Below are 57,671 nucleotides of genomic sequence, written 5' to 3'. Positions count from 1 at the left end.
GCTGGTCCTGGCTGCCCGGATGGGTGCTCGGCAACATCTGGTGGCTGCCCGCGCTGGTGACGCTCGCCACCCTGCCCGCCGCGATCGCCGAGCCGTTCTGGCGCTACGCCGTGCACCGCTGGGAGCTCAGCGGGGACGTGGTCTACGCCCGCTCCGGCTGGATCAGCAGGGAGTGGGCGTTCGTCCCGGTCAGCAGGATCCAGACGGTCGACAAGGCGCAGGGCTGGTTCGAGCGGGTCCTGGGACTGGCCACGGTCGAGATCCGGACGGCCTCCCACGCCGGGTCCTCCACGATCAAGGGCCTCGACTACGAGGTCGCCGCGACCCTGGCCGAGGAGCTCGCACGGCGGGCCGAGGAGCTGAGGGACGACGCGACGTGACCGGTCAGGACGAGGCGCCTCCGAGCCCCGGCATCCACCAGGGGCCGGGGGCCCCGCTCCCTGGTCCGCCGCAGCGGCTGAGTCCCAAGGTGCTGCTGACCGAGCCGATCAGGATGCTCCCCTCGCTCTTCCTGCCGCTGGCCGGGGTGCTGTTCGTCGGAGGTTTCTCACCGAGCTCCTTCCTCTGGGCGGCCCTTGGCGTCGCCGGTTCCGTCGCCTACGCCGTGGTCCGCTGGGCCACCTTCACCTACCAGGTCGCCGGGGACAGGCTCGAACTCACCCGGGCCCTGGTCAGCAGGTCGGTACGGACGATCCCGCTGGAGCGCGTCCGTGGCGTCGACGTCAGCAACCCGCCGCTGCACCGGCTGCTCGGCATCGCCGTTCTGAAGATCGACACGGGCGCGGGCGGCGAGGACAAGCAGGAGGGCGAGCTCGACGGGGTGACGGTCGCGGAGGCGGAGCGCCTCAAGGCCGTGCTGCTCCGGCACGCGAGGGCCGGCGCGCAGACGGGCGAGGGCGGCCGTGACCCGGTGGCCGTGCCCGCCGGGCCGTACCAGGAGGGGGTCTCCACGCCGGTGGACCGGCCGCAGGCCGAGCGGGTGCTCTTCGTGGTGCCGCGCCGGTGGCTGGCCTACGGGCCGTTGTCCGGCGCCTACCTGCTGACCCCGTTCGCGCTCGCGGCCGGCGCGGTCGGCCTGGCCTTCCAGTGGGGCAACGAGCTGCGCGTCGACGGACGGTTCCTGGTCGGCGCGGGGGAGTGGCTCTGGGACCACCCCGTGGTACTGCTCGTGGCCCTGGTGCTGCTCGTACTGGCCATGCCGGTCGCGGGGGGCGTCATGTACGCCGTGTTCAACTGGGACTTCACCCTGCGCGTGCGGGAGGGGTACCTCGTCGCCGGGCGCGGTCTGCTCACCCGCAGGAGCGTCTCGCTCGAACGCCGCAGGGTGCGCGGGTTCGAGCTGGTCGAGGGGGTCGCCGAACGCTGGGCGGGGGTCGCCAGGGCATGGGCCGTCGTGACCGGGCTCGGCGACTCGCAGACCCGGGGTCAGTTGCTGCCCGTGGTGCCCAGGTCCAAGGCGCTGGACGTGGTCGGGGAGGCGGTCGGCCCGACGATCTCCCGGCTGCGGCCGCATCCGCCCGCGGCGCGCAGACGCAGGCTCTTCAGGGCGGTCTTCCCGTGGCTCGTGATCGCGGTCTGCGCGGGAGCGGCCGGGCTCGTGTGGTCGCCGCTGTGGTGGGGGCCCGCCGCCGTCGCCCTGCTCCTGGTGGCGCTCGGCGTCCCGCTGGGCCTCGACCGCTACCGTTCGCTCGGCCACGCCTACGACGGGGCCCGCCTGTCCGTCAGGTCGGGTTCCCTGCGCCGCTCCCAGGTCGTGATCGAGGAACGCGCGGTGGTCGGCTGGAAGCTGACCCAGACGCCCTTCCAGCGCCAGGCCCGGGTGCTGACCGTGACCGCCGGGGTCGGGGCGGGCAGCGGAGGCTACTCGGCCTTCGACGTCGGCGAGGCCCAGGGTGTGGCCTTCGCCGCCGAGGTCACCCCCGCCTGGCTGGCGCCGTTCCTCCTGACCGGAAACTCCGAGCGGCCCAAGCCGGTGGAGTGAACACCTTCCGTACGGCGAGGCGGGGGCGGCCGGTCTCCCGTGCCGCCCCCGCCTTCGCGTGTCCTGTGGTCAGTCCTGACGTCTGGCGCCGAACATGATCTCGTCCCAGGTGGGCACCGAGGCGCGCCGTCCCCTGGCTCGCTTCGCGGGCCGTGCGGGGGCCGGTTTCGGCGGCTCGACGGGTTTCTCCGCGACCTTCTCCGGGACCTTCTCAGCGGGTTTCTCGGTGACCTTCTCGGCGACCTGCTCTGGGACCTTCTCCGGGGCCTGCTCGGCGGCCCTCTCCACGACGGGATCGGGGGACGCGGCGGTTTCCTTCCTGGCCCGCTCGTCCAGGCTGAGACGCGCGGCGGGCACCGCGGCCGCCTCCTCCTCCGCGGGTTCGGCGGGGACGCCGGTCTCCGCGGACCCGGTGGACCCCGTGGTCTCTGTGGTCTCCTGGACCTCCGGGGACGACTCGGCGGGCGTGGCGACCTCGGTGGTCTCCGTGACCTCGGGGACCTCGGGGGCCGCCGGTTCGGACTCCATGACCTGCTCCCGCGTGGCGAGCGGCCTGGGCGTCACGAGCACCGGGGACTCCTGGGGCCGCATCCGGGCGACGGGCGCGGCCTCGGGGGTCCTGATCGGCTGCTCGAACGGGGCCATGGAGTCGGGCGCGCGCAGCGGAGGCACGGTGGGCCTCGGCGGATCGTAGCCCGGGGGCAACGGCGGCATCGGAGGCTGTGTGTAGGCGGCCGGAGCGGAGCGTTCCTGGGGCGCGGGCGCCTCCGGCGGCTGGGGCGAGTCGTCGGGGGACGACTGCTCCTGGCGCAGGACCGAGGGGAAGGAGACCGGAGGCTGGCCCAGCGGCTCGGGCGCCAGCGGGGGCACCGGCGCGAGCTTGGCGACCCGGGGCACGAACGGGGTGACCGTGCTGTCCTCGGCCGGCTCGGCCTGGTCGCCCGACGACAGGCGCATGGCCTCGTCGTCGTGCGGGGTGATGTGACGCCGCCGCGGGTCGAAGATCCATTCCGCCCTGCGGCTGTGACCGTTCCACACGAAACCGAGCTTGATCCGCCACAGGTTGTCGTCCCGCTTCGCGGAGTCCCAGTCGATCTCGTCGGCGGGCACGCCGCGACGGGTCAGCCGTTCGGCGACCAGTTCACCGAGGGTGGGGCCGGGAGCGGAGTCCCCAGGAAGCCGTACGGCGCAGCGTTGCGCCTGCTGGGCCATGTACTCACGTTCCTGGAGCACGGGGCCCTCGAACCACCGCACGCGCTCGACCGGGATGCCCGCCGTGGCGGCGATCTCCTCGGCGGTCTCTCCTGCGCGTATCCGGGCCTGGATCTCCTTGGGGCGCAACGGACTCTCCACTTCGATCTCGTACTGGCCGAGACGGGAGAAGTTGCCGCGGACGGCAGCGCGGAGCCGGTCGTCGACGGGCAGCGTGAACCGGGTCCCCCGGCCGGCCGTGGCCAGCACAAGGTAGGTCCCGTCCTCACTCACCGCGACGAGACGGAGCTCCTGCATGCGAGTCCCTTCGTCGTCGTGCTCAATCTTCCCCCGGACCCTTGAGTCTCTCGCGTGTGCCGGTTGCCTGCCAGCACCGTACCCGGCATGTCCGAACATCGCCTTCCTGGATGGGGCTCGCAGCGATGTGACGCCGGTCACATTTGCTCCATTTACCTGCTTATCGGGCACCGTTGTGGAGCAGTACATTCGGAGTCCCCGACGGATTCTCCCCAATAACCCAGGGCGCCGTCGCGAACTTGGTGCAAGAGCCCCCGGTTCGGGGCGACCGGTCCGGGTGACGGTCGTCTCCGGCGGACTCCCTCGGAGCCGGGTGACGTGGGCGTCCGCGAATCCGCTCCGGCATCCGCCGTCGAGGCGACAGGCCGCCGGCACGTAACCCTCCGGGGAGGCCGCACGCAGGGGGCGGCCCGGGGAGTTCCCTGGGTCGCGGGACGCGCCGGTCAGCCCAGGACGGTGTCCAGATAGTCGTTGGAGAACACCCGTCCCGGATCGAGCAGGTCCCGCAGTCGCAGGAAGTCCGCGAAACGCGGATAGACCGTGGCCAGGTAGGCCGCGTCACGGGTGTGGAGTTTGCCCCAGTGCGGCCGGCCGCCGAGCCGGACCATGATCTCCTCGACGCCCTCGAAGTAGTCCGGGTTCGGGGTCGGCCGGTAGACATGGCAGGCGACGTAGGCCGAGTCGCGGCCGTAGGCGGTGGACAGCCAGGCGTCGCTCGGCGGGGTGACCCGAACCTCGATCGGAAAGGTGATCCGCCAGCCCCGGCGATCGATCAGGTCACGGGTCTCCCTGAGGGCCTGGGCGAGGTGCTCGCGCGGGATGGCGTACTCCATCTCCAGGAAGCGCACCCGCCGTACGGTCGCGAAGACCTCGTAGGAGGTGTCCACGCGCTCGGAGGCCGACAGCGCCGAGGCCGACAGCGCGTTGATGCCGGGGATGGCGGCGGGCAGGCGCGCGCCGAGCCCGCACAGCGCGCCGAACACCGTGTTCTCCAGGAAGACGTCGTCCAGCCAGTGCCTCAGGGCGCTCTGCGGCCTGGCCGGGCCGGGGTGGCGGTTGTTGCGCTTTGTCAGGCAGGTGTCGGTGTGCGGCAGCCAGAAGAAGTCGAGGTGCTCGTTGTCCGCGGTGATCTTGTCGAGCGAGCCGAGGATCTCGCTCAGCCGCATCGGCTGCCTGACGCTGTGCAGCAGGAACGAGGGCTCGACCGCGAAGGTCAGCGCGGTCACCACCCCGAGTGCGCCCAGGCCGACCCTGGCGGCGTCGAAGAGGTCCCGCTCGGTGACCCCGTCACGGATCTCGGCGGTGCCCTCGCGGGAGACGGTGACGCTCTCGCCGTCGGCGAGCACCAGGTCCAGTGCGATCACCTGGTCGGCCAGACCGGCGATCCTGCCGCCGGTGCCGTGGGTGCCGGTCTGTACGGCTCCGGCCAGGGTCTGGGCGGTGATGTCGCCCATGTTCGCCAGCGCCAGGCCCCTGCGGGCGAGTTCCTCGTTGAACACGCTGAGCGAGGTCCCCGCGGCCGCCCGCACCCAGCCCTCGCCGGTCTGCAGGACGCCGGTCAGCCGTTCGGGCCGCAGGAGCAGGCCGTCGGTCAGCGCGACGCCGGTGAAGGAGTGCCCGGTGCCGACCATGCGCACCCGCCGCCCCGTCTCGGCCGCCCGCCGTACGGCCAGGGCGACCTCCTCGGCTGAGGAGGGCGCGTGGACCTCGGCGGGGACGGCGGACTGGTTGCCCGCCCAGTTGCGGAAGGCGGCGGGGGTCCGGCTCATGGTCGCTCCTCGGCCGGGGATGTCGCGTGGCGTGCCCGGCTCACGCCGCGGGCACGGCTCCGTCCCGCCAGGAGACATGAACCATACTCACGATTGCTCCTGGAGAACAGGGGGCCGCAGCCAGGCGAAGCCGCCCACGCCGACGGCCACGGCCAGCAGGGCGCAGCCGAGCGGGAAGACGTAGGCGCTGGAGGAGCCGTAGAGGTCGGTCAGCCGTCCGGCGGCCCACGAGCCGAGCGCCACGCCGAAGCCGACCGCGGTGGACAGCCACGCCATGCCCTCGGTGAGCAGGCGGGCCGGGACCAGCCGCTCGATCAGCGAGTATCCCGTGATGAGCGTCGGGGAGACGGCCAGCCCGGCGAGGAACATGAACGGCGCCATCACCCCGACGTGCTCGATCAGGGCGAAGGGGGAGACGCCCAGGGCGAAGATCCCGAGGGTGGTGACGAACCGGCTGCGCATCGAGGACTTCCAGCGCCGCGCGCCGTACCAGAGGCCGGACAGCAGGCTTCCCGTGGCGATGACCGACAGCAGCAGCCCGGCCGCGGCCTTGGCGCCGTGCTCCTCGGCGAAGGCCACGGTGATCAGGTCGACCGAGCCGAAGACCGAGCCGACCGCCAGGAAGACGCACGAGAGCAGCGCGACGCCGGGAATGGTGATCGGGCTCCTCGAACTCTCCCCCTTGGGGATGATCGGGGGCTCGGTGCCGCGCTGCATGGCGAAGGCGACGGTGCCGATCACCGTGGAGACCAGGGCGACGATCAGTCCGGCGTACGGGCTGACCGAGGTGGCCAGCGCGGTCACCAGCGCGGGACCGGCCACGAAGATGACCTCGTCCGCGATCGACTCGAAGGAGAAGGCCACGTGCAGCTCGTCCGAGCGGCCCAGCAGGTGGGACCAGCGGGCCCGTACCAGTGAGCCGAGGGACAGGGCGCTGGCGCCCGCCAGGGCGCCGGTGACGAACAGGGTCCACGCGGGCGCGCCCAGCCCGCCGCAGAGCATCAGGCCGCTCAGTGAGACGCCGTGGGTCAGCACCAGGGGGACGGCTATCCTCGCCTGGCCGTACCTGTCGACCAGGCGGCCCGACAGGGGGGCGGCGACGGCGAAGGTGACGCTGACGGTGGCCGCGACCGCTCCCGCCATGGCGTAGGAGTCGGTGAGGGCCTCGACGAGGAGCACGATGCCGATGCCCAGCATCGACATGGGCATCCGTCCGAAGAAGCCCGCGATGACGAACCCCTTCACGCCGGGCCTGTTGAACAATCTCCGGTACGGCCCGACCACGGACTGCCCCTTTCCCACATTTTCGTCGTCGATCGTATCGACCATTTCTAACCAAACCATCACACGGCAACTCATTTTTCGCGCAACAGAGCGAACCGGTGGTGCTTGGGCTAACGTGAGGGCAGTGTCACATCATCCCAGGTTGGGGGTATTGGTCGCGATACTCGCCGTGACCGCCCTCGCGGTCACCACAGGTGCGATCTTCCTCGTCCTGAGCCCGGCCGACTCCCCGGCGCAGGTCCGTACGGAGACCTCCGACCTCCGGCGGGACACGACCGTGCGGGACCTGGCCAGGCTCGCCCCGCAGGCCGACCTCACCCAGGCGAGCCCGCCCCCCGCCACCCCGGCTCCGGTGGTCGCGGCGACCGGCGGGCCGGGGATCACCCTCACCCCGCCCCGGCTGTTCGTGGTCTCCCAGTCGACGCTTCCCGAACGCACCAAACAGGACATCGCCCGGCTCGGGCACGTCCAGAAGGTCGACTCCTTCGACGGGGGAGCGGTACGGGTCTCCGGCGCCGCGCTCAACCTGCTCGCGGTCGAACCGGCCCGTTTCCGCGCCTGGGCGCCCAAGGCCGTGGCCGACCAGCCGAGGGTCTGGGAGGCGCTGAACAGAGGGGAGCTCATCGCCGACAGCGCCGCGGTCCGGCGGCTCGGGCTGGTCCTCGGCGCCAGGTACCAGGTGGACTCCGGACCGGCGCTGCGGGTCGCCGCCTCGGCGTCCTTCGGCCTGCCCGGGGTCGACGGCCTGGTCGGCGCCGAGACGGGACGGCGGCTCGGCCTGCTGCCCGGGGTGGCGCTGCTGGTCAACGGCCCGGAGAAGGCGGTCGCCGCGATGGACGCCGGGGTGCGCAAGCTCCTCGGCTCCGGCGCCCAGGTGGTCGTCGTCGGCGGGAGCCGTACGGCCAGGAAGACAGAGGTGAAGGCCGAGCAGGTGCGGGAACGGGCGCCTACCGGCAACAGGGCCACGGTCGGGCGGCCGGGCAGCTATCTGGAGCTGTACCGCAAGGCGGCCACCGTCTGCCCCGGTCTCTCGTGGACGGTGCTGGCGGCCATCGGCCAGGTGGAGAGCTCACACGGGCGCAACAACGGCCCCTCCTCGGCCGGAGCCCTCGGCCCGATGCAGTTCATGCCCGCCACCTGGAAGGCCTACGGCGTGGACGGGGACGGCGACGGCGTCGCCGACATCTGGAGTCCCTACGACGCCGTGCCCGGCGCGGCCAACTACCTGTGCGCGAACGGCGCAGGACAGGGCGGCAAGAAGCTGGCGAAGGCCGTGTGGTTCTACAACCACTCCACGGCCTACGTCAACAAGGTCCTGTCCGTGGCCCAGGCCTACGCCCGCGCCTACCCGTGACGGCGGGGCGGGGCCGGGCAGCAGGTGGCCGCGCACGGGACGGGCTCGGGCTCGGCGAGCAGTTCGCCGACCATCGCGACGAACCGGGGATGGGTGCCCGCGGTCGCCGCCCTGGCCAGCGGGAGACCGAGCCCGGCGGCCGTCTGGGCGGCCTCGACGTCGAGGTCGTAGACGACCTCCATGTGGTCGGAGACGAAACCGATCGGCACCAGGACGACCGCCGGGGCGTCGACCTTCTGCAGGTGGTCGCAGACGTCGGGCTCCAGCCACGGCACGTGCGCGGGGCCGCTGCGGCTCTGCCAGACCAGGTCCCACTCCCGCTCGCCGCCCAGCCCGGCGACGACCGCGGCGGCGGCCCGGCGTAGCTGTGCCTCGTACTGCCCGCCGCCGGGCCCGGCCGTCCTGGCCATCGAGACGGGGACGCTGTGCGCGGTGAAGACCAGGCGCGCGGCGTCCCGGTGCTCGGCGGGCAGCCGATCGAGGGCCTGGCGGGTGTGGTCGACCATCGCCGCGACGAACCCCGGGTGGTCGAAGTAGTGCCTGAGCTTGACGACCTCGGGGGCGCCCTCGACCGCCGCCCTGGCCAGGGCGATGTCGTCGAGGTACTGCCTGCACGCGGAGTAGGAGGCGTAGGCCGAGGTGACGAAGGCGGCGGCCCTGCGCACGCCGTCGGCGGCCATCCGCCGCAGCGTGTCCTCAAGGTAGGGATGCCAGTTGCGGTTGCCCCAGTAGACCGGCACGTCGACGGTCGGCTCGACGGCGGCGATCAGGTCGCGGCACTGCTGGTTGATCGGGCTGCGCCCCCCGAAGCGCTGGTAGTGCGCCTCGACCTCCAGCAGCCGCTCACGCGGGACTCCCCGGCCCCGCACCACGTTCTCCAGGAACGGCATGACGTCGCCGGGCTTCTCAGGCCCTCCGAACGAGACGACGAGCAGCGCGTCGTAAGTCCCCATGACTCTCATCAAACCGCATGGCGGGGAATCCTCCCGCATCGCCGCGCATCATCGCGCCGGGGGGAGCCGAGTGGTATGGAAAGTGGCCTCCCGGCGGGAGTGATCGAAGAAGAGGCGCAGGGTAGGTTCCAAGCGTGACCCCATTTAGCGACATCCGCGATTATGTCGGTGTACCCCGGGTGACTTCCCTGCGGCTTTCCCCCGACGGGACTCGCCTGGTGAGCGTGGTCCAGGCACTCAACCCCGACGAAAAGTCCTACGGCACGTCCCTGTGGGAGATCCCTCTCGACGGGCGTGAGCCGTACCGGTTGACCCGGTCGGTGAAAGGCGAGACAGGAGCGGAGTTCACGGCCGGCGGCGATCTGCTCTTCTGCTCCCGCCGCCCCGACCCGACGGTCAAGGAGACCGAGGAGGGGGTCCCCGCGCTCTGGCTGCTGCCGCGCGCGGGAGGAGAGGCGAGGCAGGTCGCCTCGCGGCCCGGCGGTGTGGCGGGGTTCGCCACCGCGGGCGGGAACGTGGTCTTCGGCTCCGACGTGCTGCCCGGAGACGAGGCGACCGAGGCGGAGCGGCGCAAGGCGCGCAAGGACAACGGGGTGAGCGCGATCCTGCACGAGGACCTGCTGGTGCGCCACTGGGACCACGACCTCGGGCCGGGTGAGGTCAGGCTGTTCGCCGGGGCGCTCGGGCAGGAGCGGCTGACCGGGACCATGGACCTCACCCCGCAGCCGGGCAAGAGCCTGGCCCTCGCCTCGTGGGACCTCACCCCGGACGGCGCGACCGTCGTGACGAGCTGGACGGTCCCCCTGCCCGGCGGGGAACTCGGCTCCCATCTGGTGGCGATCGACGTGGCGGACGGCACCCGCAGGGTCCTGGCCGAGCAGGACGGTCACGACCTCGGGGAACCCGTCGTCTCGCCGGACGGGCGCCTGGTCGCGTGCGTGCGCGAGGTACGGGGCTCGACGGACGTGCCCGTGGAGAGCGTCCTGTGGATCGTGGACATGGCCACGGGGGAGGGGCACGTCGCGGGCCGCTTCGAGAGCCACCTCCTGTGGCCGGTCGACTTCGTGTGGGCGCCCGACTCCCGGACGCTGTACCTGGCCGCCGACCATCAGGGGCGCCGCCCGATCTTCCGCGTCCCCGCCGACGGCTCCGAGGCGGTACGGCTCACCGCCGACGACGGCGCCTACCTGTCGCTCCAGGCCGCGCCCGACGGCTCGGTCTACGCGCTGCGCGGCGCCGTGGACAGCCCGGCCGTCCCGGTCCACGTCACCGTGGACGGCACGGTTGGGACGCTGCCCTCCCCGGCCCCCCGTCTCGAACTTCCCGGGACCCTGACCGAGGTCAGCGCGACCACCGACGACGGCGAGACCGTCAGGGCCTGGCTGGTGCTGCCCGAGGGCGCCTCGGCGCAGAGCCCGGCGCCCCTCCTGCTGTGGATACACGGCGGCCCGCTGTCGAGCTGGAACGACTGGTCGTGGCGGTGGAACCCGTGGATCATGGCGCAGAACGGCTACGCGGTGCTGCTGCCCGACCCGTGCCTGTCCACCGGTTACGGCCTTGAGGCGATCCGGCGGGGCTGGGCCGACTGGGGGCCGCGCACGTACGCCGACCTGATGGCGATCACCGACGCCGCGCTCGAACTGCCCGAACTCGACGCCTCGCGGACCGCCGCGATGGGCGGTTCGTTCGGCGGTTACATGGCCAACTGGATCGCCGGGCACACCGACCGGTTCAAGGCGATCGTCACCCACGCCTCGCTGTGGAACCTGGAGCAGTTCATCGGCACGACCGACGCCGCCGTCTACTTCCAGCGCGAGTTCGGGCCCCCGGGCGGGCAGCCGTACCGGGACCTGTCGCCGCACCTGTCGCTGGAGCGGATCTCCACGCCCATGCTGGTCGTCCACGGCGACAAGGACTACCGGGTGCCGATCGGTGAGGCCCTGCGCCTGTGGTGGGACCTGCGGCGCTCGGAGGTCGAGTCGAAGTTCCTGTACTTCCCCGACGAGAACCACTGGGTGCTCAAACCGGGCAACGCCGTGGTCTGGTACGAGACCGTGCTCGCCTTCCTCGCCCAGCACGTCCTCGGCAGGGAGTGGAAGCGACCGGAGTCGCTGTCGTGACGCGCGGCGGGCCGCCGGCCGGGGAGGACGCGCGGCTTCTCGCCCGGCTGGCCGAGGAGATCTCCAGGGAGGCGGGGGAGATGCTCCTGGCCAAGCGGCCCGCCAGGCCCGAGGTCCTGGCGACCAAGTCCAGCCCGACGGACGTGGTGACCGCGCTCGACCAGGCCGCCGAGGAGTTGATCCGCGACCGGATCAGGCGGACCAGGCCGGGCGACGCGATCCTCGGTGAGGAGGGCGGCTCGACCGGCGAGGGCCGGGTCCGCTGGATCGTCGACCCGATCGACGGAACCGTCAACTTCATGTACGGCCTGCCCGAGTGGGCGGTGAGCGTCGGCGTCGAGGTGGACGGTGAGGTCGTCGCCGGGGTGGTCAACGTCGTGCCCAGGGGCGAGGTGTTCACCGCGGTCAAAGGCGAGGGAGCCTGGCTGGCCGGGGAACGGCTGCGCTGCACCACGGGCGTGTCACTCGACCGGGCCCTGATCGCCACCGGGTTCGGCTACGGGGCCGGACGGCGCGCGGTCCAGGCGCGGGTGCTCGCCCACGTGCTGCCGCGGGTGCGCGACATCCGCAGGGGCGGCTCGGCCGCCTCGGACCTGTGCTCGGTCGCCGCCGGGCGGGTCGACGGCTACTACGAGCGCGGCCCCCAGTACTGGGACCACGCGGCGGGCGGCCTCATCGCCGCGGAGGCGGGGGCCAGGATCGGCGGTCTGGGGGGCAGACGACCCAACCCGGACCTGACGATCTGCGCGGCGCCCGGTCTCTTCGAGGAACTGCACGATCTGCTGGCACCGCTGGACCCGGAACGCGACGGTTGACGGGCCCGGGACCCGTCCGGAGCACGAACAGGCCCCCCGGGCAGGGCGTCGGGGGGCCTGTTCGCTCAGCGCTGGACGGGGACGACGCCGTTGTCCGTTGCCAGACGGCGGAGATCCTCGATCTCGGCGGTGAAGGTGTCGGCGAGGTAGTGGTCGCCCGCGGACCTGGCTTCCTGCAGGTTTTTGTAAGCCTGGTCGAGGCGGTGTTCGATCGTGGTGGTGAACTCGCCCATCTCACCTTCTTTCTCACGGGGGCTGAAGGATTGGGCTGGCGGGGGACTGGGTTTTGAGCTCTACCCACGCCGATGGGATGGCTAAACCTATATGTGTCTTACATCACGGATTGTTCGTATGGTGAGACCGGCCTTACCCCCGTCTTACGCGGGGTATGGCGACAATGAAAAGTCGCTGCCGCGGGTTTCGCGGATCTTTCACGGGAGGTAGCAGAGGTCGTGCGCGTGCTTGTGGTTGAGGACGAGCGGGTGCTCGCCGACGCGATCGCCACCGGGCTCCGGCGCGAGGCCATGGCCGTCGACGTCGCCTACGACGGCGCCGGCGCGCTCGAACGGACCGGCTACGTCGACTACGACGTGATCGTCCTGGACCGGGACCTGCCCAAGGTCCACGGCGACGAGGTCTGCCGCCGCCTGGTCGCCGACAGGACCGCGTCGCGGATCCTGATGCTCACCGCCTCAGGCGACGTCGACGACAGGGTGGAGGGGCTGGGGCTCGGCGCCGACGACTACCTCGCCAAGCCGTTCGCCTTCGTCGAACTCGTCGCGCGGGTGCGGGCGCTCGGCCGCCGCTCCGCCCCGGCGCTGCCCCCCGTTTTGGAGCGCTCCGGGGTCCGTCTCGACCCGGGCAAGCGGCTGGTCACCAGGGACGGCGAGGAGATCGCCCTCACCAAGAAGGAGTTCGCGGTCCTTGAGGAGCTGATGCGCGCCGAGGGCGCGGTCGTCAGCCAGGAGGACCTGCTCGACAAGGCGTGGGACGAGAACATCGACCCCTTCACCAACGTGGTGCGCGTCACGATGATGACCCTGAGGAAGAAACTGGGTGAGCCTCAGGTGATCGAGACGGTGCCCGGGGTGGGATACAAGCTGTGAGCGCGGGCGAGGGCGCAGGGAAGGGCCGCTTCGCGGACGGCCCCGCCGAGGAGGCGGGGCAGGGGGTGCCGACCCACCCCATGATCAGTCCGCACTCCGAGCGGAGCGCGAGGAACGGCGGGCGCCAGGCCACCGTGACGCCGGTCCGCGTCCAGGCGCCCCCGCCGACCGGGCCGCCCGCCTGGGACGGGCCGCCCCCGCCCGGTGACACCTCGCTCTCGCCGACCCCGCTGGAACGGCTGCACACGACGGTCAGCAGGATCAGCATCCGCTGGCGCCTGACCATCACCTACGGCGTGCTGTTCTTCATCGCCGGGGTTCTGCTGCTGTTCGTCATCTACATGATGGTCGGCTGGGCGATCGAGTCGGCGTGGCCGAGGGCGGTCACCGACGACATGCCCCAGGACCTCGCGGTCCAGGTCCAGCAGTGGTGGAACTCCAACCTGCACCTGGCGGTCACCGGGGCGCGCAAGGCCCTGCTGACCAGGTCGGTTCCCGCGCTGGCCGGGGTCGGCATCCTGGCGATCATCATCGGCTATCTCGTCGCCGACCGGGCGCTCAGGCCGATCCAGCAGATGACCACGACCGCGCGCAGGCTCTCCGACAGCACCCTCGCCCACGAGCGGATCGACCTCGAAGGCCCCGACGACGAGCTCAAGGAACTGGCCGACACCTTCGACGCGATGCTGACCAGGCTCAACGTGGCCTTCGACACCCAGCGGAGGTTCGTGGCCAACGCCTCGCACGAGCTGCGCACCCCCCTGACCATCAACCGGACCGTCCTGGAGATCGCGCTGGGCGACCCGCAGGCCTCGGAGGACCTCAAGGCGCTCGGCCGTACGCTGCTTGAGGTCAACGCGCGCAACGAGCGGCTCATCGAAGGGCTGCTGCTGCTGGCGCGCAGCGAGCGGGAGCTGAGCGTGCGCAAGCCGGTGGACGTGAAGGACGTCGCGGAGACCGCGGTCGAGCAGCTCGTCCCGCGCGCCAAGGAGGCCGGGGTCGTCGTGACCACCGAGCTGCAGAGCGCCGAGACGGTCGGCGATCCGGTGCTCCTGGAACGCTGCGTCTCCAACCTGGTCGAGAACGCCATCAAGCACAATCTCCCCGAAGAGGGACGCGTGTGGGTGCGCACGGGAATTGTTGAGGGGGCCCTCGTCGTTCAGGTGGCCAACACGGGACCGCACGTGCCCGCCTACGAGGTGAACAGCCTGTTCGAGCCGTTCCGGAGGCTCAACGCCGAACGGATCGACTCCTCAAAGGGGGCCGGGCTCGGGCTGTCCATCGTTCGCGCGGTCGTGCGTGCTCACGGGGGCAACGTGGCCGCCGTTCCCAGGGACGGAGGAGGCCTCGTGGTGACGGTGAGACTTCAGTCGCGCTGATCCGGCGGGGGGCGTCTCGTTCACGCCGTACATGTGGTTGGATGTGCCGTCGAACACGGTGGTGCATGCCGCCAATGTTGTGGTTTACGCCATATTTGGCTAACCACGCCCATTGGTGGGAGGTCCCTCACGTGTGGGGAGGTTCATCGGCCATTCCGACGGGGTACCGAAGCAGGAATCTATCTGGCGGATCGGGCACAAGTTGGGCCTCTCAAGCGTTACACACGCGCGAACGAGCGCAAACGGATCACAAGCGCGGACAGATAGATAGATGAGGGGGATGGAGCAGACCGATGGCTACCGACTACGACAGCCCACGCAAGACTGACGACGACCTCGGCGAGGACAGTCTTCAGGAACTGCAGGCCCGCCGTACCGACAAGTCCTCGGGCAGTATCGACATCGACGAGACGGACCTCGCCGAGTCGCTTGAACTGCCGGGCGCGGACTTGTCCAACGAGGAGCTCTCGCTCAGGGTGATTCCTCGCCAGGCCGACGAGTTCACCTGCGCGCGGTGCTTCCTCGTGCACCACCGCAGTCAGCTCGCCACCGAGAGGAACGGCCAGCAGATCTGCAAGGAGTGCGCGGCCTGACGATATTCCGACGGCCGTCCGAGGTCGTCCTCCCGACGACGGGAAGGACGCCGGGACAGCCCTGAGGAGGTTCCGCGACATGACGTCAGAGAACAAACAGACCGGTGCGAAGCCGGGCGACTCCATCGCCGGGGAGTCGGCCGGCGCACCCGCGAACGAGGACCGCGCGGCGAACGGGCGAACCGAGCCCGCGGGCACGCGGGAGCACCGGCCGGGCCCGGCCGAGGGCGCAGGGGGCGCCGGGGGCGCCGGGGGCGCCGGGAGCACGGTCGAGAGAACGGCCGACGGGGCGAACGACCAGGAGATGGCCGAGCTCGTCGGAAAACTCATCGAGCCGGAAGGGCTCGCGGGCACCGAGCGGCGACGGCTGCTCGGCCGCCTGACCACACTCCTGGCCAGAGGGTCGAGGAGGGCCAAGGCGACGGGGGTCGGCCGAGGCCGCTGGCTGGCCGAGGTGTTCACCGCCGTCGCCCCTCGCATTCCCATCCGAGATCTGGCCACCCTCTCCGAGCACCACCACGGCCTGATCTCCGAGGCCCTCGCCGACGATCTCGTGCGGACGGCCGCCAAGGCGACCATGACGGTCGGCGCCATCGGTGGCGCGCTGGCCGCGGCCGAGTTCGTCACCCCGCCCCTGCTGCTGTCCGCCCCCGCCCAGCTCGTCGCCGAGACCCTGGTGGTCGCCGCGATCGAGGTCAAGCTGCTCGCCGAGCTCCACGAGGTTTACGGGGTACGGGTGCCGGGAACAGGGGCCCAGCGTGCGATGGTCTTCGTGGCCGCCTGGTCCAGGCAGCGCGGCGTCGATCCGCTGTCGCCCGCCACGGTCGGCATCGCGCTCGGCGCGGCGGCCAAGACGGCGCTGCGCAACAGGCTGCTGCGCACCCTCGGCCGCCATCTGACCACCCTCGGCCCCTTCCTCACGGGCGCCGTCGCAGGTGGGGCCCTCAACCGCGCCGCCACAAGAAGGCTCGCGGAGGCGGTCAGGGGTGATCTAAGAATTAGTGGGGCGCTTCCACCCGGTAAGTCATAGAAACGCCTGAATTGGGTAGTTGTTAGGAGTAGTCCGACTACCTGGAGGATTTTGTGCAGGGCCGCAGCTCGTTTCTGATCGTCGCAAACCGCCTCCCCGTCGACCGTGTGGGTGACGACATGTGGCGGCGCAGCCCCGGCGGCCTGGTCACCGCGATCGCTCCCGTCCTTCAGCGACGTGAGGGCGCGTGGATCGGCTGGCACGGCGCCCCCGGTGAGTACCTCGACCCCTTCGAACACGACGGCATGCACCTCATCCCCGTGCCGCTGTCGGAGTCGGAGGTCGAGCTCTACTACGAGGGCTTCTCTAACACCACCCTGTGGCCCCTCTACCACGACGTGGTGGCACCCCCGGTCTACTCCCGCGTCATGTGGGAGGCCTACCGGACGGTCAACGAGCGTTTCGCCAGGGCCGCCGCGGAGGAGGCGGCCGAGAACGCGGTCGTGTGGATCCAGGACTACCAGCTGCAGCTGGTCCCGGCCCTGCTCCGCAGACTCCGTCCCGACCTGCGCATCGGGTTCTTCCTGCACATCCCGTTCCCACCGGTCGAGTTGTTCTCCCAGCTGCCCTGGCGAAGGGAGATCGTCGAGGGGCTCCTCGGCGCCGACATGGTCGGCTTCCAGCGCCCCGGCGGCGCGTCGAACTTCATCCGGCTGTGCCGCCGGCTGCTCGGCCTCCAGCACCACAAGAACGAGATCTACGTCGAGGACCGGGTGGTGCGGGCCGCGGCCTTCCCCATCTCGGTCGACTTCGGGGAGCTCGACTCGCTGGTGCGCGAACCGCACATCACCGAGCGGGCCAAGGAGATCCGCGCCGAGCTCGGCGACCCCGAGTGCCTGCTGCTCGGCGTCGACCGGCTCGACTACACCAAGGGCATCGGCCAGCGCCTGAAGGCCTTCGGCGAACTCCTGTCCGAGGGTTCGATCAAACCGGGGGAGGCGGCCTTCGTGCAGATCGCGACCCCCAGCCGGGAGCGGGTCGAGGAGTACATGCGCCTGCGCGACTCGATCGAGCTCCAGGTCGGCCGGATCAACGGAGAGCAGGGCGAACTCGGCCAGCAGCCGGTGCAGTACATGCACCAGTCCTACGGCCGGGAGGAGCTGGCCGCGCTCTACCTGGCGGCCGACGTGATGGTGGTCACCCCGCTGCGCGACGGCATGAACCTCGTCGCCAAGGAGTACATCGCCTGCCGCAACGACCTGCGCGGGGCCCTGGTGCTCAGCGAGTTCGCCGGGGCGGCCGACGAACTGCGGCAGGCGTTCATGGTCAACCCCTACGACGTGGACGGCCTCAAACGGACGATGCTCGCCGCGATGCGGGCCACGCCGCACGACCTGTCACGCCGGATGCGCTCACTGCGCAGGAGGGTCGCGACCTACGACGTGGATCGCTGGGCCAAGGAGTTCCTCGCCTCGCTCGAATCCTGACCCGGAACGCACGGCGCCGCGCCCCGTCCCCGCCTGACCGGCGGGCGGCGGGGCACGGCCGGGTCAGAGCGAGATCTCCTTGGCCGCCCCCCGCAGGGACTTCCACGCGTCGTAGCGCTTCCTGGCGGTGCGGGCGACCACGATCTGCGCCACCTGCATGCCGACCCCCATCACCACGGCGTAACCGATCGCCTCGCCCATGCTGATGTCCAGCGACTCGTTGTCCGCGGGCGGCTTCTTGCCGGTCGTCTTCTCCCAGGCGAACCCGATGACCTTCCGCGCGGCCCAGGCGGTCGCCAGCCCCGCGAGGCCGCCGATGACCCGCCACGCCAGATCCTGCTTCTCGGACTTGTCGGCCATGTGGCCCCCTCCCCGCTGTTTTCGCTTCGCACGAGAACACTAGTCTCCTCCGTCACGAGGGCACACGACGCCATACCAGACGCCATACCATAGGGAGGCATGACACCACAGCGACCGCGCCATGCGCCCATGCCCGAGAAGCCTTCTCTCGACGGGCTGGAAGCCGTATGGTCGGCCCGCTGGGAGGCCGAGGGCACCTATCGCTTCGACAGGACGCGCACCCGGCCGGAGATCTACTCCATCGACACCCCGCCGCCGACCGTCTCCGGGTCCCTGCACGTCGGACACGTCTTCTCCTACACCCACACCGACACGATCGCCCGCTTCCAGCGCATGCGCGGGCGGGAGGTCTTCTATCCCATGGGGTGGGACGACAACGGCCTGCCGACCGAGCGCAGGGTGCAGAACCACTTCGGTGTGCGCTGCGACCCGTCCGTCCCCTACGACCCCGCCTTCCAGCCCCCGGCCAAGCCGGACGCCAAACGCCAGATCCCCGTCTCCCGCGGCAACTTCATCGAGCTGTGCGAACGGCTCACCATCGAGGACGAGAAGGTCTTCGAGGAGCTCTGGCGCAGGCTCGGCCTCTCGGTCGACTGGTCGCTGACCTACGCGACCGTCGACGGCCTGGCGCGCGCCGCCTCCCAGCGCGCCTTCCTGCGCAACCTCGCCCGCGGCGAGGCCTACCTGTCCCAGGCCCCCACCCTGTGGGATGTGACCTTCCGTACGGCCGTCGCCCAGGCCGAGCTTGAGGACAGGCCGTGGCCCGGGGCCTTCCACCGTGTCGCCTTCACCCCGGCCGGAGGGGCGGGGGAGCGGGTCTGGGTCGAGACGACCCGGCCCGAGCTGCTGCCCGCCTGCGTCGCGCTGGTCGCCCACCCCGACGACGAGCGCTACCGTCCGCTGTTCGGCACCACGGTCACCACGCCGCTGTTCGGTGTCGAGGTGCCGGTGCTCGCCCACCGCCTTGCCGAACCGGACAAGGGCTCGGGCATCGCCATGATCTGCACCTTCGGCGACGTCACCGACGTCGTCTGGTGGCGCGAGCTGGACCTGCCGACCCGGGCCGTCGTCGGCAGGGACGGCAGGATGCTGCCCGAGGCACCTCCCGGCGTGCCCGCCGAGCCGTACGGCGAGCTGGCGGGCAGGACCGTGCACGGCGCCCGCGAGCGGATCGTCGAGCTGCTGCGCGCCCGGGGCGACATGGAGGGCGAGCCCAGGCCGGTCAACCGCCCGGTGAAGTTCTACGAGAAGGGTGACCGGCCGCTGGAGATCGTCACCACCCGGCAGTGGTACATCCGCAACGGCGGGCGGGACCAGACCCTCAGGAAGGCGCTGCTGGCCCGTGGCGAGGAGCTGTCCTGGCATCCGCCGCACATGAAGGTCCGCTACGACAACTGGGTCGAGGGCCTGTCCGGTGACTGGCTGATCTCCAGGCAGCGCTTCTTCGGCGTGCCGATCCCGCTGTGGTACCCGCTGGACGAGACGGGGGAGCCCGACCTCTCCTCGCCGATCGTGCCGCCGGAGTCGGCGCTGCCGATGGACCCCGCCTCCGACGCGCCGCCCGGATACACCGAGGAGCAGCGTGGCAGGCCGGGCGGCTTCGCCGGCGACCCGGACGTCATGGACACCTGGGCGACCTCCTCGCTCACCCCGCAGATCGCGGGCGGCTGGGAGCGCGACGAGGACCTGTTCGCGCGGGTCTTCCCGATGGACCTGCGCCCGCAGGCCCACGAGATCATCCGCACCTGGCTGTTCTCGACCGTGGTCAGGGCGCACCTGGAGGAGGGCACCCTGCCCTGGCGCGACATCGCGATCTCCGGATGGATCCTCGACCCCGACCGCAAGAAGATGTCCAAGTCGGCGGGAAACGTGATCACCCCGCTCGGGCTGCTCGAACAGCACGGCTCCGACGCGGTCCGCTACTGGGCGGCCTGCGGGCGGCCCGGTACGGACACCACCTTCGACACGGGCCAGATCAAGATCGGCCGCAGGCTGGCGATCAAGATCCTGAACGCCTCCAGGTTCGTGCTGGGGCTCGGGAAGGACGGCGGCGAGGTCACCGAGCCGATCGACCTGTCGATGCTGGCCAGGCTCGCCGAGGTGGTCGAGGAGACGACGAGGGCCTTCGAGGCCTACGACTACGCCCGCGCGCTCGAAAGGACCGAACGGTTCTTCTGGGAGTTCTGCGATGACTACCTGGAACTGGTCAAGCTCAGGGCCTACGGGGACGACCCGGCGGCCGGGTCGGCGCACGCCGCGCTGCGCCGGGCGCTGGACGTCATGCTCAGGCTGTTCGCCCCGTTCCTGCCCTTCGTCACCGAGGAGGTCTGGTCCTGGTGGCGTGAGGGCTCGGTGCACCGCGCCGCCTGGCCCCAGGCGCACGGCCTGGCCGAGAGGGAGGGGGACAGGGGGCTGCTCCCCGCGGTGGCCGGGGTCCTCCACCACGTCCGCAAGGCCAAGTCGGACGCCAAACTGTCGATGCGCGCCGAGGTCACCCGGCTGACCGTCACCGGAGGTCCCGCGGGCCTGGTGCGCCAGGCGCAGGACGACCTGTGCGGCGCGGGCGTCGTCGAGGAGTTCGTGCTCACCGAGGGCGACGGCGACCTGCTTGTCGAGGTCACCCTCGTCTGAGTCCCCGGCCGCACGCGAATCTTCCCTTGCCGTCCCGGGCTCCTGCCGTACGGTCGAGACACGAGCAGGTGAGGAGGAGGACATGATCCCGGGTTGCGGCAACTGTGACTGTTACCTCGACGACAGGGTGATCACCCGGCCGCCGGGAGAGCGTTGATCCACCCGCCGTGGGGCCCGCCGGGCCCCACGGCCTTCTTACGGTCCGGTGCCGCGGCTTTGCGTGTTGGGCCGATAACCATGCGCGTCACAGGCCGTGGCATGACAGTCTGGAAGGGTGATCTCCGATCGGGAACGCCTGACGAACCTCGTGCCGCGCACCTTGCTGCGAGTGGCGGTCTGGTGCCTCTGCCTGATCGTCATCGGCTGGGCGGTCTTCTACTTCGCGCAGTTCATCGCGACACTGCACATCGTGGTCCTGCCGGTGGCCATCGCGCTGCTGCTGACCGCGCTGCTGTTCCCGGTGACCCGCAGACTCAGGGCGGTCGGCGTCCGCCCCATATACGCCACCTGGATCACGATGCTGGTGGCCTTCGGGGTGCTGGGCGGCACGGGCTGGTTCATCGGCCTGCGGGCCAACGACGAGTTCCCCGGCCTGGTCGACCAGGTGCGCGCCACCTCGAAGACCGTCGAGCAGTGGCTCTACACCGGCCCCCTGCACCTGCAGCCCAACCAGCTGACCTCCTGGATCGACGAGATCACCACCCAGATCACCGCGCAACGCAACCAGATCACCCAGACCGTGCTCACCGGCGCGACGGTCGCCTTCGAGGTGCTCGCCTCCATCGTGCTGCTGATGTTCGTCACCTTCTTCCTGCTGAAGGACGGCGACCGCATCTGGAGCTGGTTCCTGAAGGGCTTCGGCTCGGCGGCGCCCCGGGTGGACAAGGCGGGCCGTACGGCCTGGGTGACCCTGTCGCACTACGTGCAGGGCACCGTGGCGGTTGCCGCCGTGCACGGCGTGGTCATGGGCATCGTGCTCGCCGGGATGGGCGTGCCGCTCTGGGCTCCGCTCGCGGTGATGATCTTCCTGGCCAGCTTCATCCCGATCGTCGGCATCTTCTTCGCCGGAGGCGTCGCGACCCTGGTCACCCTGGGGGCGAAGGGCCCGATCTACGCTCTGATCTTCCTCGGCATCCTGATCGTCGAGCAGCAGCTGGAGAACCACGTCCTGCAGCCGCTGATCGTCGGCAGGGCGCTGAGCTTCCACCCGCTGGCGATCATCCTGGTGCTGGCCGTCGGCGGCATCCTGGCGGGCATCGCCGGGGCGGCGGTCGCGGTCCCGGTCGCCGCCGTCATCTACCGGGCGATCCCCGAACTCATGGCCGACCCGCCGATCGCCCTGCCCGCCGCGCCGGAGCACCCGCCACCGGCGGACGAGCCGGGGGAGGAGCGGGGAGACGAGCCGACGGGCGCCGAGACGGTGACTCCGGGGCCGGACTCCGCCGTGAATGAGGAGTCCGCCCAGCACAACGGGTAACGTTCTCCTCCGTGACCCGTTCCACCTCGTGCTCCGCTTTCGCACACGGCGGCCCGTCGCCGTCCACGTGTGACAGGTGTGCCTCCGGCGCGGGCCGGAAGGCGTACCGTGAGGCTGAGGGACGTCGCGGCGGTCCGTACGGCCCGGCCGCCACACGCGTCGTCGCGTTCCGCATCGGCGAGCGCGCCGGCGTGGACGGGGAGCGCTCCGCCCGCGCCGACGGCCGGGCGGTCACCGACGAGCACCACGATGACGAGGGGAACCCGTGACCGGCAAAGTCGAGGTGTTGATCCACCGGCTCGACACCGACCTGCCCATGCCGTCGTACGCCCATCCCGGTGACGCGGGAGCCGATCTGCGCGCCGTCGAGGACGTCGAGCTGCTTCCGGGTGAGCGGGTCACGGTCGGCACCGGTGTGGCGATCGCCCTGCCCGACGGATACGCCGCGTTCGTCCATCCGCGTTCGGGCCTGGCCGCCCGGCACGGGGTGACACTCGTGAACGCGCCCGGCACCGTGGACGCGGGCTACCGGGGCGAGATCAGGGTGACGCTGATCAACACCGACACCAAGGAGGCCGTACGGCTGCGCAGGGGAGACCGCATCGCGCAGCTCGTCGTCCAGCGGGTGGAGAAGGCGGTGTTCTACGAGGTGGACCGGCTGCCCGGCTCGGCGCGGGGCGCCGGCGGGTTCGGGTCCACCGGACGCTGATGCGGGGCGGGGCCCGGGTGGCGAGCCTCCAGTGAACTCTCAAGGAGCGTGAGGAAAGTGTTCAAACGGCGCCGTCGCGAGGAGCCCCCGGCCACCGCGGAGAAGGCCGCGCAGAGCGAGAAGGCCGTCGAGGAGCCTCGCAGCCGCCCCTCGGGGCCGTGGGACTCGGGTGAGTCGTATCCGGAGCGGGAACGCGTCGATCTCGGCGGGCTGCGCCTGCCCATCGACTCCGGCTTCGAGGTGCAGCTGAACCTGTCCGGCGACCGCATCGTCGGCGCGGTCGTCATGGTCGAGGACAGCGCCCTGCAGGTGCACGCGTTCGCCGCGCCCAGGCGCAGCGGGATCTGGGACGAGGTCCGTACCGACCTCGCCGAGGGGGTGCGCGCCGCGGGCGGCACGGTCGAGGAGCGCGAGGGCCCGTTCGGGGTCGAACTGTTCGCGCGCATCCCCGCCGAGGGGGCGCAGGAACCCCAGCCGGTGCGCTACATCGGCGTGGACGGTCCGCGCTGGTTCCTGCGCGCGGTGGTCAGCGGCCGCGCGGTCGTGGACGAGGAGGTCGCCGCGGTCCTGGAAGGGGTGGTCGGCGACATCGTCGTGGTCCGCGGCGACGAGCCGATGGCCCCGAAGGAGTCGATCGAGCTTCGGCTTCCTCCCGAGGCCAGGCAGGCCGCGGAACAACAGGCCGCCGAGCAGGAGGTGCCCGACCTCAACCCCTTCGAGCGCGGTCCTGAGATCGCCGAGATCCGCTGACGTGAGGGATCGCGTACGCTGATTCAACACGTATGCGAAGGAGAGGTCGTGGGTTCTCAGGAACCGCATAAACAGGGCGGATTTCGAGGCTTCCTCCGTCGGCTGACGACGAGCCAGGCGGAACTGGAGGCCGACGAGCTCCAGCAGGACCTCGATCGTCACGGCGCGACGCCGATCGTCTCCTGCGGCGGGCGACGCAGGTTCTGCGTAACCGGTACGCTACGTACGGTCACGTTGCGCCCCCGTGGCGGCGCGCCCGCCCTTGAGGCGGAGCTCTACGACGGTTCCGACGTGATCGACCTGGTCTGGCTCGGACGTAGGAAGATCGCGGGGATCGAGCCGGGCAGGATGGTGCTCGCCGAGGGGCTGGTCAGCCTTCAGGACGGGCGCAAGGTGATGTTCAACCCCAAGTACGAGCTGCGCCCGGCGGGCGGTGCGTGAGTGAAGACGACCACGGAGCGGTGAGCGAGAAGATGAGCACCACCGAGGAGAACGCGGCGTACGTGACGGTCGAGGCGGCGATGCGCGGGCAGCTCGCCAAGGCCTTCGGCGGCGTACGGGGGACCATCGAGGCCGCCGTGCCCACGATCGTCTTCACGCTGATGTGGATCACCACATCCGACCTGAGGACGTCGTTGATCGTCAGCGTCTCCACCTCGGTCGTCCTGCTGCTGGCGCGCGTGCTGCAGCGCTCGACGCCGCAGTTCGTGCTCAACAGCCTGTTCGGCATCGCCATCGGCGCGTTCTTCGCCTCCCGGACGGGTGAGGCGAAGGACGTGTTCCTGCCCGGCATCCTCTACAACGCGGGCTACGCGGTGGCGATGCTGTTGTCGATCGTCGTCCGCTGGCCGGTGGTCGGCTTCCTGATCGGGTCGGTCACCGGCGATCCGACCGCCTGGCGCGCCGACCCGGCCGTGGTGCGCCTGTGCTCCAGGCTCACCTGGCTGCTGATGATCCCCTGTGTGGTGCGGGTGGCCGTGCAGTTGCCCGTCTACCTCATCGGCGGGAACGACGCGGTCGCCGAGCTCGGCATCCTGAAGATCGTGATGGGCTGGCCGTTGCAGGTCGCGGCCCTGGGCGCGATGGTCTGGCTGCTGGCCAGGGGCAGGACCCCGGCCACGCCCGCCTCCCCGTGACGACCCTGTGACGAAGAACGGTCCCGTACGGCCAGGCCGTACGGGACCGTTTCGCGTGTGAGGGGGTCAGGCGGAGCGGTGCGGGGACAGCAGCCTGCCCAGTTCCTCCTCGACCTCCTGGCTGGCCACGAACATCAGCTCGTCGCCCGCCTCAAGGGGGTCGTCGGCGCTGGGCACCAGCACCCGGCCCTCGCGCAGGATCGCCACCAGCGCGGTGTCTGCGGGCCAGGGCACCGAGCCCGCCCGGTGGCCGACGACCGGGGCGTCCTCGGGCAGGGTGAGCTCGACCAGGTTGGCCTGTCCCTGGCGGAAGGTCATCAGGCGGACCAGGTCGCCGACGCTCACCGCCTCCTCGACCAGCGCGCTCAGCAGCCTCGGGGTCGAGACGGCCACGTCGACGCCCCACGACTCGTTGAACAGCCACTCGTTCTTGGGGTGGTTGATCCTGGCCACCACGCGCGGCACGCCGTACTCGGTCTTGGCGAGAAGGGAGACGACGAGGTTGACCTTGTCGTCACCGCTGGCGGCCACGACCACGTGACAGTCGGCCAGGCCCGCCTCGTCCAGGGAGGAGATCTCGCAGGCGTCGGCGAGCAGCCACTCCGCCCTCGGCACGGTGTCGATCTTGATGGCCTTGGGGTCGATGTCGATGAGCAGGACCTCGTGGCCGTTCTCCAGGAGTTCGGCGGCGATGGACCGTCCGACGGCTCCGGCGCCCGCGATGGTGACGCGCATCAGTGGCTCCCCTCGGGAGGGCCGGAGAGCACCTTGTTGATGCGCTCCATGTCGTTCTCGGCCGCCATGACGTGCAGGATGTCGCCTTCCTGCACCACGGAGTCGTTCTTGGGCAGCAGGGTCTCGCCCATCCGGTTGATGAACGCGACACGGGTGCCCGCGGCCTCCTCCAGGTCCTTGCTCCTGGTGCCGATCCAGGCGGGGTGGTAGGCCACCTCGGCCAGCACGACGGAGCCGGTGGGGTCGCGCCAGAGGGGTTCGGTCCCCTCGGGCAGGACACGCCGCAGGATCTGGTCGGCGGTCCAGCGCACCGTGGCGACGGTGGGGATGCCGAGACGCTGGTAGACCTCGGCGCGCCGGGGGTCGTAGATCCGGGCGACCACGTTGTCCACGCCGAAGGTCTCGCGGGCGACCCTGGCGGAGATGATGTTGGAGTTGTCGCCGCTGCTGACCGCGACGTAGGCGCTGGCGGTTCCGATGCCCGCCTCCTCCAGCACGTCCCGGTCGAAGCCGATGCCGGTCACCCGGCGTCCCCGGAAACCGGCTCGCAGCCTGCGGAAGGCCTGTGGGTCACGGTCGATGATCGCGACCGAGTGGCCGCTGTCCTCAAGGATGTGCGCCAGAGTCGATCCGACCCGGCCACATCCCATGATCACGATATGCATGCTCCCCCGCCGCTCACATTGAGGCGGATCTTGTTCGTATGTACCTAGTCAGTATGGCCCGCTTCGGGAGTGCCGCGTCAGCGGGGCGTATGGATGGGGACTAGCATCGGCAGACGTGTCAAAGGTGACGGACCTCGTCAAGCGCCTGTTCATCGGGCGCGCGCTGCGCAGCACGCAGTTACACGAGCAATTGCTCCCCAAGCGCATCGCGCTGCCGGTTTTCGCGAGTGACGCGCTCTCCTCGGTCGCCTACGCGCCGCAGGAGATTCTCGTAATCCTCTCCATCGCCGGACTATCGTTCTATCACTTCGCTCCCTGGGTGGCCATCGCGGTCGTCCTGGTGATGCTCACGGTGGTGGCGTCCTACCGGCAGAACGTGCACGCCTACCCCAGCGGAGGCGGGGACTACGAGGTCGCCACGGTCAACCTGGGGCCCAACGCCGGTCTGACCGTCGCCAGCGCCCTCATGGTCGACTACGTGCTGACCGTCGCGGTCTCCGTGGCCAACGGGGTCGACTACGTCGGCGCGACGATCCCCTATGTCGCCGAGCACAAGCCGCTGGTCGCCATCACCATCGTCGTGCTGCTCACACTGGTCAACCTGCGTGGCATCCGCGAGTCCGGTGTGGCGTTCGCGGTCCCCACCTACGCCTTCATGATCTCGGTCATCGGCCTGGTCCTGTGGGGAGGGTTCCGGCTGCTGGTCATGGGCGAGGAACTGCGCGCGCCGACCGCCGGGTACCAGATCGTCGCCGAACAGACCGACCTGACCTCGCTGGCCGCGGCGTTCCTGATCCTGCGGGCCTTCTCCTCCGGTTGTGCGGCGCTGACCGGTGTCGAGGCGATCAGCAACGGCGTGCCCGCCTTCCGCAAGCCGAAGAGCAAGAACGCCGCGACGACCCTGCTGATGATGGGCCTGATCGCGGTCACGATGTTCGTCGGCATCATCGCGCTCGGCCTGGCCTCCGGCGTCAAGCTCGCCGACCCGGCCACCGCCGCCCGCGACGTGCTCATCAACGGCAAGCCCGCGGGCCCGGACTACTACCAGCAGCCGATCATCGCCCAGGTCGCGGACGCGGTCTTCGGCAACGGCTCGCTGTTCTTCATCGTGATCTCCGCGGTGACGGCCCTCATCCTGTTCCTGGCGGCCAACACGGCCTTCAACGGCTTCCCGGTGCTCGGCTCCATCCTGGCCCAGGACCGCTACCTGCCCCGTCAGCTGCACACCAGGGGCGACCGGCTGGCCTTCTCCAACGGCATCGTCATCCTGGCCGCGGGCGCCTGCCTGCTGCTGTGGGGGTTCCAGGCGGACGTCAGCCGCCTGCTCAACCTCTACATCGTCGGCGTCTTCGTCTCCTTCACGCTGAGCCAGATCGGCATGGTCAGGCACTGGACCAGGCACCTGAAGACCGAGACCGCGCCGAAGACCAGGGCGCAGATGAAGCGCTCGCGGGTCATCAACTTCTTCGGCGCCGTCATGACCGGCGTGGTGCTGGTGGTCGTGCTGCTGACCAAGTTCACCCACGGCGCCTGGATCGTCTGCGTCGCCATGCCGACGCTGTTCCTGATCATGAAGGGCATCCACCGCCACTACGAGAACGTGGCCGCCGAACTCGCGGTCGACGAGGATCTCCAGGTGGACGAGTCGATGCTGCCCGCCCGCAACCACGCCATCGTCCTGGTCTCCAAGATCCACAAGCCCACGTTGCGCGCACTCAGCTACGCCAGGGCGACCCGGCCCTCGACGCTTGAGGCCGTCACCGTCGGCGTCGAAGGCGAGGACGCGCGGGCGCTGCAGGAGGAGTGGGAGCGCAGGGGCATCCCGGTCCCGCTGAAGATGCTGGACTCGCCCTACCGGGAGATCACCCGGCCGATCCTGGAGTACGTCAAGTCGCTGCGGCGCCGTTCGCCTCGCGACGTGGTGACCGTGTACATCCCGGAGTACGTCGTGGGCCGCTGGTGGGAGCACCTGCTGCACAACCAGAGCGCGCTGCGGCTCAAGGGGCGCCTGCTCTTCCAGCCGGGCGTGATGGTCACCAGCGTCCCCTGGCAGCTGCACTCCTCCGACCGGCTCAAGGGCCGTCCCGAGCCCGCCGCCCCCGGCGCGGTGCGGCGCCCCCGGCACGAGATGGCTCGGGACCAGGGCGCGAAGGCATAACCTTTCGTATGCACTCGTGATCACGAGGAGGCCGGACCGACGAAAGACCTGGGGGCGTGACGATGGCGATCGAACTGACGGTGGGACCCGTCGCGCACGGTGGCTGGTGCGTCGCGCGCCATGACGGCAGGGTGGTCTTCGTACGGCACGCGCTCCCCGGTGAGCGCGTCCTGGCCGAGATCACCGAGGAGACCACCCGGTTCCTGCGGGCCGACGCGGTCGAGATCCTCGACCCCTCCCCGGACCGGGTGACCCCGCCGTGCCCGTTCGCGGGCCCCGGCCGTTGCGGGGGCTGCGACTGGCAGCACGCCTCCCTCGACGCCCAGCGCCTGCTGAAGACCGCCGTGGTCGCCGAACAGTTGGGCAGGCTCGCCGGGATCGAGTGGAAGGGCGTCGTCGAGGAGGTGCCCGGCGCCCCCGACGGGCTCGGCTGGCGCACCCGGGTTCAGTTCGCCGTCGACCGCGACGGCGTCCTCGGCCTGCGGCGCCACCGCTCCCACGACATCGAGCCGATCGACGCCTGCCTGATCGCCCACCCGGAGGTGGAGAACGTCGGGGCGGAGGTCATGAACTGGCGCAACGCCTCCTCGGTCGAGGTCATCGCCTCGAACACCGGCGACCAGGCCGTCGTGATCGCCCCCAGGCCGCGCCGTACGGTCGCGGTGCCCGACATCGACGCGAGCGTGGCCGTCTTCGTGGACGAGGGCGGGGGCAGAAGCCGTGTCGTCCACGGCCGCAACCATCTCGTCGAGCGGGTCGGCGAACGCGACTTCCAGGTCACGGGCAGCGGCTTCTGGCAGGTCCACCCCGGCGCCGCGGAGACCCTGCTCGGCGCGGTCATGGAGTTCGCCGCCCCACGTCCCGGGGAGTGGGCCCTCGACCTGTACTGCGGTGTCGGCCTGTTCGCCGCGGGCCTGGCCGAGGCGGTCGGCCCGGAGGGCGCGGTCTTCGGCGTCGAGTCGGAGTCGGTGGCCGTACGGGACGCCGAGCGCAACCTGCGCGACCTGCCCCAGGCCCGCTTCGCCAGGGGCCGGGTGGAGAACGCCCTCGACCGCTTCGGCATCGAGCGCGCCGACCTGGTCGTCGTGGACCCGCCCCGCGCCGGTCTCGGCCGCGAGGTCGTCGAGCAGCTCGCCGCCCTCGGGGCCACCAGGATCGTCTACGTCTCCTGCGACCCGGCGACGATGGCCCGTGACCTGGCCTGGTTCGGCGACCGTTCCTACCGCCTCGCCGACCTGCGAGCCTTCGACGCGTTCCCGATGACCCACCACGTGGAGTGCGTCGCCCTGCTGGTCGGCGACCCGACCTAGCCTCCGGCGGGGAACCGCCCCCGCCTTCAGGGCGGGGGCGCCGTCATGTCCTTGAACCGGGAAGCGCCGCACGCGGGCGTGGCCGGCTCTCTCCCCGTGGAGGCCCTGCCGGCATTCCACGACGTGGACGCGCGGCTGTCCGGAAGGGCGTGGGCGGGGCGACCATTCGCCCGAAATATGGAGAGATGCGAGCTTCTCGCCCGGGGAGGCCGGTAGTCACATTGAGGTGTCCCGATGGATCTCACGAGGAGACCGTGGTGAACCTCCGAAGACCCCATGCCGTCGTGCTCGCGGCGGCACTGGCCGCAGGCGTCCTGGCCGTCGTCCCGCCCGCCGCCGCCGACGTTCCCGGCGGGCCGACTGTCACCCAAGCCGACAACTCTTTCACCAGCATCGTGTGGAGGACCTATTTCCCGTACGAGGTGGGAGAAATAGTCGCTTATCACGGCGCCACCTACCGTTGCCTGCAGGCGCACACCTCGCTGCCCGAATGGGAGCCGGACACGACGCCCCCTCTGTGGCAGCAGATGTAGAAACCGGTCGTGAGGAAGGCTCGGGGGCTGAGCGCCAGTAGGCCCATGGGGCCTACCTGGAATCGAACCAGGAAGAAGGAAGCCCTCGAATGGCCTCACGACCGGACCGCGAGGAGAGCGGGGAGACTACCGGGAAATGGTGAGAAGGAAGTCCCCTCATGGCCTCGCGGCCACACCGTATCAGGCGGGGATCACCTCGTGCAGCGTCGCCGGAGTGTGGACCCGGGCACCCGGCGGCGCCGCCGACGCCTCAAACCCGATGTAGGTGACGTGCCGCCCGGTGGAGGGCCCCTTCGCGCGCCACAGCTCGACCAGGTGACGCACCCGCAGGTAGTCGCGCTCCACGATCGAGCGCACCAGCAGTGAGGCGGTGAGCCGGTTGTCCTCGACCCGGTTGAACTGGGGATAGCCCCTCAGGTAGAGGTGCAGCCACTTCACCCGCCAGTGGCCGTCGTCGCCGCGCAGGAAGACGAGCGGCAGGGCGATCTGCCCCGACCCGCGCAGGTCCGACTTCATCCGCACGGTACGCGGCTCGAAGGGCATGCCCTCCTGCGCGGCGTCTCTCGTCATGTAGCCGAAGAACGCCTCGGCCGCCTCGTTGAACGACTCCCCGGAGAAGACGTTGACCTGGGGGATGACGATCGGACGGGTCGACTCGGCGAGCCGGATGTCGATGAACTCCGAGGCGCCGTGCGGCGCGGGAGCCTCGGTGAGGTCACCGGAGTACCGGGCGAAGCCGTTGGCGAGGTTCGTCCACGAGACGTGCTCAGGGGAGCCGTAGGAGGCGTCGAGCATGAGCGCCGACAGGTCGTAGTCGGTGCGCCGCCTGGCCTCGCGCCAGTGCACGAAGAACCTGAGCAGTTCGCCGTCGACCGCCGAGAGCGAGCCGCGGGGCAGCATGCCGAGCCCGGGGGAGACAGCCTTGGCGGACAGCGGCAGGGCGACGTCCAGCGCGTCGGGATCGACGACCAGCTCACCGGGGTCCGGGAGCCGCCGGACGATCTCGGCGTCCAGTACGGCCAGCACCCGCGTCAGGACCTCCCCGGCGAGCGGCGGACGGAGGTCGGGGGCCGTCCACGCCCTGGCGTGCCGGTTGACGAAGACACGCCCGGCGGCGGGGACGAGCCGGTTCTGCATGTGCTCGCGCAGGGACAGCAGGACACGGCCGGAGGCGCCGGTGACCGCCCTCTCCACGGCCTCGAACACCGCACGCTCGTCGGACCCGGTCCGCAGCAGGTGGTCGAGGCGGCGCAACAGCGCCCCGGGCGCGTTCTCCAGCAGCTCGACGGCCTCGGCCGTACGGCCCGCGGCCAGGGCCGCCTCGACCCGGCTGCCGGTTCCCGCGACCCGCAGGTCGCCCCTGGCCACCTCGAAGACCCGGGCGGCGCGTGGGAAGCCGGGGTGCTCGTGGGGGTGCAGCCGTTCCCCGAGCCGCTTCCACCGCTCCCGGAGACGTGACACGTCGCCGAGCCCGGCCGGGGTGGCCACCGCGTCCAGGGCCCGCAGCAGGGCCCGGCGCTCGGCGCGGCGGAACGAACGGAACCTCGTGGGCACGGCCAGCGTGACGTCGCCTCCGGACAGGCCGCAGGCGAGCCTGAGCACGTCGGTCACCGTGTCGACGAGGAGGGGCAGGCCGGCGGCGAGCCGTACCTCGTTGAGGACCGCGCGGTTCTCCCGCACGGGAACACGCTCGGGGTGACCGGTCCCGGAGGCGACGCAGAAGGCGGCCAGAGCGCGTAGCGCGGCCAGGTCCTCGACGGCAGGCGGCACCTCGGAGCCCGCCAGCGAGAAGTACAGCTCCCGTGCCTCGTCCCGCAGGCTTCCGCCCAGGTCGAGCACGGTCACCCGGTCTCCGGCGAGCGGGACGAGCTCGGCGTGGGCGGCGAGCAGGTCCGCGTAGGTGTGCCGGTAACGGCCGTAGTCGGGCAGTTCGAGCAGGTTGAGCGCGGGGCCCCGGAGGCGGTCCGCGGCGACCGGGTCGAGCAGGGCCTCGTGGAGCATGCCGGCCCAGAACTCCAGGGTGTCCGGCACGTTCCTCGGGAAGTCGACGAAGTAGGCGTTGTGCTGGACGTGGTCGCCGACCAGGCCGCGGACGACGGACACGACCCGTGCGCCGAGGTCGATAACCTCCTCGCCGGGCAGGCTCGACAGGCGTTCGAGCAGCGCGGCCGAGCAGGTGAAGCCGACGCTCAGCAACGCGGCGTCGAGCTGGCGGGCGGCCACCTCCCCCCACCCTGGCGCGGCCTCGTGCGGGGTGTCGACGGGGACCCGAAGCCGTCTCGTGATGACGAGGCTTTCAAGATTGTCCACGGGCGAACCCTATAGCCGTTGCATGTCCGGCTTCAGGGGATTTTTCGCGACAGTCTGGGTGCCCTCACCCTTCCGCGGGCCGGCCGAGCCGTTCCTCAAGCCGTTCCAGGCGCTGGACGATGGGCCGCAGCTCCCGGCGGACGGCCTCGGACAGGGATTCCGGCGAAGACCTCGGCGGCCGTTCGGCCGCGGCCTGGTCCTGCGCCCTGAGGTGGACGTAGCCCGCCAGCGCGGCGGTGACGGCGCGGCGGGTCAGCCTCGGTTCGGCGCCGAGCCTCCGCAGGACGCGTCCCGCCGTTCCCTCCGGCTCCGCGACCAGGCCGAGGAGCAGGTGCTCGCACCCGACGTAGTTGTGTCCCAGGGCGATGGCGTCGGAGACGGTCAGTTCGAGGGCCGCGGCCGCGGGCCCGCTGAATCGCGCCGGGGCGGCGGACACGGCGCCGTTCCCGCCGAGGGCGTCCAGCTCACGCCGTACCTGCCCGGGATCGACCTCCACGGCGCGCAGGACGTGCAGGGCCAGGTTGGTGCCCTCGGCGAGCAGGCCGCCCAGCAGGTGCTCGGTGCCGACCTCGGCGGCCCCGCCCGCGCGTGCCTCCTCAAGCGCGAGGCTCACCGCCGTACGGGCCCGGGGGGTGAAGCTCGCGAAGCGGGCGCCGGAACCGTCGAGTCCCGGGGAGCCGAGCCCGGTCTCCCTGATGGCGGTGATACGCCGTACGGCCTGCTCCAGGGCACGCTGGCAGACGGCGGAGACCGGGACCCCCGCAGCCTTGACCGCCTCGGCCAGTTCGTCGGGCAGGTACACGTTGATCTTCGGCATGTCTCCCCTGTGGGTTCGACGAGGACTGCGGCGCATGTATAACCCCATGTGGGGTGTCTGTCTAGTGGGCCAGGCCCGCCAGCAGGCGGGACACGCGCCAGGAGGGGGCGGCTCCCCTGGTGGACAGCCAGGCCATCCCCTCGCGGGCGCTGAAGGCGACCAGTTTGCGGGCGTCGGCGGAGGTCAGGTCCTTCGCGCCGCTCAGGAACGGGGACAGGGCGATCCGGTGCCCCGTGCCCGTCCTGCCCAGGGACCTGACGACCTGGGGATGGGCCGCCCGTACGGCCTCGGCGATCGGCCGCAGCCGGGAGCGACGCCCGGGACCGCTCCGGATCGGGACCAGGAGGTTGACCGCGGAGATCTCGGCCCCGTGCTCCCGGGTGGTCCTGAGCATCCGCTGGTCGGCGAGGCTGAGACCGTCGCCGTTCGCGGGCAGGGTGAGGCTCACCGTGAGGGTCCCGCCCGCCGCGGCGGCCTCACGTTGCAGGGACGCGATGGCCGCCGCGCGGCGCAGGACGGTCGCCTCGTTGTCGCCTCCGCCGAGTTCGAAGTCGACGTAGCCCGCGCCTGAGGCGTTCACCGCGCGCCGGTAGGCGTCGGTGAGGCGCCCGAGGTCGGTGCAGGTGGCGGCCAGTTCCCTGCCTCCGGGACCGCCGAAGACGAGTCCCGCCTCGCCGCCGGAGGCCCGCAGGCGCTCCAGGCGTCCGGCGGGTGACAGACCCGGGTCCCGCCCGTTCCACTCGGGGGTGCAGCCGTCCTCGCCCGCGGTGAGGTGTCCCAGGGTGAACCAGTGCACCCGGCCGGGCGCGGACGGCCCCGGGGGCGTGAACGGCGCCGTGAACGACGGGTTCCTGGCGGCGTCGACGAACGTCACGAACCCCGAGGGGCGTGCGACGGGACCGGGCCGCCCGGCGGGAGACGGGACGGGGGCCGAGGCGAGCGGGGTGGGGACCGGGACGGGCGGGGGAGCGGCCGGTCGCTGGGCCCGCGCGGGCCGTACGGCCCCGCCGGGCAGCACCCAGAGGGCGGCGCCCGTCCCCGCGGCGAGGGCCAGGGAGGCGAGCGCGACGAGGGAACGCGGCGGAGTGCCGGGTTCGCGGACGCGGCGGGTGGTGGCTCCGGGCTCAGGACCTGCCTCCGGCCCGGTCGCCGACTCTGTCGCCACCGGCATGGGATCTCCCTCCTCGACGGCACAGAACGGTTGCGATGGGTGCCTGTACGGTCACTTTGCGCACCGAAGAATGAACGGTAGCAAGTGTTCCGCCACGCCGTTGTGTTTCCATGGACGGCGTCCGTAGTGCCCGGATAATGATGTTCATGAAGTTGAGGATCTTCACCGAACCGCAGCAGGGCGCCACATACGACGAGCTCCTGACGGTCGCGCGGACCGCGGAGCGACTGGGCTTCGACGCCTTCTTCCGTTCCGACCACTACCAGCGGATCGGCCCCGGCGACCCCGGCCCCGGCTCGACCGACGCCTGGGTGACCCTCGCGGGCCTGGCCAGGGAGACCTCCACGATCAGGCTCGGCACCCTGGTCACCCCCGCCACCTTCAGGTATCCCGGCGCGCTGGCGATCAGCGTGGCCCAGGTGGACCGGATGAGCGGCGGCCGGGTCGAGCTGGGCCTGGGCACCGGCTGGTTCGACGCCGAACACGTCGCGTACGGGATCCCCTTCCCGCCGCTCGGCGAGCGCTTCGCCCGTTTCGAGGAGCAGTTGGAGATCCTGACCGGGCTCTGGGGCACGCCGGTCGGGGAGACGTTCTCCTTCGAGGGGGCCCACTACCGGCTCGCGGACTCACCCGCGCTGCCCAAACCCGAGCAGACCCCCAGGCCGCCGATCATCATCGGCGGGTTCGGCGCCAGGCGCACCCCGCTCCTGGCCGCGCGGTTCGCCGACGAGTACAACGTCCCCTTCCACACCCCGCAGGACAGCGCCGCCGCCTTCGGCCGGGTCAGGAAGGCCTGCGAGGAGGAGGGACGCGACCGGCCGATCGTCTTCTCCGTCGCGCAGACCGTGGCCGTCGGCACCGGCGAGGCCGAGATCGCGCGCCGCGCCCGGGCCGCGGGCCAGGAGCTGGACGCGCTGCGGGCCAGCGGCCTGGCGGGTACCCCGGCCGAGGTGGTCGCCAAGATCGGGGAGTTCGCCGAGCTGGGCGTCGAGCGGGTCTACCTGCAGGTCATGGACCTGTCGGACCTCGACCAGCTCGAACTGATCGCCGCCGAGGTCCTGCCCGGGGTGTAGACCGGGCGCCGGACGCCGGGCGTCCGGCGCCCGGGTAAAGACACGCGCAGCGGAAGGGCATATTCCACGATGCGTCCCATATCCCTCCCGTATCTCTCCTTACTGTGGTGAGAACCCGACCATCAGGGGAGGCGCCGTGGAATTCGAGCGATTCGGCCGTGCAGCTCTGCGGGAGGTCGTCTCCATGCACGACGAGCTGGGGGTGCTGTCGTTCTACGTGACCGCCTCCCCGCAGGAGGAGGCGGCGGTCAAACCCGCCTGGCGGATCCGTTTCGGCAACGAGCTGTCGGAGCTGCGGGAGCAGATGACGGCCGTCAGGGACAGAGAACGGCGGACGGCCCTGCTGAACCGGCTCGACGAACTGGAGACGGACTTCGAGCAGCTGCTCGACCCGACGGAGTCAGGCCTGGGACGCGTCATGTTCGCACCGGTCGGCGACGGCCGGGCGCGGTCGTTCTCCTTCCAGGTGCCGGTCGCCGACCAGATCGTCATGGAGTCGACGGCGTACGTGCGCCCGCTGGTCAACGCGGTCGAGGCCGCGCCTCCCGCAGGTCTCGTCGTGCTCTCCAGGGACGGCCTGAAGATGATCGACTACCGGTACGGCCTGACCGAGGACCTGGGCGGTACCTCCTTCGAGATCCCCGTGGAGGAGTGGAAGCAGATGCGCGGCCCGGCCACCGCGGAACTCGCCAGGTCGGCCGCGACGCACCGCGACAAGTTCGAACGCCGCGTCGAGGAGAACCTCACCCGGCAGCTGCGCGCCGCGGCTCCGGGAGTGGCCGAGGAGGCCAGGCGGCGCGGCTGGCAGACGGTCGTTCTCCTCGGCGACGTCCAGCTGACCGAGATCGTCGCGCCCCTGGTCGGCGGGGACGTTCTCCAGGTCGACGCGGTCGTCGACTCGCTGCCCCCGGCCAAGCTCGCCGAGTACGTCGAGCCGCAGCTGAGGGCCGCCCGCACCCGGCACGGCGTCGAGCTGACCGAGCGGGCCAGGGACGCCGCCCTGTCCGGCGGTCCCGGCGCCCTGGGCCTTGAGGCGACGCTCGGCGCGCTGAACGACAGCCGGGTGGCACAGCTGCTGCTGAACGAGTCCGGCGAGTGGGACGGCGGCCGTACGGAGGACGGGCGGCTCTACGCCCGGGGAGACGTCCCGCGGGGCGAACCGGGGGAGGAGGTCGTGCCCGATCCCACGATGGGGGAACGCATGATCGAACGCGCCCTCGACATCGACGCCGAGGTGATCGTGCTGGACGGAGAGGCCGCACAGGACCTCGCCGAGTCCGGCGGGGTGGCCGCGATCCTGCGCTGGTGAGCCGTACGGGCGGGCCGTGAGGGGGCCGGGTGAGTCGCGCCGCCGACGTGCGAGGGCGGCGTGAGAGACTCAGAACAGGGATGTTTCCGCAGTTCAGGGCAGGTTCAGAAGGCGAGGGGGCATCGCGGGGCGGCCCGTTAGGCACATGGGTTTCGGGGAAAGGACTGTCATGGTCGGTACCACCCCTTCGGGCACCCCCAAAGAGAACCTCGGGCACGTCGTCTTCATCACCGCCGCGGCCGCCATCGGCGGGTTCCTCTTCGGCTACGACAGCGCGGTCATCAACGGTGCCGTGACCGGCATCCAGAAGCACTTCCAGGTCGGTCCCGTCCAGATCGGGTTCGTCGTCGCGATCGCGTTGCTCGGCTCGGCGCTGGGCGCGTGGATCGCCGGGCGCATCGCCGACCGCTGGGGACGCACCAGGACGATGCAGGTGGCCGCGCTGCTGTTCGCGGTCAGCTCCCTCGGCCAGGCGCTGCCGTTCGCGATCTGGGACCTGGCCCTGTGGCGGGTGCTCGCCGGTGTCGGCATCGGCATGGCCTCGGTGATCGGCCCCGCCTACATCGCCGAGGTCGCGCCGCCCGCCTACCGGGGGCGTCTGGGTTCCTTCCAGCAGCTCGCGATCGTGCTGGGCATCGCGGTCTCCCAGCTGGTCAACTTCGCGATCGCGCAACTCGCCGGGGGAGACGTCAACAACAGGCTGCTCGGCCTGCAGGCCTGGCAGTGGATGCTGGGCGCCTGCCTGGTGCCCGCCCTGCTCTATCTGCTCTTCTCGACGATCATCCCCGAGTCTCCGAGGTTCCTCGTCGCCATCGGCAGGACGGAGATGGCGCGCCGGGTGCTCAAGGAGGTCGAGGGGGAAAGGACCGACCTTGAGGAACGGCTCAAGGAGATCCAGGCCTCACTGCGCCTGGAGCACCGGCCCCGGCTCAGCGACCTGCGCGGCCCGGCGTTCGGCCTGCTGCCGATCGTCTGGATCGGCATCCTGCTCTCGGTGTTCCAGCAGTTCGTCGGAATCAACGTCATCTTCTACTACTCGGCGTCGTTGTGGCAGTCGGTCGGCATCAACCAGAGCGACTCGCTGCTGATCAGCTTCTCCACCTCGATCATCAACATCGTCGGCACGTTCATCGCCATCGCGCTGGTCGACCGGATCGGCCGCAGGCCGCTGCTGCTGATCGGCTCCGCGGGCATGGCGGTCGCCCTCGCCGTCGCCGCGTGGGCCTTCAGCGCGGGCGTCCACATCGGCGACACCGTACGGCTGCCGTCGGCGCAGGGGACCGTCGCCCTGGTCGCCGCGCACGTGTTCGTGCTGTTCTTCGCGCTGTCGTGGGGTGTCGTGGTCTGGGTGTTGCTGGGAGAGATGTTCCCCAACAGGATCAGGGCGGCCGCGCTGTCCGTGGCCGCCGCCGCCCAGTGGGTGGCCAACTGGCTGATCACCGTCTCGTTCCCGTCCCTGGCCGAGTGGAGTCTCGCGGGCGCCTACGTGGGATACGCCTTCTTCGCCGTGCTCTCCTTCTTCTTCGTGCTGTTCAAGGTGCGTGAGACCAAGGGCAGGAAACTGGAGGAGATGGGTTAGGTTCGTCCCGTGCCCCCGGTCCCGGAAACCCCGCCATCGGCGAAGCCGCCGAGGCCGACGAAGGCCGAGCTGGCCGCCGCGGCCGACCTGACCGTCGACGACGTGCTCGGCCCCTCGATCGAGGTGCTGTTCTGCGGCATCAACCCCGGTCTGTACTCCGCGGTGACCGGTCACCACTTCGCCAGGCCCGGCAACCGCTTCTGGCCGGCGCTGCACCTGTCGGGCTTCACCCCCAGGCTGCTGGCCCCCGCTCAGCAGTGGGAACTGCCCTCCTACGGCCTCGGGATCACCAACGTGGTCGCGCGGGCCACGGCCCAGGCGGCGGAGCTGTCCGCCGAGGAGTTCCGTGAGGGAGGGGTACGGCTGGCCGGGCTGGTCGCCGAGGTCAGGCCGAAGGTGCTGGCCGTCCTGGGCGTCACCGCCTACCGGACGGCCTTCGCCGAGCGCGGAGCGGTGATCGGGCCGCAGGACAGGCGGATCGGGGAGACGGCCGTGTGGGTGCTGCCCAACCCCAGCGGGCTGAACGCCCACTGGACGCTGGACCGGATAGCCGGAGAGCTGCGGTTGCTGAGGGAGTCTCTGGCCTGACCCCTCCCGTGGGCGGAAGGGGCCGGGCCAGGGGATTCACCTACGGCCGTGGCCCATCCGGTGGTGCCAGTGCTTGCGGTGCAACACGCCCGCCACGGCCATCACGATCCAGGCCAGGAACAGGATCTTGAAGACGCCGAACCCCATGATCGCCGTCAGGGCGACCACCCCGATCAGCACCGGCACGAACGCGCCCCCGCCCCGGTGGTGCCCCGGCCGGTGATGCCGGGCCGCGGCCCACCGCTGGGCGGTCAGCCGCTGCAGTGCCGCCTGGTTCCGCCACTGCTCGTTCCACTGCCGCTGCCATTGGCCGGAGTGGGACCAGCCGTGATGGGCGTGCCGGTGGAGCCTGCGGGCCTCACGCCACTGATCGCGCCACTGCCTGCGCCACTCCCGCTGGTCCCATGAGTGATGGTCCCACCGCTCCCCGCCACCCTCCGCGACGGCGCCGTGGCCGCCGTTCTCGGTGGCGCCGAAGCCGTACATGCCGGGCAGGTCGGGCAGGTCGGCGCCCGCGCGGGCCAGATCACGACCTGTACGCGCCGTCATGATCACGTCGAGGCGTTCCTCGAACTCCTCGTGGTTCAGCCTGCCCTGCGCGTAGTGCTCACGCAGGGACTCCGTGGCGGCGTCGCGTTCGGCGTCTCCGATGCGGAGATCGTCGGGAAACGTCATCGTGGGATCACTCCTCGCCGGGTTCGCCGTCTGCCAGGATCTGGTAGAGCTTGCGGCGCGTGTCGATCATGATCTGCCGGGCCTGGCGGATCTGCGCCTCACTGCCATTCTGCAAGACCTGGAAGAGAGCGACGGCTGACTGGCGGGCCAGATCCATCAGTTCCCAGGAACTCTCCCCGAGATCGGGGGTCATCTCCTCCCACGGCGCGCGCAGCTCCTCCTGATGCTCGGCGACATAGGCCCTGCCCGCCTCGGTGAGCTGGAAGGACTTGCGCCCGTCGGTCTCCTCGGACAGGACGAGGCCCTCGTCGGTGAGCTGCTGGAGCGCCGGGTAGACCGCGCCGGGACTGGGCTTCCAGCCCCCCTGGCTGCGCTTGGCGATCTCCTGGATGATCTGGTAGCCGTTGCGCGGCTCCTCGGAGAGCAGCGCGAGGATCGCGGCGCGGACGTCGCCCCGCTTCGCCTTGCGCCCCCGCCCGAAGGGGCCGCCCCCGCCGAACGGGCCCCCTCGCCCGAACGGACCGCCCCTGCCGAAGTCCCAGGGGAAGGGGCCACCGGGGAACGGCCCGCCGCGGCGGCCACCGCGCTCCCTGTGCTCCCGGCGCTCTCCGTGCTCCCTGTGCTCCCTGTGGTGGTGCTCGTGCGGCCCGAAGGCGTGCGGGCCGTGCTCGCGCGGACCCGGGCCGTCGTGGTGCCAGGCGGTGGCCATGCCCCTGAAGACCTCCCTGGCGGCGCGCCTCATCTCGCGCCTGATCTCGTGCGGCACGGCCCCCGAGGCCCAGCCTCCCATCGCTTCCGCCGACATGTCGGTACCCCCTGTTCTCGGCGATCGTCCTCCGACCGCTCTTGATGTGTCAAAGATATATCGAGAGCGTTCTAAGAACAACCCCTGATTTCGCATCTCGGGCTTCAGGGCTACCCTGTAACCTTCTAAAGTGTTTTGGGGGTTAGCTGATGACGAATTACGCGGAACGGGCGCCGCGGCGCAACGAGACGGTGCTCATCGGTTTCACCGTCGCGACCAACCTCGCCGACGGGGTGGCCAAGATCGCGCTCCCTCTGCTCGCCGTCGAGCTGACCGACTCGCCCGGCCTGGTCACCGGGGTCGGGCTGACCCTGACGCTGCCGTGGCTGCTGGCCTCCCTCCACGTGGGCGTGCTCGTCGACCGGGGCGACCGCAGACGCCTGGCCGCCCTGGCCAACCTGGTCAGGCTCGCGGTCGCGCTCGTCCTGCTGGCCGCGGTCACGGCGGAGGCGTTGACCCTGCCACTGCTCTACCTGTCGGGAGTCCTGATCGGCCTGGCCGAGGTCGTCGCGAACTCCGCGGTCGGCGCCCTGGTCCCCGCCGCGGTGCCCAGGCAACGGCTCGGCCGGGCCAACGCCTGGATCGCGGGCGCGGAGACCGTGGCGAACGAGTTCGCCGGACCGGCCGTCGGCGGCCTGCTGACCGGTGTCGGCGCCGCCTTCGCACTCGGCTCCTCCGCCGGGGCCTTCGCGCTCGGAGCCATACTGCTCGCCCTGCTCGCGGGCCGCTTCCGCGTCGCCCGCCCGGCCGGTACGGCCACGCGACCCAGCGGGGTGCGGGGGGAGATGGTCGAGGGGCTCGCCTTCCTGTGGCGGCACCGCCTGCTGCGCACGATGTCACTGACCATCGCGGTGCTCGTGGCCTGCTGGAGCGCCTGGCTGGCCCTGCTGCCCTCCTACGCCGTGCGGACCCTCGGCCTCGACCCCGCCGCGTACGGCCTGCTGCTCGGCTCGATCGGCGTCGGCGGCCTGGCCGGCGCGGTGCTCACCGGCCCGGTCAACCGCCTGCTCGGTGTGCGGTGGGCGCTGTTCCTCGACCTCGTCGGCACGATCCTGATGATGGTCGTCCCCGCGGCCCTTCCCCAGGCCTGGGCGGTGGGCGCGGCCGCGTTCCTGGGCGGCATGGGAGGCACGCTCTGGACGGTCAACAGCCGCACCCTGGCGCAGCTGATCGTCCCCGACCACCTGCTGGGACGCTACTCGGCCGCCTCACGCCTGCTGAGCTGGGGAACCCTGCCCGTCGGTGCCGGACTGGCCGGGCTGCTCGCCGAACTGGCGGGGGTGAGAGCCGCCTTCGCGGGCTTCGCCGTACTGGCCGTCGTGCCGGTCGTGCCCTTCCTGCGGACCGTCACGGAGGGCGAACTCTCGGCTGCGAGACGAGAAAGTGAGATAGATCACGTAATTCCCGGCTGAAATTGGAACAACTCCTGAGACCTGCACGTTACAAAGGACATAGACGGGATTCGTTCCGCGCCGGAAGGGCTGGGGGGTGCTTTCGGCACGGAACGGTCCCGTCTGTCGTTTGTGGAGAAACGGGCGGCCTGAGGGAGATCTTCCCCCGGGCCGCCCTTCTCATGCGTGGCCTCGCGCCCCTTCTCACGTCCGTTAGCCGTTCCCGGCCCCCGGGTAGAACGTCTGTGGAGATCTGCCCCCTGAAGATCGGACGGACCAGGGGGAGAAACCAATGGACATGATGCGCGCCGGACTGCTGGCCGTACTCGTGGGGATCGCGGCCGTGGGAGCCACGCAGCAGCACTCGAAACCGGGGCACGACAGCTCCACCGGCTGGACGGTCGGACGGCAGGGGCCCCCGGCCGGTGAGCACGCCGGAAGGCGGGCCACCGGACGGACGAACCCGGGAGCCGGCCGACGCGGCTGGCGATGGGGACACGACCGGGGGAACAGGCGTTCCGCGGGCACCGAGTGGGCCGACGAGTGGCAGGCCGGATGGTCGAGGAAGCACCGGGCGGGGCGGAACACCCGGCGGGCCGGCGAACTCGACGGGACACACGCCAGGGGCGGGCCACACGGAGGAACGCGCTCCAGGAGATGGACGTTCGAGGGCTCCGGCGGCAGGACGGGCGCACGGCGCGGCGGCCGGGGTACCGGACGGTTCGCCGACCGTGGATACGACCGCTCCCGAGGCGGCGATCGGTCATGGAGCGGTGACCGGTCCGGCCGGAGAAGTCACGGCGGGTATGACAGGGCCGACGACCGGAACGGCGGGCGCCCCCTCGGCTGGGCTCCGGGCGATCACGGCGGGCGTCCCCTCGGGTAGGGGCCCCTTCGTGGGTCCGGGATCAGGGGCGGCGAGGAGGCCCCTGGAGGACCCGCCGGCGCGCGTGGCCGGTACGGCCCTCATGCGGACGGATCCGGGGGAGTGGTTCGAAGCCGCTCCGCCCTGCTCCGGTCGCGCGTATGTTTCCCATCGAGCACTTACGGCCGACACGCCGACGATGAAGAATGACTTGATCCTCTGTTTGGGCGGGCTTTGCCGTACAGTCGATCAAAGTGATCTTGATGGGAGTGTTTGGCCGATGATGGGGCACACGCACGCGCTGACGGGGGCGGTGGCGTGGCTGGGAGTGGCGCCGACGCTGGCGGCCCTGCCGCTGCTCACCGAGTCCTCCAGGTTCATCGAGACCGGGGTCATGGTGCACGCGCTCACCCCGGCGGAGTTCATCGCCGGGACGCTGGTCTGCGCCGGGGCCGCGATGCTGCCCGACCTGGACCACCCGAGCGCGACGATCGCCCAGACCTTCGGCCCGGTCACCTGGGGGCTGAGCAAGGCCGTCTCGTGGCTGAGCGGGGGGCACCGGCACGCCACCCACTCGCTGCTGTTCGCGGTCGCCGTCGGGTTCGGGGCGCACTACCTGGCCAACACCTATCCGATCGGCAGGGACATCCTCGTCGTGCTGCTCATCGGCCTGGCGTTGCGGGCCATCGGCATCGGCGTCCCGGGCAAGAAGGTCGCCTCCGCGATGGTCAACATCGGCCTGACCTTCGGGCTGTTCGTGGTCTTCCGCAATGAGAACGTGGGGTACGCCTGGCTGGGGGTGGCGGTCGCGGTCGGCTGCCTGGTGCACGTCGTGGGAGACTGCTGCACGGAAAAGGGCTGCCCGGTGCTGTGGCCGTTGCGTCAGCGCTGGCTGCTGCCCTGGAAGATAGGCATCAAGACGGGCCGCGCCTTCGAGCAGAAGTTCCTCGCCCCGGTGCTCTCGGTGGTCGTCCTGGGCCTGCTCTACTTCCGTCTTGTCCAACCCTGACCATACCCGTGAGTAACTTGATATCGAGATACATGCCCATATATCTTGATATCGAGACAACCGCTGCAACCTGATGGACGTCCTGCTGGTTAGGCATACCTAACCGAATGAGGCGATCCGGCGGTGCGGCAGGATTCAGTTGCGCCCTTTTCGTGTGGGTGCTTCAGACAACACAGGGTGACAAGGGAGGCGAACCGTGTCCGCGAACAGCTTCGGCAGCCGTGACACGCTCCGCGTCGGAGACGCGGAATACGAGATCTACCGGCTGGACGCCGTCGAGGGGTCGGGGCGCCTCCCGTACAGCCTGAAGATCCTCTTGGAGAACCTGCTCCGCACCGAGGACGGCGCCAACATCACCGCCGACCACATCCAGGCCCTCGGCCAGTGGGACCCGTCCGCCGCGCCCAGCGTGGAGATCCAGTTCACCCCGGCCCGCGTGATCATGCAGGACTTCACCGGTGTGCCCTGCGTCGTGGACCTGGCCACCATGCGCGAGGCCGTGCGCGAGCTCGGCGGCGACGCCGCCAGGATCAACCCGCTGGCCCCCGCGGAGATGGTCATCGACCACTCCGTGATCGTCGACTTCTTCGGCGGTCCCGACTCCTTCCAGCGCAACGTGGACCGGGAGTACGAGCGCAACCGCGAGCGCTACCAGTTCCTGCGCTGGGGCCAGACCGCCTTCGACGAGTTCAAGGTCGTCCCGCCGGGCACCGGCATCGTGCACCAGGTGAACATCGAGCACCTCGCCCGCGTCGTGATGATCCGCGACGGCAAGGCCTACCCGGACACCTGCGTCGGCACCGACTCCCACACCACCATGGAGAACGGCATCGGCGTTCTCGGCTGGGGCGTCGGCGGCATCGAGGCCGAGGCCGCGATGCTCGGCCAGCCGATCTCCATGCTCATCCCGCGCGTGGTCGGCTTCAAGCTCACCGGCAAGCTCCCCGCGGGCGCCACCGCGACCGACCTGGTCCTCACGATCACCGAGATGCTGCGCAAGCACGGCGTCGTCGGCAAGTTCGTCGAGTTCTACGGCGAGGGCGTCTCCAGCGTGCCGCTGGCCAACCGCGCCACCATCGGCAACATGAGCCCCGAGTTCGGCTCGACCTGCGCCATCTTCCCGATCGACGGCGAGACGGTCAGCTACCTGCGGCTCACCGGCCGCTCCGAGGAGCAGGTCGCGCTGGTCGAGGCCTACGCCAAGGCCCAGGGCCTGTGGCTCGACCCGTCCGCCCCCGAGCCGGTCTTCTCCGAGTACATCGAGCTCGACCTGGCCACGGTCGTCCCGTCGATCGCCGGTCCCAAGCGCCCGCAGGACCGCATCGCGCTGTCCGACGCCAAGCGGGCCTGGCGGGCGGCCGTCAAGGACTACGCCCCCAGCATCCAGGGGCCGGTCGACGAGGCCTCCGCCGAGTCCTTCCCCGCCTCCGACTCCCCGGCGATCGGCCACGACGGCAACGGCGACAAGCCGCACGCCGCCGGGCTCAACGGCGAGCGTCCGCACCGGCCCGTCGAGGTCACCCTGTCCGACGGCACGAGCTTCGAGATCGACCACGGCGTCGTCACGATCGCGGCCATCACCAGCTGCACCAACACCTCCAACCCGTACGTCATGATGGGCGCCGCCCTGCTGGCGAAGAACGCGGTGGACAAGGGCCTGACCCGCAAGCCGTGGGTGAAGACCTCCCTGGCCCCCGGCTCCCAGGTCGTGACCGGCTACTTCGAGCGCTCCGGGCTGCAGCCGTACCTCGACAAGATCGGGTTCAACCTGGTCGGCTACGGGTGCACCACCTGTATCGGCAACTCCGGCCCGCTGCAGGAGGAGATCTCCGCCGCCATCCAGGCCAACGACCTGGCGGTCACCGCGGTGCTGTCCGGCAACCGCAACTTCGAGGGCCGCATCAACCCCGACGTCAAGATGAACTACCTGGCCTCGCCGCCGCTGGTCGTCGCCTACGCCCTCGCGGGCACCATGGACATCGACCTGAACAACGAGCCGCTGGGCACCGGCGTGGACGGCGAGCCCGTCTTCCTCGCCGACATCTGGCCCTCGCCCGAGGACGTCTCCGCGGTCGTGGCCTCCTCCATCGACCAGGACATGTTCCTGCGTGACTACGCCGACGTGTTCAAGGGCGACGAGGCCTGGCAGTCGCTGCCGATCCCGACCGGCGACACCTTCGAGTGGGACCCGGCCTCGACCTACGTCCGCAAGGCCCCCTACTTCGACGGCATGCCGCAGGAGCCGGACCCCGTCACCGACATCACGGGCGCCAAGGTCCTGGCCAAGCTGGGCGACTCGGTCACCACCGACCACATCTCCCCGGCGGGCTCCATCAAGGTCGGCACCCCGGCCGCCGACTACCTCAAGGCCAACGGCGTCGAGGTCAAGGACTTCAACTCCTACGGCTCCCGCCGCGGCAACCACGAGGTGATGATCCGCGGCACCTTCGCCAACATCCGGCTGAAGAACCTGCTGCTGAACGGCGTCGAGGGCGGCTACACCCGTGACTTCACCGTCGAGGGCGGCCCGCAGTCCTTCATCTACGACGCCTCGGTCAACTACCAGGCCGCCGGCGTCCCGCTCGTCGTCCTGGCGGGCAAGGAGTACGGCTCGGGCTCCTCGCGTGACTGGGCGGCCAAGGGCACCGCGCTGCTCGGCGTCCGCGCCGTCATCGCCGAGTCCTACGAGCGCATCCACCGCTCCAACCTCATCGGCATGGGTGTGCTTCCGCTGCAGTTCCCCGAGGGCGAGACGGTCGACTCGCTGGGCCTGACCGGTGAGGAGACCTTCGACATCGTCGGTGTCGAGGAGCTCAACGGCGGCGGAATCCCGCGGACCGTGACGGTCAGGGCGGACGGCAAGGAGTTCCAGGCGGTCGTGCGCATCGACACGCCCGGAGAGGCCGACTACTACCGCCACGGCGGCATCATGCAGTACGTCCTGCGCTCCCTGATCGCCAAGTAACACCTGCGGAAAGGGCGGGTGAGACCTTCACGGGTCTCACCCGCCCTTTCTTCGTTTCTCCAGGATTGTTTCCGCCGGGCACGTTTCTCGCCAAGGGGAGACCGTTTCTGAGGGTGATGGGGTGCTCACGAAGGGCTTCGGCTGTTCCAAGGGGCGGTTCTGAAGGAAGTTCTTCCTGAGCGGTTTCCCGTAGGGCTTTCCACGGGACTTCTCAAAGGGCGGAGCTCGCTCTCGAAAAGCGAGGTCGTTCACGTTCGCGGAAGGAGTTGTCTCGAAGGCGGATTATCGGGACAATCTTCTGAACGGGGAAGGGGAGTACCCTCACGCTGCCTGGTCGTCAGTACGGCCAACGCCCGGTCAGGCAGGGTCGCGCGGACCAGGGGAGACCTTCCGGCTACGTCGACGTGGCTGGAAGGAGAGGCATGCGCGGCCTGTACATCCGGATGTTCGTCTCGCTGGCGTTGCTCGGTGCGCTCTACGCGATCCCCGTGGCCGTCGCCCTGCGGTGCGGGGTTCCCTCGCCCGTCGTCGCCGTACTGACCGCGCTGACCGTCGCGCTGCAGTGGTTCGGCACGGAGCGGCTCGCCCGGCGGGTCGCGGGGGCCAGGTTCGTCGACGCCGAGCGCGAGCCCGAACTACACGCGGCGCTCGACCGGCTCTGTGCGCTCAGCGGACTGCCCAAACCCCGTGTCGCCGTCAGCCTCGACCCCGTCCCCAACGCCTTCACCGTTGGCCGCTCCCGCAGGCACACCACCCTGATCGTCACCAGTGGGCTGCTGCGCGTCCTGGAACCCGACGAACTCGCCGCGGCGCTGGCCCACGAGATCGCGCACATCCGTCACCGCGACGTCGCGGTGACGACCCTGGCCGGCTCGTTCGCCATCGCACTGGCCTGGGCCGGCCGCGGCCTCGGTGAACTGTTCGAGACGGGGCTGCCCATCGCGGTGGCCGGTGTCCTCATCGCCCTGGCCCGGCTTCCGCTGCGGCCGCTCAGCCGTTACCGGGAACTGGCGGCCGACCGGGGTGCCGCCGTGCAACTGGGCCGTCCCGCCCTGCTCGCCTCCATGCTCGTGAAGGTCCACACGACCCCGAGGCCGCGGGCCCTCCGGCTCCCCGCCCTCGGCCTGGTGTCTTCCGGCCCGGCTCATTCCATGTTGATCCAGCGGGTGAACGGCCTGAGATCCCTGGCCCGTGAGTGACGGTCTGGGATTCGCGGTCGTGAAACAAAGGATTCACCAAAAAAGGTGTTTTGTTTTCGAGGAATCGGGTAACGGCGGTGTCGATTTCGCGTCGCTGTTGTCGGCGCCCCCGTTGGGCGGTTGAAAGCTACCGCGAGTGATGGCTCATGCGAGATCCGGCGTTGCCGGATAGCGCCAAAATGATCACTTTATTTACCCTTTATGTAGATCTTGTGTGCACGGGTGATCGATGTGTACATTTTGATCGTTTGCGCGAAGCATCCCCGAATGTTCCCTAGGCCCCGGATGGGTCTGCTGCGCCATGCGCTGACGCAGAGGTATCGGACTTCGTGCTGATTAGTTTGGAAGGTGCGCCCTTGCGCCGTAATCCGTCATGGCGGAAATCAGCCCGCTGGATTCTTCTCATCTTATTTACGGTTCTTCCCGGCCTGGTGCCGATCGGCGCCTTACCCGTGGCTGCCGTGGAAGTAACCATTTCCGGAGGATTACCTGATACCCCGGATCAGTTGTCTGGTTCGGCGGCCGGGTTGCCCTCGTTGGTCTCCGAGAAGGCGACGGCCACCTCGGTCAAGGTGGCGGCGTCGGTCGCGAGGAAGGCGGCGCTGCCGAAGGGGGCGTTGCCGGTCGAGGCACGCAGTATGACCTTCACTGATTACTGCTCGTTGTATCCGTACTACAACTCCACGACGTTGTATCCAGCGGGGTCGGTGGTCGCCTACAACGGCCACATCTGGCACGCGCGTCTGGAGTCGGTGGGTCAGACGCCCGGCGGTGGATTCGGCGGCTTCTGGACGGACTACGGGGTGTGCCCGCCGCCTGTGGATCCTGACCCTCCGGCGCAGTCGCCGTCGGTGACGCAGTTGTTCCCGACCGACCAGATGCTGGTGGACTCCCGTACCCCGTTGCTGGTGGCTGACGGGCACAGCAACGACGGCAACTACCCGGTCCAGTTCACCTTCAAGGTCTGTGACAACGAGAACCTGTCCGGCAGTGGTTGTCAGTCCTCGGGGGAACTGGCCGAAGGCGTGACGACCTGGCGGGTGCCCACCACCAAGAAGCTGGCCTGGAGCAAGCAGTACTGGTGGGAGGCGAAGATCAAGGACGCACACAACGGTCTCACCACTACCAGCGACACCTGGACCTTCACCACCGGGGTGCGTCAGCCCGCCATCACCTCGCAGCTGGCCACCCGGGGCGTCAACGGCCAGGAGTTCCAGCAGCTGTCGGGGAACTACACCACCTCGGCCACCGACGCGACGGTGGCCGGCGCGGGGCCGTCGCTGTCGATTGTGCGCTCCTACAACAGCATGGACCCCCGCCGTGACGGCCTGTTCGGGGCTGGCTGGTCGACCCGCTTCGACATGAAGATCCAGCCCGAGACGGGCGGCGCGGTGGATACGCTGCTGGTGACCTACCCCGACGGACGACAGGTACGGTTCGCCCCCAACGGGGACGGGACCTTCCAGCCGCCGCCCGGCATGTACGCCACCCTCGGCGAAGTGAGCGGCGGCGGGTGGCGGTTGATGGACAAGTCCTCCACCTCCTACCTGTTCGACGCCCAGGGCCGCCTGACGAAGATCACCGACGCGCGTAACCGCGCCCTGGACCTGGAACGTGACACCGGCGGCAAGCTGACCCAGGTCACCGCGCCGGGCGGACGGTTCCTGACCTTCACCTACAGCGGTGACCGCGTGGCCTCGGTGTCCACTCCGCCGGTCGACGGCACGGCCCTGACCTGGACCTACACCTACAGCGGTGACCAGCTGACCCAGGTGTGCGCACCGGTCGCGGCACCGAACTGCACCACGATCGAGTACGCCACCGGATCGCTGTACCGCAGCAACGTGCTCAACTCCAACCCGCTGGGTTACTGGCGGCTGAACGAGACCACCGGCACGGACGCGGCCGACTCGGGGCAGGGAGCAGGAAAGGGAAGCTACAGCGGTGTGACGCTGGGACAGCCTGGCGCGCTGGCGGGCACCACCGACACTGCCGCCTCCTTCAACGGTACGGCCAGCATGGACCTGCCTGACACCAGCATCAACCGGCTGCGGGGCACGGCCTCGTTCGAGACCTGGTTCAAGACCAGCGGCTCAGGCATCGTGATGGCGTTGGGACGCTACAACTACGACGTGGAGTTCTACGAGAAGGGGCTGCTGTATGTCGGCACCGACGGCAAGCTGCGTGGTCAGTTCAGGAAGCTGAAGGGCAGCACGCCGATCTCCCCGATCACCTCCTCCGGAACGGTCAACGACAACGCCTGGCACCACGTGGTGCTCACCCTGAGCGAGACCGAACAGCGCATGTACCTCGACGGCCAGCAGGTCGGGGTGCTGACCGGTGCGCCGACCTCCGAGCAGGTCAACTACGCCATCGTCGGCTCCGGTGACTACTCCGGCACCTGGCCGGCGGCCCCGGCCACGGGCGGGTTGCCGTACACCGGATCGATCGACGAGGTCGCGCTGTACGACCGGCCGCTGACCCTGCAGGAGGTGCAGGCGCACTACGCGGCACGGGCGGCGGCGCCATACGAGCTGACGAAGATCACCCAGCCGTCGGGGCGGGTCTGGGTGACCAACACCTACGACGCGGCGACCGACCGGCTCAAGACCCACACCGACCAGAACGGCGGTCTGTGGAAGCTCGGCGCCAAGACCTACAACGCCAACACCGGCAAGGCGACGGTCATCGTGACCGACCCCAAGAACAACTCTCTTGAGTACACCCACGACGCCTGGCGTGGTGACCGTCTGGTGAGCCGGAAGGACCAGCTCGGCAAGGTCACCTCCTACATCTACGACACCGGCGGGTTCGTGGCGAAGGTCACCGATCCCAACGGCAACACCGTCAAACAGGTCAACGACGCCCGGGGTAACGTCACCGCGGTCACGACCTGCCGGGCGGCGGGGAACTGCCAGACCGCCTACCGCTCTTACTACCGCAACACTGGCGACGAGTTCGACCCGCGCAACGATCGCGTGATCACCGCTCGGGACGCCCGCTCGACGAGTGCCACGGACAACACCTACGCCACCACCTCCGAATACACCACCCACGGTGAGCTGTCGAAGATGACCGCTCCGGCCACACCGGACTTTCCCAGTGGCCGGTCGGTGACCTCTGCCTACACCGACGGCACCGAGGCTGCGGTGGGTGGAGGTCTCACCCCGGCGGGGTTGCTGAAGTCGGGCAAGGACGCCAGGGGCAACGAGACGACCTACCGCTACACCGCGGCCGGGGACCTGGCCGAGCAGACCAGCCCGTCCGGCATGGTCGTCGCGTTCACCTACGACGCGCTCGGCAGGGTGACCTCCCGTAAGGAGATCTCCACGGCGAACCCGGGCGGGGTGACCACGACGTTCACCTACGACGGGCTCGGCCGGGTGCTCACCCAGACCGGTGCCGGGGTGAAGAACGAGGTCACCGACGTCACCCACACCGCCAAGGTGACCTTCACCTACGACGCCGACGGCAACAAGCTCACCGACACCTTGTCGGATGTGACCGGCGGTGATGCGGCGCGCACCATCACCTACACCTATGACACGAACGGCCGCCTGGAGACGGTCACCGACCCCGAAGGCGGCGTCACCCGCTCGGCCTGGGACAACATCGGCGCGCGAGTCTCGGCGACGGACCCGATGGGCACGGTGACGACGTTCGGCTACACCGACCGCGGTGAACTGGCCACGAAGACGCTGAAGAACTGGACCGGAAGCCCGGTCAGCCCGCAGGCCCCGCAGGACAAGGTGCTGGAGTCCTACACCTACGACCCGGCCGGACGGCTGGGCGCCAAGGTCGACGCGATGGGCCGCAAGACCTCCTACACCTACTTCACCGACAACCGCCTGTCACAGGCGATCGCTGACGACGTGCGGTTGAACGGCTCCACGACCCCCGTGGACGTGGTGCTGGAGGACAACACCTACGACGCGGCGGGAAACCTCACCAAGAAGATCACCGGAGGCGGCAAGACCACCGTCGAGACCGTCTACGACGCCGCGGGCCGTACGACCTCCACCACGCTTGACCCGGCCTCCCTCAAGCGCAAGACCGCCTTCACCTATGACGCGGCCGGCAACGTCACGAACGAGACCTTCACCGGCGCCGGGACCACCCGCACCGAGTCCACCGACTACGTCTACAACACCCTGAACCAGGTGACCCGGCAGACGGTGGAGAACGGTGCCGACGACCTGGTCACCACCAGCACCTACGACGACCGTGGTCTGCTGACGTCGCAGACCGATCCGCGGGGTAACGCCTCCGGGGCCACCGCGGCGGACTTCACCACCACGATGCGCTACGACGTCGCCGGGCAACTGGTGGAGACCAAGGCGCCGCAGGTGGCGATCGAGAAGAACGGCGCGGCCGCCGTCAACGGCAGGCCGACGACCACGTCCGGCTACAACACCGCGGGCGAGGTCACCCACAGTGTGGACGCCGAGGGCCGTACCGTCACCTCGGCCTTCGACAAGGCGGGCCGCCTGACCTCGACGACCTTGCCGTCCTACACCCCGCCGGGCGGCAGCGCGGTCACCCCGACGGTGAGTTTCGTCTACGACGCGGCGGGCCGCCGTACCCAGGCGACCGATCCACGAGGGTATGTCACCAAGACCGACTACGACGCGCTGGGACGCCCGGTGCGCCAGACCGACCCGGGGCCGTCCGGGCCGGGCGGAGCATGGGTGTCGGAGTTCGACCTGCTGGGTGAGCAACTCGCCACGGTGAGCCCCACCGGGGCACGGGGCGAGGCCACCTACGACGATCTGGGGCGGAAGATCACCCAGACCCAGATCGAGCGCGTCCCGACCACCGCGTCCTACACGACCAAGCTGACCTACGACAACGCCGGTAACCTCACCAAGTCCGTGGCGCCGGGCAACAAGACCACCACCTTCACGGTCAACGCCGCCGGAGAGGTCACCGCGAGTTCCGACCCGCTGAGTCACTCCACGACGTTCGCCTACGACATCCAGGGCCGTCAGACCAAGGTCACCGACCCGCTGGGCAACGCCACCGAGGCCGTCTACGACCTGGCCGGTCGCAAGACCTCCACGAAGGACCTGGACGGCACCGGCGCCACCGTGCGCACCGTCAGCGCCGGTTACGACCCGGCCGGTAACGCGACCAGCACGACCTCCGGCGAAGGACATGTCACCACCCGCGCCTTCGACGCGGCGGACAGGTTGACCTCGCTGGTCGAGCCGGTCTCCGCCAGCAAGACGATCACCACCACGTTCGGCTACGACGCCGCGGGCGCCCGTACTCGCGTCACCGATGGGCGGGGCAACGCCACCTGGACCACCTACAACAGTCTGGGCCTGGCCGAGTCGGTGATCGAGCCGTCCACGACCGCCCACCCCAATGCCGCTGACCGCACCTGGACCACCGCCTACGACGCGAGCGGCAACGCGGTGTCCACCGTTCAGCCGGGCGGGGTGCGCATCGACCGCACCTTCGACCCGCTGAACCAGGTCACCAAGCAGGCCGGCACCGGCGCCTCGGTCACCACCCCCGACCGTGACGCCGTCTACGACCAGGCGGGCCGGGTCACCACGATCGGTGACTACACCCTGGAGTACAACGACCGTGGCCTGCTGACCAAGGTCTCCAAGGCGGGCAACCAGGTCGCCACCTACGCCTACGACAACCTGGGCAACCCCACCCAGCGTGTCGACCCGACCGGTACGGCGAGTTTCACCTGGGACAACGCCAACCGGCTGGCCACCGCCTCCGACCCGGTGACGGGCCGGACCTGGACCTACGGCTACGACAACGCCGACCGGCTGACCAGCCAGACCTCCGCGGGGACGGTCAACAGCCAGGCCTACACCTACGACGCCGTCGACCGTGTCGCCACCCACACCCTGAAGAACAGCTCCGGCACCCAGCTGGCGAAGATCACCTACGGGTGGGACAAGGACGACAACCTCACCGGCAAGACCACCGTCGGAACGGCGGGCGCGGGCGCCAACACCTACGCCTACGACCGCTCCGGCCGCCTGACCTCCTGGACCGTCCCCGGCGGCGCCGTCACCGACTACGAGTGGGACGACGCGGGCAACCGCACCAAGGCCGGGTCCACGACCTACACCTACGACGAACGCAACCGCCTCCTGTCCGGCGACGGCACCGACTACACCTACACCCCCCGCGGCACCACGGCGACCGAGACCAAGGCGGGCACCACCCGCAACCTGGCCTTCGACGCCTTCGACCGGCTCATCTCCGACGGCGACGTCACCTACGGCTACGACGCCCTCGGCCGAGTCGTCTCCCGCAGCAAGGGAGCCGACCAACAGCGCTACGTCTACTCCGGCCTGACCAACGACATCGCCGCCGTCACCGACAACGTCGGAGCCGTCCAGGCCAAGTACGGCCGCGACCCGTTCGGCGGACTGCTCGGCCTGCAGGAGGGCGGCACCACCGCCGTGGGCACCATGACCGACCTGCACGGCGACCTGGTGGGCACCTTCTCCGGCACCGCCCTGGCCGACTCGACGGCCTACGACCCGTTCGGGCAGGTCATTCAGCGCTCCGGCGCCACCCGTGGGCTGGGCTACCAGGGCGAGTACACCGACCCGGACACCGGAAAGGTCAACATGAACGCCCGCTGGTACCAGCCCGGCACCGGCGCCTTCACCTCCCGCGACACCGCCACCCTCAACCCGGACCCATCGATCCAGGGCAACCGCTACACCTATGGCAACGCCGCTCCTTTGAGCAACGTCGACCCCACCGGGCACGTCTCGCGTGACATATCTTCTGGTTCAGCGGTAATGAGCACCGTTTACCCGAATTATTACCCTCCGCAGTCCGGCACCATCTCGATCCTCCCCGGATACGCCCCGGAACCCACCACCCCGGGCGGACGAATCAACGTGGAGAACGACGGTCTGGGCTGGATTCCTCCGCTTTTTCCGGATGAAATCGCGAAGGAAATAGGCGTTATGTCGAACGGCAGGCCAGCGCCCAAGAGATTTTGGGAAGCATCCTTGGCCGCCAGGGAAACATATATGGAAAACTATGACATAACATATTCTGATGAAATGCTTGACGAGATATGGAATGTCATTTCCTCTGCATTTAGCAATAGAATTACTTATGCGGAGGGGCCGTTCCTGCCGAACGATCCCAATCCGTGGGGAACCTGCAAAAAGGCACTGTCAAAGAAAACGTGTGACGCGTGGCGCGAAGCAGCACTGGTGACGGCTGCAGCTGATGCATTTCGAACAAATTGCCTGACGTCAGGGCAGGTCAAAAAGAATGCGCACACATGCGGCCAGCTTCAGGGCATAATTGGCATATCGACTGAAGATTGGTCCGACCTAGTAGTAGAGAAGTTCAAGGGGACCAAGCTATTCGGCGTCCTGGACTTCTTTGTCGGCGACGCCATGGCTTGTGGCGAGGGAAATATCACCTCGTGCATGTTTTTTGCGGTAACCGTTGCAAGCGCAGGAACGGCTAAACTCGGACTCAAAGCACTGGGAAAGGTAGCGAGCAAGCTCGGCTTCAGAACCACCGCAGCGGCGGCCACAACCACCTGTAGAGCGAGTGCTTGCTGGGCTAGGCTAAGTGGAATCTTGCGTGATGCGCGGAAGGGCAAAGGGAATTTCAATCTCGGAACTGGGACGATCGCCGAAGCCAACGAGGCTGGGGCGGCCTGGGTTGGTGCAGGCTATAAGGTGGTAAAGAAGCCTGATGGTAAGATAATTTGGATTAGCGGGGACGGCCTTAGGCAATATCGCCTTCCGAGCTATAAAGAGAAATGGGGGAACTATCAGGCGAACTTCGAGTGGCGCCTGAAAGATGCTGGCAAATTCATGGGAAACGGCCATTTGCACATCAAGGATTGAAGTGAAGGCTGAGGTAAAGTTCTTTCATAGTCCCGACTTTGATTGGGAATCTCAGACCCCTGAAAACCCGGAGCGTTTCGAGATCCTTCTTCAACTGTTCGTTGGGCCTGTCGGGGAGGATAGTAGCGAATCCTTTGACGTACTGGTATGCACTCCGTCTTTCCTGAGTGGCGAGCTGGGTGACTCTGGTATTATCGACGGGTATCATCGGATAATCGTCTCAAGATTCGACAGAGAATTAATCGAGTCTTACATTCACAAAATAGTAAGATCAGTGGAAGAAGCGACCTGGGATGAATTGGCTGCCAAGGTGGGCCGCCTAGGGCACTGGGAGTTTGAGGACTACGATCACCGAGATGTCTCAGATGGTGCTTGAGAGTTGATCGTTAACTTCATTAGGCCCATTCGAGTGATCGTGGTTCGGGGTGCTGAGTGGAGCGGCCTCGGACAGCCCACTGCAGTAGTGTGCTGATCGCCGTCCACCGGATCATCGCCTCACTGGTCGGCGGCTGGCGCTGTAGTCGCGCGTCAGCCGCCGGTGTGGCATCAGCTAGGCCAACACCTGCTCCACCATCCGTTGATTGGGATACGCCCGAAATCTGCGCTGATTAGCAAGTTTGGGGCCGGCTAAGTAAGCCGGAAAGGAGCGGACCGCAGAACAGGGGCCGTTCCGGTGGATGGGACCTGATCCCAGTAATGGCCTTCCGGAAGTTGGTGCTCAATGCCATTCTTTGACGCGATGAGCTCCGGGCCAGTTCAGGAGGGATGCCGAACGGGCTAGCCTGTCCGGGCGGCGTGGTGTCGAAGCCGTCTCGCTGAGCATGAGACATCCGCTCGAATGCCTCATATTGAATGAGGCCGGACATCTGTCCTGACTCAGCGAGAGTGGCGTGGGCACGAGGCTCTGACCTGAAGCGCACCATCTGCACTGAGCCGTCGTGAGGGCCGATCGGCTCGGTCGAACTGGCGCACACGGAACTCTCCAGCGCGGAACACGATGATGCAACCTGGCGATGTGCCACCTTCGCTGAGCCGCGCGCCACGTTCACCGCCTTCCGCACCACTTCTATTGAGTCGGTGCCAGTTCGATTGAGCCAGGACACGTCTAAGCTGTCCTGTCTCGTTGGACTTGAGGCATGAGAACTTCCTGACCTGCGGTGCCTCAGATTGGATGAGACGCCATCCGTCGAAGCCGTCTCATCGATCATGAGGCAGATCCTCGTTCCGCTCGCGGAGAGCTGTCGATCGAACCTGGTCACGGGCGAGCCGTCTCACGTACCTGAGGCATCCGAGGGAATGCCTCATGATCAGTGGGACATGCCTCAGGCCGAATGAGACCGAACATAAGCGTGTCGGTTGGTGGCGGCCCGGCATCCTGGCTCCTGATAACCGCATTTCTCAAGAGCCAGGCCAAGCAAGAACCGATCTTGCGTTTCCCTGCTCCACACCCGGTCGGAAGGACCCCGGTGACTCGTCTCGACCTTTCACCCGGCACTCTGGCCCCGAACTCGGTCCTGCCCGTCGCGGCGGCCGTGGTGCATACCGCCGTCGATCACACCTCAGCCCGGTCGCGCGCCGCCGTCGAGGCCGGAGTACCCGCCTCGACCCGCCGGGCATATGCCGCCGACTGGGAAGGGGCCACCGCCTGATGCGTGAACGCGGGGCGGGCGGCGTTGTCGGCGACCGCGTAGACCGTCACTGAATACGTCGCCCACTTGACCCTCACTCCGTCGGCCAGGACCGGCCGCCCGCTGGCGCCCTTCAGCATCGAGCGGACACTGCTGATCTTTAATTCGTGATGTCAGTGATCATGTGAATGTACCTGGTTAGTGCGGTATGTCCATGTCATGCGGTATGCGCAAGGCGGCGGGCTGACCGCTGTCAACGAGCCAGGCGTGAGCAGGTACGGCTGCACGCGGCCGAGCTGTTTACCTGCGGCTACACCGATGAGCAGGTGGCCAGGGAACTGCGGGTCACGCGGATGTCGGCCAACCGGTGGCGCCGAGCCTGAACCCGCGGTGGCGGCGCGGCCCCGACCTCCAAAGGTCCGGCATCGCTTCCACGGCTGAGTGATGCGCAGTTCGCTCGGTTGGAGGCCGCGCTGGCACAGGGACCTGCCGCGCGCGGCTGGGACGACCAGTACTGGACGCTGCCGCGCATCCGGCGGGTGATCGGCCGGTTGCGTCCACGGACGTGGTGTATGAGTTTCCCCAGCTAGATGGCGTGGCGCCGTGAATGAGGACGGCCATCGCGTGATCCTTCGTGATTGCGA

The 57,671-nt window shown here is 69.6% G+C and carries 46 protein-coding genes and 1 pseudogene (1 of these 47 running past the window's edge); 32 read left to right on the top strand and 15 right to left on the bottom strand.

The genetic code is table 11. The annotated features are described in order from the left end of the window. Together ABT340_RS40125 and ABT340_RS40120 are read left to right on the top strand one after the other, a co-directional pair. On the top strand, nt 1-380 hold the 3' portion of the coding sequence (locus ABT340_RS40125; protein ID WP_502992607.1) for a PH domain-containing protein. Its footprint begins 226 nt before the window's first position; only the last 380 of its 606 coding nucleotides appear in the window; its start codon lies beyond the left edge, outside the window; it ends in the stop codon at nt 378-380. Continuing rightward, nucleotides 377-1,981: a PH domain-containing protein gene (locus ABT340_RS40120; protein WP_352016184.1), complete on the top strand. Its 1,605-nt coding sequence runs from the start codon at nt 377-379 to the stop codon at nt 1,979-1,981. Before ABT340_RS40125 ends, ABT340_RS40120 begins: the two co-directional genes overlap by 4 nt. A 69-nt stretch (nt 1,982-2,050) precedes the next feature. On the opposite strand, the gene sepH is transcribed toward ABT340_RS40120, so the two are convergent. The 3 genes from sepH to ABT340_RS40105 form a co-directional block, all read right to left on the bottom strand. Further along, entirely contained in the window at nt 2,051-3,490 is a 1,440-nt protein-coding gene (gene sepH / locus ABT340_RS40115) for a septation protein SepH (protein WP_352016183.1), read from the bottom strand. Between the two features lie 443 nt (nt 3,491-3,933). Further along, entirely contained in the window at nt 3,934-5,259 is a 1,326-nt protein-coding gene (locus ABT340_RS40110; RefSeq protein WP_352016182.1) for a D-arabinono-1,4-lactone oxidase, read from the bottom strand. Nucleotides 5,260-5,346: 87 nt separating this feature from the next. Further along, a complete protein-coding gene (locus tag ABT340_RS40105; protein WP_352016181.1) occupies nt 5,347-6,504 on the bottom strand; it encodes an MFS transporter in 1,158 nt (385 codons plus the stop codon). 181 nt (nt 6,505-6,685) lie between these two features. Here ABT340_RS40105 and ABT340_RS40100 point away from each other — a divergent pair, with 181 nt between their 5' ends. Beyond that, nucleotides 6,686-7,897 carry a lytic transglycosylase domain-containing protein gene (locus ABT340_RS40100; RefSeq protein ID WP_352016180.1) on the top strand — a complete coding sequence of 404 codons (1,212 nt, stop codon included), beginning with the start codon at nt 6,686-6,688 and terminating at the stop codon, nt 7,895-7,897. Here ABT340_RS40100 and ABT340_RS40095 read toward each other — a convergent pair. Beyond that, nucleotides 7,888-8,850 carry a ferrochelatase gene (locus ABT340_RS40095; RefSeq protein ID WP_352016179.1) on the bottom strand — a complete coding sequence of 321 codons (963 nt, stop codon included), beginning with the start codon at nt 8,848-8,850 and terminating at the stop codon, nt 7,888-7,890. The two genes, ABT340_RS40100 and ABT340_RS40095, sit on opposite strands and share 10 nt — an antisense overlap. A gap of 134 nt (nt 8,851-8,984) precedes the next feature. Here ABT340_RS40095 and ABT340_RS40090 point away from each other — a divergent pair, with 134 nt between their 5' ends. After that, nucleotides 8,985-10,970, top strand: a complete 1,986-nt coding sequence (locus ABT340_RS40090; RefSeq protein ID WP_352016178.1) for a S9 family peptidase — start codon at nt 8,985-8,987, stop codon at nt 10,968-10,970. Next, a complete protein-coding gene (locus ABT340_RS40085; protein ID WP_352016177.1) occupies nt 10,967-11,785 on the top strand; it encodes an inositol monophosphatase family protein in 819 nt (272 codons plus the stop codon). The genes ABT340_RS40090 and ABT340_RS40085 overlap by 4 nt, the downstream gene beginning before the upstream one ends. Before the next feature lie 65 nt (nt 11,786-11,850). Here ABT340_RS40085 and ABT340_RS40080 read toward each other — a convergent pair whose 3' ends face one another. Then, nucleotides 11,851-12,018: a hypothetical protein gene (locus tag ABT340_RS40080; protein ID WP_184715807.1), complete on the bottom strand. Its 168-nt coding sequence runs from the start codon at nt 12,016-12,018 to the stop codon at nt 11,851-11,853. A gap of 219 nt (nt 12,019-12,237) precedes the next feature. Here ABT340_RS40080 and ABT340_RS40075 point away from each other — a divergent pair, with 219 nt between their 5' ends. From ABT340_RS40075 to ABT340_RS40055, 5 genes are all read left to right on the top strand, one after another. After that, nucleotides 12,238-12,891: a response regulator transcription factor gene (locus ABT340_RS40075; protein ID WP_184715809.1), complete on the top strand. Its 654-nt coding sequence runs from the start codon at nt 12,238-12,240 to the stop codon at nt 12,889-12,891. Nucleotides 12,892-12,971: 80 nt separating this feature from the next. After that, nucleotides 12,972-14,270, top strand: coding sequence for a sensor histidine kinase (locus tag ABT340_RS40070; RefSeq protein ID WP_386190631.1), 1,299 nt, complete (start codon nt 12,972-12,974; stop codon nt 14,268-14,270). Between the two features lie 293 nt (nt 14,271-14,563). Then, on the top strand, nt 14,564-14,863 hold the full coding sequence (locus ABT340_RS40065; RefSeq protein WP_184715811.1) for a DUF4193 domain-containing protein: 300 nt from the start codon (nt 14,564-14,566) through the stop codon (nt 14,861-14,863). A gap of 79 nt (nt 14,864-14,942) precedes the next feature. Continuing rightward, complete coding sequence (locus tag ABT340_RS40060) at nt 14,943-15,893, top strand: hypothetical protein (RefSeq protein WP_352016175.1); 951 nt, start codon at nt 14,943-14,945, stop codon at nt 15,891-15,893. A 53-nt stretch (nt 15,894-15,946) separates the two neighbouring features. Beyond that, nucleotides 15,947-17,320 carry an alpha,alpha-trehalose-phosphate synthase (UDP-forming) gene (locus ABT340_RS40055; protein WP_352016174.1) on the top strand — a complete coding sequence of 458 codons (1,374 nt, stop codon included), beginning with the start codon at nt 15,947-15,949 and terminating at the stop codon, nt 17,318-17,320. A 63-nt stretch (nt 17,321-17,383) separates the two neighbouring features. Here the strand turns inward: ABT340_RS40055 and ABT340_RS40050 are convergent, their stop codons facing one another. Beyond that, nucleotides 17,384-17,680, bottom strand: a complete 297-nt coding sequence (locus tag ABT340_RS40050; protein ID WP_352016173.1) for a DUF4235 domain-containing protein — start codon at nt 17,678-17,680, stop codon at nt 17,384-17,386. A gap of 129 nt (nt 17,681-17,809) precedes the next feature. Between ABT340_RS40050 and valS the strand changes: the two genes are divergently transcribed. The 7 genes from valS (at nt 17,810) to ABT340_RS40015 (ending at nt 24,383) form a co-directional block, all read left to right on the top strand. Then, a complete protein-coding gene (gene valS / locus ABT340_RS40045) occupies nt 17,810-20,311 on the top strand; it encodes a valine--tRNA ligase (RefSeq protein ID WP_352016172.1) in 2,502 nt (833 codons plus the stop codon). 274 nt (nt 20,312-20,585) lie between these two features. Continuing rightward, complete coding sequence (locus ABT340_RS40040) at nt 20,586-21,788, top strand: AI-2E family transporter (protein WP_352016171.1); 1,203 nt, start codon at nt 20,586-20,588, stop codon at nt 21,786-21,788. A gap of 11 nt (nt 21,789-21,799) precedes the next feature. Then, entirely contained in the window at nt 21,800-22,057 is a 258-nt protein-coding gene (locus tag ABT340_RS40035; protein ID WP_352016170.1) for a hypothetical protein, read from the top strand. Next, nucleotides 22,054-22,497, top strand: a complete 444-nt coding sequence (dut, locus tag ABT340_RS40030) for a dUTP diphosphatase (RefSeq protein ID WP_352016169.1) — start codon at nt 22,054-22,056, stop codon at nt 22,495-22,497. Before ABT340_RS40035 ends, dut begins: the two co-directional genes overlap by 4 nt. Nucleotides 22,498-22,545: 48 nt before the next feature. Beyond that, nucleotides 22,546-23,247 carry a DUF3710 domain-containing protein gene (locus ABT340_RS40025; RefSeq protein ID WP_352016168.1) on the top strand — a complete coding sequence of 234 codons (702 nt, stop codon included), beginning with the start codon at nt 22,546-22,548 and terminating at the stop codon, nt 23,245-23,247. Nucleotides 23,248-23,295: 48 nt separating this feature from the next. Beyond that, complete coding sequence (locus ABT340_RS40020) at nt 23,296-23,688, top strand: OB-fold nucleic acid binding domain-containing protein (protein WP_352016167.1); 393 nt, start codon at nt 23,296-23,298, stop codon at nt 23,686-23,688. Nucleotides 23,689-23,720: 32 nt separating this feature from the next. Further along, entirely contained in the window at nt 23,721-24,383 is a 663-nt protein-coding gene (locus ABT340_RS40015; protein WP_352016209.1) for a DUF3159 domain-containing protein, read from the top strand. 66 nt (nt 24,384-24,449) lie between these two features. Here the strand turns inward: ABT340_RS40015 and ABT340_RS40010 are convergent, their stop codons facing one another. After that, the gene (locus ABT340_RS40010; protein WP_352016166.1) at nt 24,450-25,118 is read right to left on the bottom strand and encodes a potassium channel family protein; all 669 of its coding nucleotides are present in this window, start codon (nt 25,116-25,118) and stop codon (nt 24,450-24,452) included. Beyond that, a complete protein-coding gene (locus ABT340_RS40005; protein WP_352016165.1) occupies nt 25,118-25,783 on the bottom strand; it encodes a potassium channel family protein in 666 nt (221 codons plus the stop codon). Before ABT340_RS40005 ends, ABT340_RS40010 begins: the two co-directional genes overlap by 1 nt. Nucleotides 25,784-25,898: 115 nt before the next feature. Between ABT340_RS40005 and ABT340_RS40000 the strand changes: the two genes are divergently transcribed. From ABT340_RS40000 to ABT340_RS39990, 3 genes are all read left to right on the top strand, one after another. Further along, nucleotides 25,899-27,941, top strand: a complete 2,043-nt coding sequence (locus ABT340_RS40000; RefSeq protein ID WP_352016164.1) for an APC family permease — start codon at nt 25,899-25,901, stop codon at nt 27,939-27,941. 62 nt (nt 27,942-28,003) lie between these two features. Further along, nucleotides 28,004-29,251: a class I SAM-dependent RNA methyltransferase gene (locus ABT340_RS39995; RefSeq protein ID WP_352016163.1), complete on the top strand. Its 1,248-nt coding sequence runs from the start codon at nt 28,004-28,006 to the stop codon at nt 29,249-29,251. A 257-nt stretch (nt 29,252-29,508) separates the two neighbouring features. Beyond that, nucleotides 29,509-29,784: a carbohydrate-binding protein gene (locus ABT340_RS39990; protein WP_352016162.1), complete on the top strand. Its 276-nt coding sequence runs from the start codon at nt 29,509-29,511 to the stop codon at nt 29,782-29,784. A gap of 180 nt (nt 29,785-29,964) precedes the next feature. On the opposite strand, the gene ABT340_RS39985 is transcribed toward ABT340_RS39990, so the two are convergent. From ABT340_RS39985 to ABT340_RS39975, 3 genes are all read right to left on the bottom strand, one after another. Beyond that, nucleotides 29,965-32,094 (bottom strand): TerD family protein, encoded by a 2,130-nt coding sequence (locus ABT340_RS39985; RefSeq protein WP_352016161.1) that lies wholly within the window; start codon nt 32,092-32,094, stop codon nt 29,965-29,967. Nucleotides 32,095-32,158: 64 nt separating this feature from the next. Next, nucleotides 32,159-32,911 (bottom strand): Clp protease N-terminal domain-containing protein, encoded by a 753-nt coding sequence (locus tag ABT340_RS39980; protein ID WP_352016160.1) that lies wholly within the window; start codon nt 32,909-32,911, stop codon nt 32,159-32,161. Nucleotides 32,912-32,972: 61 nt separating this feature from the next. Then, nucleotides 32,973-34,082 carry a glycoside hydrolase family 18 protein gene (locus ABT340_RS39975; protein WP_352016159.1) on the bottom strand — a complete coding sequence of 370 codons (1,110 nt, stop codon included), beginning with the start codon at nt 34,080-34,082 and terminating at the stop codon, nt 32,973-32,975. 146 nt (nt 34,083-34,228) lie between these two features. Between ABT340_RS39975 and ABT340_RS39970 the strand changes: the two genes are divergently transcribed. The 4 genes from ABT340_RS39970 to mug all read left to right on the top strand — a co-directional run bounded on the left by ABT340_RS39970 (nt 34,229) and on the right by mug (nt 38,631). Continuing rightward, on the top strand, nt 34,229-35,155 hold the full coding sequence (locus ABT340_RS39970; protein WP_352016158.1) for an LLM class F420-dependent oxidoreductase: 927 nt from the start codon (nt 34,229-34,231) through the stop codon (nt 35,153-35,155). Nucleotides 35,156-35,291: 136 nt separating this feature from the next. Further along, nucleotides 35,292-36,464: a VLRF1 family aeRF1-type release factor gene (locus tag ABT340_RS39965; protein WP_352016157.1), complete on the top strand. Its 1,173-nt coding sequence runs from the start codon at nt 35,292-35,294 to the stop codon at nt 36,462-36,464. Between the two features lie 169 nt (nt 36,465-36,633). Further along, complete coding sequence (locus tag ABT340_RS39960; protein WP_352016156.1) at nt 36,634-38,043, top strand: sugar porter family MFS transporter; 1,410 nt, start codon at nt 36,634-36,636, stop codon at nt 38,041-38,043. A gap of 9 nt (nt 38,044-38,052) precedes the next feature. After that, complete coding sequence (mug, locus tag ABT340_RS39955; protein WP_352016155.1) at nt 38,053-38,631, top strand: G/U mismatch-specific DNA glycosylase; 579 nt, start codon at nt 38,053-38,055, stop codon at nt 38,629-38,631. Between the two features lie 36 nt (nt 38,632-38,667). Here mug and ABT340_RS39950 read toward each other — a convergent pair whose 3' ends face one another. Together ABT340_RS39950 and ABT340_RS39945 are read right to left on the bottom strand one after the other, a co-directional pair. After that, nucleotides 38,668-39,306 carry a DUF1707 SHOCT-like domain-containing protein gene (locus ABT340_RS39950; protein ID WP_352016154.1) on the bottom strand — a complete coding sequence of 213 codons (639 nt, stop codon included), beginning with the start codon at nt 39,304-39,306 and terminating at the stop codon, nt 38,668-38,670. Nucleotides 39,307-39,313: 7 nt separating this feature from the next. Beyond that, on the bottom strand, nt 39,314-40,111 hold the full coding sequence (locus ABT340_RS39945; RefSeq protein WP_352016153.1) for a PadR family transcriptional regulator: 798 nt from the start codon (nt 40,109-40,111) through the stop codon (nt 39,314-39,316). Nucleotides 40,112-40,260: 149 nt separating this feature from the next. On the opposite strand from ABT340_RS39945, the gene ABT340_RS39940 reads away from it, so the two are divergent. The 5 genes from ABT340_RS39940 to ABT340_RS39920 all read left to right on the top strand — a co-directional run bounded on the left by ABT340_RS39940 (nt 40,261) and on the right by ABT340_RS39920 (nt 47,540). Beyond that, nucleotides 40,261-41,523, top strand: a complete 1,263-nt coding sequence (locus tag ABT340_RS39940) for an MFS transporter (RefSeq protein WP_352016152.1) — start codon at nt 40,261-40,263, stop codon at nt 41,521-41,523. A gap of 271 nt (nt 41,524-41,794) precedes the next feature. Continuing rightward, the gene (locus ABT340_RS39935; RefSeq protein WP_352016151.1) at nt 41,795-42,388 is read left to right on the top strand and encodes a hypothetical protein; all 594 of its coding nucleotides are present in this window, start codon (nt 41,795-41,797) and stop codon (nt 42,386-42,388) included. Nucleotides 42,389-42,647: 259 nt separating this feature from the next. After that, nucleotides 42,648-43,376, top strand: coding sequence for a metal-dependent hydrolase (locus ABT340_RS39930; protein WP_352016150.1), 729 nt, complete (start codon nt 42,648-42,650; stop codon nt 43,374-43,376). Between the two features lie 196 nt (nt 43,377-43,572). Further along, complete coding sequence (gene acnA, locus ABT340_RS39925; RefSeq protein ID WP_352016149.1) at nt 43,573-46,341, top strand: aconitate hydratase AcnA; 2,769 nt, start codon at nt 43,573-43,575, stop codon at nt 46,339-46,341. A 422-nt stretch (nt 46,342-46,763) separates the two neighbouring features. After that, entirely contained in the window at nt 46,764-47,540 is a 777-nt protein-coding gene (locus ABT340_RS39920) for a M48 family metalloprotease (RefSeq protein WP_352016148.1), read from the top strand. Between the two features lie 502 nt (nt 47,541-48,042). Here the strand turns inward: ABT340_RS39920 and ABT340_RS39915 are convergent. After that, nucleotides 48,043-48,189 carry a hypothetical protein gene (locus ABT340_RS39915; RefSeq protein WP_352016147.1) on the bottom strand — a complete coding sequence of 49 codons (147 nt, stop codon included), beginning with the start codon at nt 48,187-48,189 and terminating at the stop codon, nt 48,043-48,045. Here ABT340_RS39915 and ABT340_RS39910 point away from each other — a divergent pair. Together ABT340_RS39910 and ABT340_RS39905 are read left to right on the top strand one after the other, a co-directional pair. Further along, the gene (locus ABT340_RS39910; protein ID WP_352016146.1) at nt 48,179-55,399 is read left to right on the top strand and encodes a LamG-like jellyroll fold domain-containing protein; all 7,221 of its coding nucleotides are present in this window, start codon (nt 48,179-48,181) and stop codon (nt 55,397-55,399) included. The genes ABT340_RS39915 and ABT340_RS39910 overlap by 11 nt on opposite strands. 1 nt (nt 55,400) lies before the next feature. Beyond that, nucleotides 55,401-55,775, top strand: coding sequence for an Imm8 family immunity protein (locus ABT340_RS39905; RefSeq protein ID WP_352016145.1), 375 nt, complete (start codon nt 55,401-55,403; stop codon nt 55,773-55,775). Between the two features lie 1,176 nt (nt 55,776-56,951). Here ABT340_RS39905 and ABT340_RS39900 read toward each other — a convergent pair. Next, nucleotides 56,952-57,167, bottom strand: coding sequence for a hypothetical protein (locus ABT340_RS39900; RefSeq protein WP_352016144.1), 216 nt, complete (start codon nt 57,165-57,167; stop codon nt 56,952-56,954). Between the two features lie 79 nt (nt 57,168-57,246). On the opposite strand from ABT340_RS39900, the pseudogene ABT340_RS42555 reads away from it, so the two are divergent. Continuing rightward, nucleotides 57,247-57,602 (top strand): annotated as a pseudogene (locus tag ABT340_RS42555) (helix-turn-helix domain-containing protein); the annotation flags it as partial. Nucleotides 57,603-57,671 lie beyond the last annotated feature (69 nt).

This window comes from Streptosporangium sp. NPDC000239 (assembly GCF_040300765.1).
In the GTDB taxonomy this organism is placed as follows: domain Bacteria; phylum Actinomycetota; class Actinomycetes; order Streptosporangiales; family Streptosporangiaceae; genus Streptosporangium.
This window is presented reverse-complemented; position numbering and strand designations above follow the sequence as displayed.

Excerpts from the sequence above, each read along its gene's own strand:
- ABT340_RS40065 (WP_184715811.1), top strand. The coding sequence starts at position 14,564 with ATGGCTACCGACTACGACAGCCCACGCAAGACTGACGACGACCTCGGC.
- ABT340_RS40005 (WP_352016165.1), bottom strand. The coding sequence starts at position 25,783 with ATGCATATCGTGATCATGGGATGTGGCCGGGTCGGATCGACTCTGGCG.
- ABT340_RS39930 (WP_352016150.1), top strand. The coding sequence starts at position 42,648 with ATGATGGGGCACACGCACGCGCTGACGGGGGCGGTGGCGTGGCTGGGA.
- ABT340_RS39940 (WP_352016152.1), top strand. The coding sequence starts at position 40,261 with ATGACGAATTACGCGGAACGGGCGCCGCGGCGCAACGAGACGGTGCTC.
- ABT340_RS40010 (WP_352016166.1), bottom strand. The coding sequence starts at position 25,118 with ATGCGCGTCACCATCGCGGGCGCCGGAGCCGTCGGACGGTCCATCGCC.
- ABT340_RS40095 (WP_352016179.1), bottom strand. The coding sequence starts at position 8,850 with ATGGGGACTTACGACGCGCTGCTCGTCGTCTCGTTCGGAGGGCCTGAG.
- ABT340_RS40015 (WP_352016209.1), top strand. The coding sequence starts at position 23,721 with ATGAGCACCACCGAGGAGAACGCGGCGTACGTGACGGTCGAGGCGGCG.
- sepH (WP_352016183.1), bottom strand. The coding sequence starts at position 3,490 with ATGCAGGAGCTCCGTCTCGTCGCGGTGAGTGAGGACGGGACCTACCTT.
- valS (WP_352016172.1), top strand. The coding sequence starts at position 17,810 with ATGCCCGAGAAGCCTTCTCTCGACGGGCTGGAAGCCGTATGGTCGGCC.
- ABT340_RS40070 (WP_386190631.1), top strand. The coding sequence starts at position 12,972 with ATGATCAGTCCGCACTCCGAGCGGAGCGCGAGGAACGGCGGGCGCCAG.
- ABT340_RS40080 (WP_184715807.1), bottom strand. The coding sequence starts at position 12,018 with ATGGGCGAGTTCACCACCACGATCGAACACCGCCTCGACCAGGCTTAC.
- ABT340_RS40110 (WP_352016182.1), bottom strand. The coding sequence starts at position 5,259 with ATGAGCCGGACCCCCGCCGCCTTCCGCAACTGGGCGGGCAACCAGTCC.
- ABT340_RS39950 (WP_352016154.1), bottom strand. The coding sequence starts at position 39,306 with ATGACGTTTCCCGACGATCTCCGCATCGGAGACGCCGAACGCGACGCC.
- ABT340_RS39970 (WP_352016158.1), top strand. The coding sequence starts at position 34,229 with ATGAAGTTGAGGATCTTCACCGAACCGCAGCAGGGCGCCACATACGAC.
- ABT340_RS39945 (WP_352016153.1), bottom strand. The coding sequence starts at position 40,111 with ATGTCGGCGGAAGCGATGGGAGGCTGGGCCTCGGGGGCCGTGCCGCAC.
- ABT340_RS39960 (WP_352016156.1), top strand. The coding sequence starts at position 36,634 with ATGGTCGGTACCACCCCTTCGGGCACCCCCAAAGAGAACCTCGGGCAC.
- ABT340_RS39900 (WP_352016144.1), bottom strand. The coding sequence starts at position 57,167 with ATGCTGAAGGGCGCCAGCGGGCGGCCGGTCCTGGCCGACGGAGTGAGG.
- ABT340_RS40050 (WP_352016173.1), bottom strand. The coding sequence starts at position 17,680 with ATGGCCGACAAGTCCGAGAAGCAGGATCTGGCGTGGCGGGTCATCGGC.
- ABT340_RS39920 (WP_352016148.1), top strand. The coding sequence starts at position 46,764 with ATGCGCGGCCTGTACATCCGGATGTTCGTCTCGCTGGCGTTGCTCGGT.
- ABT340_RS39935 (WP_352016151.1), top strand. The coding sequence starts at position 41,795 with ATGGACATGATGCGCGCCGGACTGCTGGCCGTACTCGTGGGGATCGCG.
- ABT340_RS39975 (WP_352016159.1), bottom strand. The coding sequence starts at position 34,082 with ATGCCGGTGGCGACAGAGTCGGCGACCGGGCCGGAGGCAGGTCCTGAG.
- ABT340_RS39980 (WP_352016160.1), bottom strand. The coding sequence starts at position 32,911 with ATGCCGAAGATCAACGTGTACCTGCCCGACGAACTGGCCGAGGCGGTC.
- ABT340_RS39910 (WP_352016146.1), top strand. The coding sequence starts at position 48,179 with ATGACCTTCACTGATTACTGCTCGTTGTATCCGTACTACAACTCCACG.
- ABT340_RS39995 (WP_352016163.1), top strand. The coding sequence starts at position 28,004 with ATGGCGATCGAACTGACGGTGGGACCCGTCGCGCACGGTGGCTGGTGC.
- ABT340_RS40060 (WP_352016175.1), top strand. The coding sequence starts at position 14,943 with ATGACGTCAGAGAACAAACAGACCGGTGCGAAGCCGGGCGACTCCATC.